Source organism: Escherichia sp. E1V33 (assembly GCF_004211955.1).
In the GTDB taxonomy this organism is placed as follows: Bacteria; Pseudomonadota; Gammaproteobacteria; order Enterobacterales; family Enterobacteriaceae; genus Escherichia.
Window position 1 is genome coordinate 57,672 of record NZ_RHJI01000012.1, and the last position, 57,671, is coordinate 115,342.

At 50.8% G+C, this 57,671-nt stretch carries 54 protein-coding genes and 2 tRNA genes (2 of these 56 cut by a window edge); 22 read left to right on the forward strand and 34 right to left on the reverse strand.

What is annotated here, in order from left to right; all coding sequences use genetic code 11:
* Together D9742_RS12760 and D9742_RS12765 are read right to left on the reverse strand one after the other, a co-directional pair.
* Window positions 1–27 (reverse strand) — tRNA-Val (locus tag D9742_RS12760) (it extends 50 nt beyond the left edge of the window).
* A gap of 4 nt (window positions 28–31) precedes the next feature.
* A tRNA-Val gene (locus tag D9742_RS12765) sits at window positions 32–108 on the reverse strand.
* A gap of 308 nt (window positions 109–416) precedes the next feature.
* Here D9742_RS12765 and D9742_RS12770 point away from each other — a divergent pair.
* Window positions 417–1,673 (forward strand): AIDA repeat-containing protein, encoded by a 1,257-nt coding sequence (locus D9742_RS12770; protein ID WP_130237133.1) that lies wholly within the window; start codon window positions 417–419, stop codon window positions 1,671–1,673.
* A 37-nt stretch (window positions 1,674–1,710) separates the two neighbouring features.
* On the opposite strand, the gene mdtK is transcribed toward D9742_RS12770, so the two are convergent.
* Window positions 1,711–3,084 (reverse strand): multidrug efflux MATE transporter MdtK, encoded by a 1,374-nt coding sequence (gene mdtK / locus D9742_RS12775; protein ID WP_130237134.1) that lies wholly within the window; start codon window positions 3,082–3,084, stop codon window positions 1,711–1,713.
* Between the two features lie 215 nt (window positions 3,085–3,299).
* Between mdtK and D9742_RS12780 the strand changes: the two genes are divergently transcribed.
* The gene (locus D9742_RS12780) at window positions 3,300–3,917 is read left to right on the forward strand and encodes a riboflavin synthase subunit alpha (RefSeq protein ID WP_130237135.1); all 618 of its coding nucleotides are present in this window, start codon (window positions 3,300–3,302) and stop codon (window positions 3,915–3,917) included.
* A 51-nt stretch (window positions 3,918–3,968) separates the two neighbouring features.
* Here D9742_RS12780 and cfa read toward each other — a convergent pair whose 3' ends face one another.
* The gene (gene cfa / locus D9742_RS12785) at window positions 3,969–5,117 is read right to left on the reverse strand and encodes a cyclopropane fatty acyl phospholipid synthase (RefSeq protein ID WP_130208204.1); all 1,149 of its coding nucleotides are present in this window, start codon (window positions 5,115–5,117) and stop codon (window positions 3,969–3,971) included.
* Window positions 5,118–5,405: 288 nt separating this feature from the next.
* Window positions 5,406–6,617, reverse strand: coding sequence for a purine nucleoside transporter PunC (gene punC / locus D9742_RS12790; protein WP_130237136.1), 1,212 nt, complete (start codon window positions 6,615–6,617; stop codon window positions 5,406–5,408).
* A gap of 112 nt (window positions 6,618–6,729) precedes the next feature.
* Here punC and punR point away from each other — a divergent pair, with 112 nt between their 5' ends.
* On the forward strand, window positions 6,730–7,662 hold the full coding sequence (gene punR, locus D9742_RS12795) for a DNA-binding transcriptional activator PunR (protein WP_130237137.1): 933 nt from the start codon (window positions 6,730–6,732) through the stop codon (window positions 7,660–7,662).
* On the opposite strand, the gene purR is transcribed toward punR, so the two are convergent.
* Entirely contained in the window at window positions 7,659–8,684 is a 1,026-nt protein-coding gene (purR, locus tag D9742_RS12800) for an HTH-type transcriptional repressor PurR (RefSeq protein ID WP_000190978.1), read from the reverse strand. The genes punR and purR overlap by 4 nt on opposite strands.
* 298 nt (window positions 8,685–8,982) lie before the next feature.
* On the opposite strand from purR, the gene D9742_RS12805 reads away from it, so the two are divergent.
* Window positions 8,983–9,072: a YnhF family membrane protein gene (locus tag D9742_RS12805; RefSeq protein WP_130237138.1), complete on the forward strand. Its 90-nt coding sequence runs from the start codon at window positions 8,983–8,985 to the stop codon at window positions 9,070–9,072.
* 165 nt (window positions 9,073–9,237) lie between these two features.
* The gene (locus D9742_RS12810; protein ID WP_130237139.1) at window positions 9,238–10,407 is read left to right on the forward strand and encodes an MFS transporter; all 1,170 of its coding nucleotides are present in this window, start codon (window positions 9,238–9,240) and stop codon (window positions 10,405–10,407) included.
* A gap of 146 nt (window positions 10,408–10,553) precedes the next feature.
* Here the strand turns inward: D9742_RS12810 and sodB are convergent, their stop codons facing one another.
* Entirely contained in the window at window positions 10,554–11,135 is a 582-nt protein-coding gene (gene sodB / locus D9742_RS12815) for a superoxide dismutase [Fe] (protein WP_130237140.1), read from the reverse strand.
* Between the two features lie 127 nt (window positions 11,136–11,262).
* Window positions 11,263–12,090, reverse strand: a complete 828-nt coding sequence (gene mepH, locus D9742_RS12820; RefSeq protein ID WP_130237141.1) for a peptidoglycan DD-endopeptidase MepH — start codon at window positions 12,088–12,090, stop codon at window positions 11,263–11,265.
* 334 nt (window positions 12,091–12,424) lie between these two features.
* Here mepH and grxD point away from each other — a divergent pair, with 334 nt between their 5' ends.
* Complete coding sequence (gene grxD, locus D9742_RS12825) at window positions 12,425–12,772, forward strand: monothiol glutaredoxin 4 (protein WP_000108172.1); 348 nt, start codon at window positions 12,425–12,427, stop codon at window positions 12,770–12,772.
* Window positions 12,773–12,822: 50 nt separating this feature from the next.
* On the opposite strand, the gene D9742_RS12830 is transcribed toward grxD, so the two are convergent.
* The 5 genes from D9742_RS12830 to nemR form a co-directional block, all read right to left on the reverse strand.
* Window positions 12,823–17,439, reverse strand: a complete 4,617-nt coding sequence (locus D9742_RS12830; protein WP_130237142.1) for an ATP-dependent helicase — start codon at window positions 17,437–17,439, stop codon at window positions 12,823–12,825.
* A 92-nt stretch (window positions 17,440–17,531) separates the two neighbouring features.
* Window positions 17,532–18,179, reverse strand: coding sequence for a ribonuclease T (rnt, locus tag D9742_RS12835; protein WP_001282281.1), 648 nt, complete (start codon window positions 18,177–18,179; stop codon window positions 17,532–17,534).
* A gap of 101 nt (window positions 18,180–18,280) precedes the next feature.
* A complete protein-coding gene (gloA, locus tag D9742_RS12840; protein ID WP_130237143.1) occupies window positions 18,281–18,688 on the reverse strand; it encodes a lactoylglutathione lyase in 408 nt (135 codons plus the stop codon).
* Window positions 18,689–18,768: 80 nt separating this feature from the next.
* Window positions 18,769–19,866 carry an N-ethylmaleimide reductase gene (nemA, locus tag D9742_RS12845; protein WP_130237144.1) on the reverse strand — a complete coding sequence of 366 codons (1,098 nt, stop codon included), beginning with the start codon at window positions 19,864–19,866 and terminating at the stop codon, window positions 18,769–18,771.
* Window positions 19,867–19,903: 37 nt separating this feature from the next.
* On the reverse strand, window positions 19,904–20,503 hold the full coding sequence (nemR, locus tag D9742_RS12850; RefSeq protein WP_001536940.1) for a DNA-binding transcriptional regulator NemR: 600 nt from the start codon (window positions 20,501–20,503) through the stop codon (window positions 19,904–19,906).
* A 102-nt stretch (window positions 20,504–20,605) separates the two neighbouring features.
* Between nemR and D9742_RS12855 the strand changes: the two genes are divergently transcribed.
* The 3 genes from D9742_RS12855 to sodC all read left to right on the forward strand — a co-directional run bounded on the left by D9742_RS12855 (window position 20,606) and on the right by sodC (window position 22,391).
* On the forward strand, window positions 20,606–20,845 hold the full coding sequence (locus D9742_RS12855) for a DUF1289 domain-containing protein (protein WP_000840482.1): 240 nt from the start codon (window positions 20,606–20,608) through the stop codon (window positions 20,843–20,845).
* Window positions 20,846–20,893: 48 nt separating this feature from the next.
* Complete coding sequence (locus tag D9742_RS12860; RefSeq protein WP_130237145.1) at window positions 20,894–21,790, forward strand: aldo/keto reductase family oxidoreductase; 897 nt, start codon at window positions 20,894–20,896, stop codon at window positions 21,788–21,790.
* 79 nt (window positions 21,791–21,869) lie between these two features.
* Window positions 21,870–22,391, forward strand: a complete 522-nt coding sequence (gene sodC / locus D9742_RS12865) for a superoxide dismutase [Cu-Zn] SodC (RefSeq protein WP_001296937.1) — start codon at window positions 21,870–21,872, stop codon at window positions 22,389–22,391.
* Here the strand turns inward: sodC and D9742_RS12870 are convergent, their stop codons facing one another.
* Genes D9742_RS12870 through D9742_RS12880 form a run of 3 tightly spaced genes read right to left on the reverse strand, consistent with a single transcriptional unit; the run spans window position 22,392 to window position 25,500 of the window.
* Entirely contained in the window at window positions 22,392–24,404 is a 2,013-nt protein-coding gene (locus D9742_RS12870) for an FUSC family protein (protein ID WP_130237146.1), read from the reverse strand.
* Window positions 24,404–25,261 (reverse strand): HlyD family secretion protein, encoded by an 858-nt coding sequence (locus D9742_RS12875; RefSeq protein WP_130237147.1) that lies wholly within the window; start codon window positions 25,259–25,261, stop codon window positions 24,404–24,406. The genes D9742_RS12870 and D9742_RS12875 overlap by 1 nt, the downstream gene beginning before the upstream one ends.
* 2 nt (window positions 25,262–25,263) lie before the next feature.
* Entirely contained in the window at window positions 25,264–25,500 is a 237-nt protein-coding gene (locus D9742_RS12880) for a DUF1656 domain-containing protein (RefSeq protein ID WP_130237148.1), read from the reverse strand.
* Window positions 25,501–25,700: 200 nt separating this feature from the next.
* On the opposite strand from D9742_RS12880, the gene slyA reads away from it, so the two are divergent.
* The gene (gene slyA, locus D9742_RS12885) at window positions 25,701–26,135 is read left to right on the forward strand and encodes a transcriptional regulator SlyA (protein WP_064530079.1); all 435 of its coding nucleotides are present in this window, start codon (window positions 25,701–25,703) and stop codon (window positions 26,133–26,135) included.
* A 46-nt stretch (window positions 26,136–26,181) separates the two neighbouring features.
* On the opposite strand, the gene slyB is transcribed toward slyA, so the two are convergent.
* A complete protein-coding gene (slyB, locus tag D9742_RS12890) occupies window positions 26,182–26,649 on the reverse strand; it encodes an outer membrane lipoprotein SlyB (protein WP_064530029.1) in 468 nt (155 codons plus the stop codon).
* A gap of 274 nt (window positions 26,650–26,923) precedes the next feature.
* On the opposite strand from slyB, the gene anmK reads away from it, so the two are divergent.
* The 5 genes from anmK (at window position 26,924) to pdxY (ending at window position 31,500) form a co-directional block, all read left to right on the forward strand.
* Complete coding sequence (gene anmK, locus D9742_RS12895; protein ID WP_130237149.1) at window positions 26,924–28,045, forward strand: anhydro-N-acetylmuramic acid kinase; 1,122 nt, start codon at window positions 26,924–26,926, stop codon at window positions 28,043–28,045.
* 85 nt (window positions 28,046–28,130) lie between these two features.
* On the forward strand, window positions 28,131–28,460 hold the full coding sequence (mliC, locus tag D9742_RS12900) for a C-type lysozyme inhibitor (protein ID WP_130237150.1): 330 nt from the start codon (window positions 28,131–28,133) through the stop codon (window positions 28,458–28,460).
* A gap of 58 nt (window positions 28,461–28,518) precedes the next feature.
* Window positions 28,519–29,175, forward strand: coding sequence for a pyridoxamine 5'-phosphate oxidase (pdxH, locus tag D9742_RS12905; protein ID WP_130237151.1), 657 nt, complete (start codon window positions 28,519–28,521; stop codon window positions 29,173–29,175).
* 128 nt (window positions 29,176–29,303) lie between these two features.
* Window positions 29,304–30,578 carry a tyrosine--tRNA ligase gene (gene tyrS, locus D9742_RS12910; protein WP_130237152.1) on the forward strand — a complete coding sequence of 425 codons (1,275 nt, stop codon included), beginning with the start codon at window positions 29,304–29,306 and terminating at the stop codon, window positions 30,576–30,578.
* A gap of 61 nt (window positions 30,579–30,639) precedes the next feature.
* Window positions 30,640–31,500, forward strand: coding sequence for a pyridoxal kinase PdxY (gene pdxY, locus D9742_RS12915; RefSeq protein WP_130237153.1), 861 nt, complete (start codon window positions 30,640–30,642; stop codon window positions 31,498–31,500).
* Between the two features lie 43 nt (window positions 31,501–31,543).
* On the opposite strand, the gene gstA is transcribed toward pdxY, so the two are convergent.
* The 12 genes from gstA to blr all read right to left on the reverse strand — a co-directional run bounded on the left by gstA (window position 31,544) and on the right by blr (window position 41,879).
* The gene (gene gstA, locus D9742_RS12920; RefSeq protein ID WP_130237154.1) at window positions 31,544–32,149 is read right to left on the reverse strand and encodes a glutathione transferase GstA; all 606 of its coding nucleotides are present in this window, start codon (window positions 32,147–32,149) and stop codon (window positions 31,544–31,546) included.
* Window positions 32,150–32,254: 105 nt separating this feature from the next.
* On the reverse strand, window positions 32,255–33,757 hold the full coding sequence (dtpA, locus tag D9742_RS12925; protein ID WP_130237155.1) for a dipeptide/tripeptide permease DtpA: 1,503 nt from the start codon (window positions 33,755–33,757) through the stop codon (window positions 32,255–32,257).
* A 609-nt stretch (window positions 33,758–34,366) separates the two neighbouring features.
* Window positions 34,367–35,002 carry an endonuclease III gene (gene nth, locus D9742_RS12930; protein WP_001030332.1) on the reverse strand — a complete coding sequence of 212 codons (636 nt, stop codon included), beginning with the start codon at window positions 35,000–35,002 and terminating at the stop codon, window positions 34,367–34,369.
* Complete coding sequence (rsxE, locus tag D9742_RS12935; RefSeq protein WP_064530022.1) at window positions 35,002–35,697, reverse strand: electron transport complex subunit RsxE; 696 nt, start codon at window positions 35,695–35,697, stop codon at window positions 35,002–35,004. Before rsxE ends, nth begins: the two co-directional genes overlap by 1 nt.
* Window positions 35,698–35,700: 3 nt before the next feature.
* On the reverse strand, window positions 35,701–36,321 hold the full coding sequence (gene rsxG / locus D9742_RS12940; RefSeq protein WP_130237156.1) for an electron transport complex subunit RsxG: 621 nt from the start codon (window positions 36,319–36,321) through the stop codon (window positions 35,701–35,703).
* A 3-nt stretch (window positions 36,322–36,324) separates the two neighbouring features.
* Window positions 36,325–37,383, reverse strand: coding sequence for an electron transport complex subunit RsxD (gene rsxD / locus D9742_RS12945; protein ID WP_130237157.1), 1,059 nt, complete (start codon window positions 37,381–37,383; stop codon window positions 36,325–36,327).
* Window positions 37,384–39,510: an electron transport complex subunit RsxC gene (rsxC, locus tag D9742_RS12950; RefSeq protein ID WP_130237158.1), complete on the reverse strand. Its 2,127-nt coding sequence runs from the start codon at window positions 39,508–39,510 to the stop codon at window positions 37,384–37,386.
* A complete protein-coding gene (gene rsxB / locus D9742_RS12955) occupies window positions 39,503–40,081 on the reverse strand; it encodes an electron transport complex subunit RsxB (protein WP_130237159.1) in 579 nt (192 codons plus the stop codon). The genes rsxC and rsxB overlap by 8 nt, the downstream gene beginning before the upstream one ends.
* Entirely contained in the window at window positions 40,081–40,662 is a 582-nt protein-coding gene (gene rsxA / locus D9742_RS12960; protein ID WP_000133193.1) for an electron transport complex subunit RsxA, read from the reverse strand. The genes rsxB and rsxA overlap by 1 nt, the downstream gene beginning before the upstream one ends.
* Window positions 40,663–40,738: 76 nt before the next feature.
* Window positions 40,739–41,179: a DUF2569 domain-containing protein gene (locus D9742_RS12965; protein ID WP_130237160.1), complete on the reverse strand. Its 441-nt coding sequence runs from the start codon at window positions 41,177–41,179 to the stop codon at window positions 40,739–40,741.
* A gap of 86 nt (window positions 41,180–41,265) precedes the next feature.
* Window positions 41,266–41,481: a transcription modulator YdgT gene (gene ydgT, locus D9742_RS12970; protein ID WP_064530017.1), complete on the reverse strand. Its 216-nt coding sequence runs from the start codon at window positions 41,479–41,481 to the stop codon at window positions 41,266–41,268.
* Between the two features lie 272 nt (window positions 41,482–41,753).
* A complete protein-coding gene (gene blr / locus D9742_RS12975) occupies window positions 41,754–41,879 on the reverse strand; it encodes a division septum protein Blr (protein ID WP_096853007.1) in 126 nt (41 codons plus the stop codon).
* 242 nt (window positions 41,880–42,121) lie between these two features.
* On the opposite strand from blr, the gene D9742_RS12980 reads away from it, so the two are divergent.
* On the forward strand, window positions 42,122–43,162 hold the full coding sequence (locus D9742_RS12980) for an oxidoreductase (protein ID WP_130237161.1): 1,041 nt from the start codon (window positions 42,122–42,124) through the stop codon (window positions 43,160–43,162).
* A gap of 35 nt (window positions 43,163–43,197) precedes the next feature.
* Here the strand turns inward: D9742_RS12980 and add are convergent, their stop codons facing one another.
* The 3 genes from add to malX all read right to left on the reverse strand — a co-directional run bounded on the left by add (window position 43,198) and on the right by malX (window position 47,077).
* Window positions 43,198–44,199, reverse strand: a complete 1,002-nt coding sequence (gene add / locus D9742_RS12985) for an adenosine deaminase (protein ID WP_000567513.1) — start codon at window positions 44,197–44,199, stop codon at window positions 43,198–43,200.
* Window positions 44,200–44,302: 103 nt separating this feature from the next.
* Window positions 44,303–45,475 (reverse strand): bifunctional maltose regulon transcriptional repressor/cystathionine beta-lyase MalY, encoded by a 1,173-nt coding sequence (gene malY / locus D9742_RS12990; RefSeq protein ID WP_130237162.1) that lies wholly within the window; start codon window positions 45,473–45,475, stop codon window positions 44,303–44,305.
* Window positions 45,476–45,484: 9 nt separating this feature from the next.
* Window positions 45,485–47,077, reverse strand: a complete 1,593-nt coding sequence (gene malX, locus D9742_RS12995) for a PTS maltose transporter subunit IICB (RefSeq protein WP_130237163.1) — start codon at window positions 47,075–47,077, stop codon at window positions 45,485–45,487.
* Window positions 47,078–47,251: 174 nt separating this feature from the next.
* On the opposite strand from malX, the gene malI reads away from it, so the two are divergent.
* The 6 genes from malI (at window position 47,252) to uidC (ending at window position 54,854) form a co-directional block, all read left to right on the forward strand.
* A complete protein-coding gene (malI, locus tag D9742_RS13000) occupies window positions 47,252–48,280 on the forward strand; it encodes a mal regulon transcriptional regulator MalI (protein WP_000179510.1) in 1,029 nt (342 codons plus the stop codon).
* A 111-nt stretch (window positions 48,281–48,391) separates the two neighbouring features.
* Window positions 48,392–49,159 carry a 7-alpha-hydroxysteroid dehydrogenase gene (gene hdhA / locus D9742_RS13005; protein WP_000483371.1) on the forward strand — a complete coding sequence of 256 codons (768 nt, stop codon included), beginning with the start codon at window positions 48,392–48,394 and terminating at the stop codon, window positions 49,157–49,159.
* A 228-nt stretch (window positions 49,160–49,387) separates the two neighbouring features.
* The gene (gene uidR / locus D9742_RS13010; protein ID WP_000969092.1) at window positions 49,388–49,978 is read left to right on the forward strand and encodes a DNA-binding transcriptional regulator UidR; all 591 of its coding nucleotides are present in this window, start codon (window positions 49,388–49,390) and stop codon (window positions 49,976–49,978) included.
* Window positions 49,979–50,368: 390 nt separating this feature from the next.
* Complete coding sequence (gene uidA / locus D9742_RS13015) at window positions 50,369–52,180, forward strand: beta-glucuronidase (protein WP_047668943.1); 1,812 nt, start codon at window positions 50,369–50,371, stop codon at window positions 52,178–52,180.
* The gene (gene uidB, locus D9742_RS13020; protein WP_001075893.1) at window positions 52,177–53,550 is read left to right on the forward strand and encodes a glucuronide transporter; all 1,374 of its coding nucleotides are present in this window, start codon (window positions 52,177–52,179) and stop codon (window positions 53,548–53,550) included. Before uidA ends, uidB begins: the two co-directional genes overlap by 4 nt.
* 38 nt (window positions 53,551–53,588) lie before the next feature.
* On the forward strand, window positions 53,589–54,854 hold the full coding sequence (gene uidC / locus D9742_RS13025; protein WP_130237164.1) for a glucuronide uptake porin UidC: 1,266 nt from the start codon (window positions 53,589–53,591) through the stop codon (window positions 54,852–54,854).
* Between the two features lie 44 nt (window positions 54,855–54,898).
* Here uidC and D9742_RS13030 read toward each other — a convergent pair whose 3' ends face one another.
* Window positions 54,899–56,407 (reverse strand): YdgA family protein, encoded by a 1,509-nt coding sequence (locus D9742_RS13030; protein ID WP_021556838.1) that lies wholly within the window; start codon window positions 56,405–56,407, stop codon window positions 54,899–54,901.
* A 99-nt stretch (window positions 56,408–56,506) separates the two neighbouring features.
* Window positions 56,507–57,671, reverse strand: the 3' portion of a protein-coding gene (manA, locus tag D9742_RS13035; RefSeq protein ID WP_130237165.1) for a mannose-6-phosphate isomerase. 11 nt of this gene lie beyond the right edge of the window; the window shows 1,165 of its 1,176 coding nt (coding positions 12–1,176); the start codon falls outside the window, past its right edge — the gene reads right to left on this strand; it ends in the stop codon at window positions 56,507–56,509.

The window sequence follows — 57,671 nt, forward strand, 5'->3', positions numbered from 1 at the left end:
TGCTCTAACCAACTGAGCTACGGACGCAGGATGGTGCGTTCAATTGGACTCGAACCAACGACCCCCACCATGTCAAGGTGGTGCTCTAACCAACTGAGCTATGAACGCAACGTTGTAGGTGACAACGGGGACGAATATTAGCGGCAGAGCGTGAAGGTGGCAAGAGGCAAATCGTAATTTTCTGCGGTATTTCTATCGTTTGCAGAGCTTTTAAACAAATTGGCGATATTTTGTTGATTTGCAAGGGCGATTTTTGGCCAGAGACCATATTTAGATCTGATACAGCCGGTTATCCCTCGACTCACAATGTAAAACAGAGACTTTGCCACCATATCAATTCTATCGTGGATAAATCCTTCGTAGCCTTTACACTTAGGTAGCGATAAAGGCACACAGATGCAGCAAAGGAATAAGTCATGGGATCTGATGCAAAAAACTTGATTAGCGACGGGAAAGTGCAAATTGTTCATGCTGGAGACGTTATCGGCGCGACTCAACTTACTGATGGCGAGTTGATTGTTGAGGCGGGCGGAAGAGCAGAAAATACCGTGGTCACAGGTGCTGGCTGGCTGAAAGTTGAAACTGGTGGGATCGCCAAATGTACACAGTACAGCAACAATGGCACGTTATCAGTCGGTGATGGCGCAATAGCCACTGACATTGTTCAGTCAGACGGTGGCGCGCTTAGCCTCTCAACGCTCGCTACTGTTAATGGCCGCCATCCCGAAGGTGAATTTAGCGTTGATCAGGGCTATGCCTGCGGTTTATTGCTGGAGAATGGCGGTAATCTGCGAGTACTGGAGGGCCATCGTGCGGAAAAAATCATTCTGGATCAGGATGGTGGTTTGTTGGTCAACGGAACAGTATCAGCAGTTGTTGTAGATGAAGGTGGTGAACTGTTGGTTTACCCAGGTGGAGAAGCCATCAATGGTGAGATAAACCACGGCGGCGTTTTTATGCTGGCAGGTAAGGCCAGTGATACGCTGCTTGCGGGTGGCACCATGAATAACCTCGGCGGTGAAGATATTCATACCATCGTTGAGAATGGCGCCGTTTATCGCCTGGGGACAGACGGTCTGCAGCTCTACAGTTCTGGTAAGACTAAAAATCTGGCAGTTAAAACCGGTGGTCGGGCTGAAGTGCATGCTGGTACGCTGGAAAACGCAGTGGTACAAAGTGGGACAGTGATTGTGATGTCACCCACCAGTGCGGACGAAAAATTTGTCGTAGAAGAAGACTGTGCTCCGGTTGAACTTACGGGGAGCGTTGCATTACAGGACGGCGCTTCTATGATTGTTGGCTATGGCGCTGATCTGAAACAATCAACGATAACGGTCCAGCAGGAATGTGTGCTGATCCTCGATGGCAGCACGGTTAAAGGTGACAATGTCACTTTCTGTGTTGGCAACCTGAATCTTGATGATGGAAAAGTGTGGCTCATAACGTCAACCGCAACGCATGTGCAGTTGAAGGTGAAACGTCTGCGAGGAGAAGGAACGATTTGCCTGCAAACCGGTGCGAAAGAAATTTCCCCGGAATTCATCAGTGTGAAAGGGGAAGTTAGCGGTGATATTCACGTTGAGATAACGGATGCCAGTCGGCAGCCTATATGCAGCGCGCTTAAATTACAGCCTGACGAAGACGGCATCGGCGCAACGCTCCAGTCAGCTTAAAATTAAGGCGCAATCTTTGCGGATTGCGCCTCATTTTTTATCGAGATGCGCGTTGCAAAATGATAGCTGATGGCAGACGTTGCAAGAAACGCATACGTAGCATCATCATAATGGCAGCAGAAGTCAGACCGATAATAAAGCCTATCCAGAAACCTGCAGGCCCCATTGGCTCAACCACCAGATTGGTCAATGCCAGAATATATCCACTTGGTAAGCCCAACACCCAATACGCGATAAAGGTAATGTAAAAAATAGAGCGCGTATCTTTATAGCCACGCAAAATCCCGCTACCTATTACCTGTATCGAGTCAGAAATCTGATACACCGCCGCCAGCAACATCAAGTGGGCAGCCAGTATCACAACTTCTGGATTATCGTTATACAGAAGAGCGATCTGCTCCCGCAGCGAGATTGTAAAAATTGCTGTCAGCGTTGCCATACAGACACCAACCATAAGCCCGGTTCGTGCGGCAGTTTGCGCATCCAGCGTGGAACCCTGACCCAGACGATAACCCACACGGATAGTCACAGCCGCAGCCAGTGACATCGGAAGAACGAACATCAGCGAACTAAAGTTCAGTGCAATCTGGTGGCCTGCCACATCGACAATACCAAGCGGAGATACCAACAGCGCAACCACCGCAAACAGTGTTACTTCAAAGAACAGTGCCAGCGCGATAGGTAAACCCAGTTGCACAAGTCTTTTCATTACTGCCGGGTCTGGTTTAGCGGTGCCTTTTTCGTTGCGGATATCGCGCATAGAACGGGCATGCTTAATATAGGAAACCATAGCAAGGAACATTACCCAGTACACCGCCGCAGTCGCCACACCACAGCCGACGCCGCCGAGTTCAGGCATACCGAAGTGACCATAAATAAAGATATAGTTAACCGGAATGTTGACCAGCAGGCCAATAAAGCCCATTACCATGCCCGGTTTGGTTTTTGCCAAACCTTCACACTGGTTACGAGCGACCTGGAAGAACAGATAGCCCGGAGCCCCCCACAGCAGTGCACGCAGGTAACCCACTGCTTTATCGGCGAGGGCCGGATCGATATTTTGCATGGAGCGGATGATATAACCCGCATTCCACAGCACCAGCATAATAAGCACGGAGACGAAACCGGCCAGCCAGAAACCTTGTCGCACCTGATGCGCAATGCGCTCACGGCGACCGGAACCATTCAATTGCGCGATGACTGGCGTCAATGCCAGCAACAGTCCGTGACCGAAAAGAATCGCCGGGAGCCAGATAGAAGTACCAATGGCGACTGCCGCCATGTCGGTGGCACTATAGCCGCCCGCCATGACGGTATCGACAAAACCCATCGCTGTTTGGGCGATTTGCGCGAGAATCACCGGGATTGCTAATGCTAATAACAGACGCACTTCACTGATGTATTTCTGCACGTGAACACCTTTTATATTGTTGTTATATGAGAGACTAAAAAACCGCCTGAATGGGCAGCAAAAAGAAGAAGCAGGGGAAATTCAGTCTATTGTAGCGAGGATTTATTAATTCTCCAGTGAAAAAATAACCACTCAGCCCCCTTTACTGGTAAGGACGTTTCCCACCTGCTATTGTGCTGAACAGAATGTCCTAACTGATTTCAGGAGTTGTAAGTATGTTTACGGGGATAGTGCAGGGCACCGCGAAGTTGGTGTCGATTGACGAGAAAGCAAATTTTCGAACCCATGTAGTGGAATTACCTGATTACATGTTGGATGGTCTGGAGACAGGTGCTTCAGTTGCGCATAATGGTTGCTGCCTGACCGTAACGGAAATTAACGGCAACCGTATCAGTTTTGATCTGATGAAAGAAACGTTACGAATAACAAACCTTGGCGATTTAAACGTTGGGGATTGGGTAAACGTAGAACGCGCAGCTAAATTCAGCGATGAAATCGGCGGACATTTAATGTCAGGTCATATTATGACCACCGCAGAAGTATCTAAAATAATAACATCAGAAAATAACCACCAGATCTGGTTCAAAGTACAGGATGAGCATTTAATGAAATATATCCTGTATAAAGGGTTTATTGGTATTGATGGCATCAGCCTGACGGTTGGTGAAGTGACAGCGACTCGCTTTTGTGTGCATTTAATTCCGGAAACGCTCGAACGTACTACTCTCGGTAAGAAAAAACTCGGCGCACGCGTCAATATCGAAATCGATCCGCAAACTCAGGCAGTGGTAGATACTGTAGAACGTGTGTTGGCGGCACGGGAAAAGAAATAAATCAGTATTTGAAATGACATCGCCCCCAAAATGGGGGCGATGAAATAACACTTAACGAGCCACGCGAAGGCCGCTTTCGACTCCACGAGAGAACACCACCTGCCAGAGCTGGATATCACGGGCGCGGAAGGCGCCAGCGCAAGCATTCAGATAATACGTAAACATCCGTTTAAAGCGTTCACTGTAGTTATCGGCAATTTCCGGCCAGGCGGCGAGGAATCGCTCATACCAGGCCATCAACGTAGTGTCATAGTCAGCACCAAAGTTATGCCAGTCTTCCATCACAAAGTGTGGTTCGCTGGATTGCGCAATCTGCCGTACAGAAGGCAGGCAACCATTCGGGAAAATATATTTGTTAATCCACGGGTCAACATTCAGATCGGTTTTTTTCGAGCCGATTGTATGTAGCAGGAAAATCCCTTCTGGCTTCAGATTACGATCCACCACCTCAAAATAGGTATCGTAATTTTTCGGCCCGACGTGCTCGAACATACCAACCGAAACAATACGGTCAAACTGGTCGTTCAGGTCACGGTAATCCTGTAGCAAAATGGTGACATCCAGACCTGCGCAGCGTTCCTGAGCCATTTTCTGTTGTTCGGCAGAAATCGTGACACCAACCACACTTACGTCATAATTGGATGCCATGTAATGCGCTAGTCCGCCCCAACCGCAGCCGATATCCAGAACCCGCATGCCTGGTTTTAACTGCAATTTTTCACAAATCATTTTGAGCTTCGCTTGTTGGGCAGATTCCAGATTATAGGCATCTTTCCAGTAAGCGCAGGAATACTGCATGAAGGGATCGAGCATGCGGCTGAACAGGTCATTACCGAGGTCGTAATGCTCTTTGCCTACTATCCAGGCACGCTTTTTACTTTGCAGATTGAAGAGCCGTGCGCCAGCAATGCGCAGTGTGTCTTTGAAATGATGGGGGAGTTGGTTTTCAAGCCCAGCGCGTAAGACTTTGCTAAAAAACATATCCAGTCGGTCACATTCCCACCAGCCATCCATATAACTTTCGCCTAACCCCAACGATCCTTCCTGTAGAACGCGTTTAAAAAAATCGGGGTTTTTGACTCGAATATCTGCCGGGGCAGAGCCATTAATGGCGATGCCTGCACGGCTAAGTAATTCGTTGGCGATACGGTACCAGTTGTCATCCGGTACGCTGACTTCTTCTATACACGATGAACTCATAGTTTCTCCATCACTGGTCGGTGATCAGAACCTTAAAACAGCGTAGACGCTTTTTGGGCTTTGTGAGAAATCTCGCAGGAAAACCGCGAGTCTATAATCCGACGTAGAACAGAGGAAAGGAGGAACCCTTGCCGAAATGACCATCCATAGTGATTCGGGAACGCTCCTGTCCCCGTAAAAACATAATATTTATCGTAATATTAACAACTGGAATTCAGTATAGGCTGCTAATCTCAATCATACAACAAAATTTTGTTAGCAGCCTAAGTATGACGATATCGCTATAGATCAATGTGATTCGCTATGCGCGACTTCCGTCTTGCCATGATTCTGGCAGTGGGATTCAGGTTGATGTTGCATCTTATAGCCGATAGCAACCAGCACCACGGTCGATAACATCACGCTGGTAGTGGTGAACAGCGGCGTGCTGACGCTAATGAGCCAGGAAACCCCCAGGCTTGCGAGGAAGCACAGACCCAATTGCAGGGTATTCTGCAATGCAGCCGCGCGGCCAGTCGCATGCGGGAAGGGGCGTAGCGCCTGGGCGACCACAATCGGGTAGATTGCGCCGTTGGCAATGGCCATCACACAGAATGGGATCAGAATTTCAGCCAGCGACACATGGCTAATGAAGCCCGCAGCCCAGGTTGCTACCACGCTGACAGCAAACAGCACCAGCAACCACGGTAACAACTGCTTTCCCTGCCATTTTTGCAATGCGGCGCGACAGCCGTAACCACCAATAAGAAACGCGATGGTTTGCGGAACATAACTTAATCCGATGACTGCGGGACTGTAGCCCATTTCGCTGAGGATAAACGGTGAACCGGTTAGCCAGGCAAAGAAACTGGCTGAACAAGCCGCATAAATCAGCACGTTTCCACGATAGATTTTAGAACGCAGCAGGTCGGCAAAGGTCAGTGCATCCTGGCTATCATTGCGTGCTTTCGTGGTGGGCTTAAGCCAGAAAATAGGCAGAATCAATATCACGGTGATGGCAAACAGGGTGGCGAAAATCGCCTGCCAGGAAAAATGCACCAGCAGCCAGCTACCTAACAGCGGAGCAAGCGCCGGAGAAAGCCCCACTAAAGGCATAATGGTCGCGAAAATACGGTTAACTTTTTGTGAAGGATAGTAATCCGTCACCAATGCCTGCCAGATAACGGCCGCAGCACAGACACCAACAGCTTGCACAAAACGCAATACCAGCAGAGTAGCCGCGTTTTCTACCCACAGCATTCCCAGACTACCAAGAGCGAAAATCGTCAGGCCGAGTAAAAGAACGGGTTTACGGCCATAGCGATCGGAGAGTGGACCCCACAGAAGTTGTGCAGCGGCGAAACCGGCAAGGAACAGACTAAGGCTGGCACTGACGGCAGACGCAGGCGTTTGCAGGTCGGCCTGTATGGCGGCGAAAGCGGGCAGATACATATCGGTTGCCAGAAAACCGAGTACGCTCAAACCCGCCAGCCAGACTAAAAATCTTTTCCCAGGTTGCATGTATATTCTCTAAATCTATCAATTAAACACCGCCGCAAAGTGTAGGGAGTGAAATTCGTGTTGTGAAACGGTAATATTTGATGACTGATTTCAAAAATTTTGCAGGCAAACTATGTGGTCCGAGTATTCTCTGGAAGTCATTGATGCGGTGGCGCGAAATGGCAGCTTCAGCGCTGCGGCCCAGGAGTTGCATCGTGTTCCTTCTGCGGTCAGCTATACCGTGCGTCAACTGGAAGAGTGGCTGGCCGTGCCGCTTTTTGAACGGCGGCATCGTGATGTGGAACTGACCGCTGCCGGGGTGTGGTTTCTCAAAGAAGGACGGTCTGTTGTCAAAAAAATGCAGATCACTCGCCAGCAATGCCAGCAGATAGCGAACGGCTGGCGCGGTCAGTTAGCCATCGCGGTAGATAATATTGTCAGGCCAGAACGCACACGGCAGATGATCGTTGATTTCTATCGTCATTTTGATGATGTGGAACTTCTGGTATTTCAGGAAGTGTTCAACGGCGTCTGGGATGCGCTTTCCGATGGGCGCGTGGAACTGGCGATTGGCGCGACACGAGCGATTCCGGTCGGAGGCCGTTATGCCTTCCGGGATATGGGAATGTTAAGCTGGAGTTGTGTTGTTGCCAGCCATCATCCGCTTGCGTCGATGAATGGGCCGTTTAGCGACGACACGTTGCGCAATTGGCCATCGCTGGTGCGCGAAGACACCTCACGTACGCTGCCCAAACGTATTACCTGGCTGCTCGATAACCAAAAAAGGTTGGTAGTGCCTGACTGGGAATCATCGGCAACCTGTATCTCGGCTGGATTATGCATTGGCATGGTGCCGACGCATTTCGCTAAACCCTGGCTCAATGAAGGGAAGTGGGTGGCATTAGAACTGGAAAATCCATTCCCTGACTCAGCATGTTGTCTGACATGGCAGCAAAATGACATGTCACCAGCGTTAACCTGGTTGCTGGAGTATCTCGGCGATAGTGAGACGCTAAATAAGGAGTGGTTGCGGGAGCCTGGAGAGACCCCCGCAACGGATGATTAACGACGATAGTCGCGGAACGGACCGTCAGCCACGGAACGGCGTTCAATAAGCCGCGGATGAACTTCGATAGACTGCGGTTCTTCGCGTTTGTTGACGATACGGTCTAACAGCATGTTGAACGCCGTTTCGCCAAGCGAATCTTTTGGCTGATGGATAGTGGTCAACGCCGGGGTAAAATAGCGGGCGTTGCGCACGTTATCATAACCAATCAGCGAAACATCCTGCGGTACGCGCAGACCCATTTCATCAGCCGCGCAAAGTGCGCCCATTGCCATGATATCGCCGCCACAGAAGACAGCAGTAGGGCGATGCGGTTGCGACAGGATTTGCTGCATAGCGCGATAACCGGATTCAGGTTCAAAGTCACCTTGCACAATCCAGTTTTCCGGCACCTTGATCATCGCTTCTTCCATCGCCTTCATAAACCCTGCCAGACGACCCGCACCGGTATTACGTTCAAGAGGACCGGGGATGACACCAATTTCGCGATGACCGCGTTCAATCAGATAGCGTCCGGCCATGTAGCCGCCTTCAAAAGCGTTATCGATGACCGCATCGGTAAAGTCTGCTTTTGCTTCGCCCCAGTCCATTACCACCATCGGGATATGGCGATACTCTTCCAGCATCGCCAGCAACGGTTCCGGATACTCAGAACACATGACCAGCAGGCCATCGACGCGCTTTTGCGCCATCATCGACAGATAGGCCCGCTGTTTCTCCAGGTTGTTCCATGCGTTACCGAGGATCAGCGTGTAACCTTTCTGGAAGCAATTTTTTTCAACCGCTTCGATGATCTCCGCAAAATAGGCCGCTTCGCTGCTGGTCGCCAGCAAGCCGATAGACTTGGTATGGTTAACCTTCAGGCTACGCGCTACCGCGCTAGGGGAGTAGTGTAATTCTTTAATCGCTGCCCACACGGCGTTGCGCGTTTCTTCAGCGACGAAACGAGTTTTGTTTATAACGTGTGACACAGTTGTAGTGGAAACGTTTGCTCGCTTCGCTACATCTTTTATTGTTGCCATTCCATTTCACTCCAGACCCTAACTTCAGCTCCTGCAAAATCGCAAGGTAAACGTTTGCCTTTACACACCTTACGCGCAACAAAAGTGTTGCGGTACGCCGGAAAAACGACACAGAGCGTCAGGAAGGGGTCAATGGCCAGTACGCAAATAGTGTAAGCGTGGAATTTTGGCCGATCTTGATGAAAAGGGGAAGTGGTAAAAACACTTATCATTATAAATGACGGGAGATTTTTTCTTCACAGTGTGTAAAAATGCGTAATATCACTTTTTGTAGGGTAATAGAAAAGGAGAAAACTTGATGAGTACCGACCTTAAATCTTCACTGATAACAACCATTATTGTCCTCGGTTTGATCGTGGCCGTAGGTTTGACTGCCGCGCTGCACTGATTTCCCTTCGAGGGAGCGCATCCTCCCTCGCACTCTCTTCCCTTTTGTTAGCAAAATGACAAAAGTGTTTTCTCTTTTTGTTATTTTCAATTTTTTGTGATTGCTGTCATGCTTTCGCCACTTTGATGAATATCGCGTAATGACGCGAAGAGGTGGAGATTAGGCATGAAAATTAACTATCCGTTGTTGGCGCTGGCAGTTGGCGCGTTTGGTATCGGGACAACGGAGTTCTCGCCAATGGGCCTGTTACCCGTCATTGCGCGCGGTGTGGATGTCTCGATTCCTGCTGCGGGCATGCTAATCAGCGCCTATGCGGTTGGCGTGATGGTTGGCGCGCCGCTGATGACATTACTGCTGTCACATCGCGCCCGGCGCAGTGCGCTTATTTTCCTGATGGCCATTTTCACTCTTGGCAACGTACTTTCTGCTATCGCGCCGGATTATACGACGCTGATGCTTTCACGCATTTTGACCAGTCTGAATCACGGGGCGTTCTTTGGTTTGGGGTCAGTCGTGGCTGCGAGCGTTGTACCTAAACACAAACAGGCCAGCGCCGTCGCCACTATGTTTATGGGCTTAACTCTGGCAAATATCGGTGGCGTGCCGGCGGCAACCTGGTTGGGTGAAACCATCGGCTGGCGGATGTCATTTCTGGCAACGGCGGGGCTGGGCGTAATTTCAATGGTTAGCCTGTTCTTCTCTTTACCGAAAGGCGGCGCAGGAGCGCGACCGGATGTGAAAAAAGAGCTGGCGGTATTGCTGCGTCCGCAGGTGCTTTCCGCATTGCTGACGACGGTGCTGGGAGCTGGCGCAATGTTTACGCTCTATACCTATATTTCTCCGGTACTGCAAAGTATCACCCACGCGACACCGGTATTCGTAACGGCAATGCTGGTACTGATTGGTGTCGGATTCTCTATCGGTAACTATCTCGGCGGCAAACTTGCAGATCGTTCAGTCAACGGCACGTTGAAAGGCTTCTTGTTGCTGCTGATGGTGATTATGCTGGCAATCCCGTTCCTGGCCCGCAATGAGTTCGGTGCAGCTATCAGCATGGTGGTGTGGGGGGCTGCAACCTTTGCGGTTGTACCGCCATTACAGATGCGCGTGATGCGAGTTGCCAGCGAAGCGCCAGGTCTGTCTTCATCGGTGAATATTGGTGCCTTTAATCTTGGAAATGCACTGGGTGCAGCTGCTGGTGGTGCGGTAATTTCCGGTGGGCTGGGATACAGTTTTGTACCGGTGATGGGGGCGATTGTTGCGGGACTGGCATTATTGCTGGTGTTTATGTCAGCCCGAAAACAACCGGAAGCAGTTTGCGTTGCCAACAGCTAATAAAACAAAAACGCAGAAGGGATACCTTCTGCGTTACAGTTTGCAGGCAAATTGCGTTTTATCTTGCCGGATGCGATGTTAACGCCTCATCCGCGGAGGCCTGACAAGCGTAGAGCATCAGGCAATGTTGCATTTGCCATCAGTTATTATGCAGCGAGATTTTTCGCTACGAATTCCCAGTTCACCAGCGCCCAGAAGTGTTCCAGGTAACCAGGACGCGCATTGCGATAGTCGATGTAGTAAGCATGTTCCCAGACATCAACGGTCAGCAGCGGGGTCGCATCGGTGGTCAGCGGAGTACCAGCATTAGAGGTAGAAACGATAGCCAGTTTGCCATCGCTGTTTTTCACCAGCCAGGTCCAGCCAGAACCAAAGTTTTTGATCGCAGCGTCAGTAAACTGTGCTTTGAAATCGGCAAAGCTACCGAAAGATGCGGCGATAGCTTCAGCGACTTCGCCAGTCGGTTCGCCACCGGCGTTCGGTGCCAGGCAGTTCCAGTAGAAAGTGTGGTTCCAGACCTGAGCTGCGTTGTTGAATACGCCACCTTCAGAGCTGCGAATAATCTCTTCCAGTGATTTACCTTCAAACTCGGTGCCTTTAATCAGGTTGTTCAGGTTAGTGACATAAGTCTGATGATGTTTGCCGTAGTGATACTCGATGGTTTCCGCAGAAATATGCGGAACCAGAGCGTCTTTAGCATATGGTAGTGCAGGTAATTCGAATGACATTGCTACTCTCCTTTATTATTCATTGGTATACACACAATAGCCTTATTGTGAGTGCGGATAGGGTAGCAAATTAAAAGGTGATACAAAAGATGAACTTACCCTGTTGCCGTAACAACAGGGTAAACTTTTAGCGAAGTGTTTTTGGGGTCATTACCCGACGAGCGCCAACATAGTGGCGTTGCCAGTAATCTTCACTTAACGACGTGATTTGTATTTCCTGGCCACTGCGTGGTGACTGAATAAATTTACCATTGCCAACATACACGCCTACGTGATCGGCCGTCCCACGCCCTTGCGTGCGGAAGAAGACCAGGTCACCATTTTTCAGTTCGCTGCGATCGATAGGCGCCGCATCGCGCAGGTGATACATTTCATTCGCAGTGCGCGGAATACGAATTTTCACCAAATCTTTATAAGCGTAATAAACCAGGCCGCTGCAATCAAAACCGGTACGCGGTGAGCTGCCGCCCCAACGATATGGCTTACCAATTTGCTGCATCAATTTATTCATTGCCACTGTAGTGGCTTTTTGCACCTTCGCTTTGTGCGCGTCGGCAATAGTTCCTGACGCAGCATTTTTGACTTTCACACAATGCGATTTATAGCCCTTACGTTTGGTACACTTTTCTGTAAAGCTGGCTGAGGCCGTTTTATTGACGGCTTGTTTGCTGCGAATTTTGGCGTTTTTAGAAGCGGTAATAGAAGATTTTTTAACGGAAGAAGCGGTTTTGCTTTTGGTCGTACTTTTACTGGTGGCTTTTTTCGCTGTTTTCTGGCTGGCTTTCTGGGTCTTTTTGGTGGTTGCCGTGCTTTTCTTTTTATCTGCTTTTTTGGTGATATGAGTGGTAGCAGAACTCTCCCTGGCTTGCTTTGAAGCATGGGCCATAGGCGTTAAAGGCAGGGTGGTAAAAAGTAAAGCACAGAGCGTGATCGAAATACGGTTTATCCGCGCCACTGAGCGTCCCTCTGTTAAGGCAGGTCTATCATGCCTGCGTCTGATTTACAAAACTTGATGATTCTAATGCATAGAAGATGAGAAAGTTAATAGCTTTTATTGTTAAAAAATACGTTTCGTCGGTGAGCGCAAAAAAAAGCAGCAGTGAAAGCTAAAAATGGTCACAAATACACCAGCTTGCAGCGCAGCAGAGAAGAAATGAATATTTGAAATGCAACAAATAGTGCAAAGGGATAAAATAGCAAAAGCGTGATGAAAATGTTATTTTCCGATGCCGCACTGACCCGCTACAATGTCAGATTACTGCCGTAAAGAAGTTTGAGGAAGCAAGACAATGAGCACCACTATCGAAAAAATCCAACGCCAGATTGCTGAAAACCCGATCCTGCTGTACATGAAAGGTTCACCAAAACTGCCAAGCTGCGGTTTTTCTGCTCAGGCAGTCCAGGCGCTTGCCGCTTGTGGCGAACGTTTTGCCTACGTTGATATCCTGCAGAATCCGGACATTCGTGCGGAACTGCCAAAATACGCTAACTGGCCGACTTTCCCACAGCTGTGGGTTGACGGCGAGCTGGTAGGTGGTTGTGATATCGTGATTGAAATGTATCAGCGTGGCGAATTGCAGCAACTGATCAAAGAAACTGCTGCTAAATACAAGTCTGAAGAGCCGGATGCAGAATAATCCGTCCCGCAATGCTGACGGATGCTAACAGGCATCCGTCAGTTCTTTATCTATCCCCAATCCAGCCCTTGTGGCGAACTTGAAAATCCCGCCTCACGTAGTAGCGTAAACATCGGCGTTTGCCGGACCGGTAGATCATTCACTTCTGTTAGCGTAAAGCGCAGCCGTGGTTCGCGACGCAGTGCGGTAGTCAGCGCGTGGAAAACCTCTGGGGCGAGTAATTCCTCTTTTTCCTGCCAGACCAGCATTTTTTTGCCACCTTGCGCCAGATAGAGTAACAATTTTCCGCCAGAAACGACCACCAGCGCACCCGCCCGACGCGTTGGAACCAGCGTTGCCGGATGTGCAGGCCAGGGCAGAAGATTTCCCCACGCATTAGCCGGATCGTTGGCAGAGAGCGCCACTGGTGTATAGTGGCGCGTTTGCTTGGCTTGTGTCGCCAGATCGCGCAATCGGTCAATAGTCAGACGTTCAGCGAATTGCGCGCCACCCAGACCTTCTACAAAACGACCTCGCATAATTCGCCCGGAGTCTTCCATACTTCGACAAAGCGTTTGCATCGATGGAAATCCGCCAGGGATATTTTCGGCTATCACCGCCTGACGACTGATGATGCCGTAGCGGTCGAGCATATTTTCCGCCAGCGTCAGCATCCTTTCGGTATCGTTTAGTGGCTCCACCTGCAATAACGACCAGCGTCCAGCCAGCTTTGGTGTGTTGTAAGATACCAGCGGCGAGACGGGTTGTGCATAGACAGGACGTCCATGACGAGCCCGGTGACTACGGCGAGTTGAGGTGCCTGCGTTGGAACTGCTGCGGGTGAGGGCGCGTAACGGTGCCCAAATATCGCTGGTGATGACGCCTTGCCAGACCAGCGCCCATAACGCCTCTTGCAGGGCCGAGGGATCAACCGATTCGCCGATTTTATCGCGTATCCGTTGGCTGATTTGTTGGGCAAACCAGGCTCCTCCGTCAGCCAGAACAGCGACTATCGCTTGCTGCAGCGCCGAACGATTCGCCTGATCCGCTTCGGCGGGAGTGAACGATTCTGCGGCATATTCCTGTAGATGCAGTGCCACCAGGCCGTCATCTTCACCCAGCTTTTTTTGCCCCGACCAGATAACCGCACCGGTTGCCAGTAATTCATCGAGCATTTCTGGCGAATAGTCGCGTACGCGGGCAGGCAGGATCTGGCTTTCCCAGAGTGAGGCGGGTAAACCGACTCCGGCAAGCTGTTCGATCACCCGCATCACGCCATCCACACCCTCATAAACGCCTGGCGATGTTGAGGCAAAGAGCGCCGGGCTACCATCGGTGGCGGGTAATACGCCCTGACGTTCCAGCAGCAATCGCGCATAGGTCGTGGCTGCAACGGGACGCGTCGCTTCTCTGGCGGCTTGCAGCGAGCGCAAACGCAGACGACGAAATACTTCATCGCTCACCCAGATGTCTTGTTGCAGATTCATCACCAGACCCTGTTCGCGCAGTTGCTGAAGCTGCTCTTCGACAATGGCAATACCGAGACTAAACTCATGAGCCAGTTGTTCAGCCGTGACCAGAGCATGAGCCCGGAGATAGCGCAGAAAGAGGTCGCGAAGCGGGTAACTGACTCTATGCAAATAAATCTCTGGCAGAGACTCTGGTAGTTGTACGCCGAGGGCATCGCGCAGCCTGGCGGCATCATCCATACAGGCAAGACGCTCCTGTCCGCTAATCATCGCCGGGAAGATTCGTTTTACTGCAAGAAGATTTTCCAGATACGACGCAATCTCTTCACTGCTGCCTGTATGCCGTTGTGCCAGGTCTTCAACGGTCATTGGCCCCAGTTCGCGCAGCAGGTCGAACAATCCTTCTTCACCTTTCGCTCTTCTGCCAGGAGCCAGTCGTTGCAACTCTTCTTCCACCTGGCGAATGACCTGCGGGTCGAGTAATTCACCCGGATCGACCTGTCCGAGTAGATTGCGCAGTAACTCGCTGTCCAGCGACAGTACGGATGCCCTGCGTTCTGCCAGCGGGGCGTCGCTCTGGTACATAAATTCCGCGACATAGCCGAACAATAAACTGGTTGCGAAAGGCGAGGGAGTAGTGGTCGTTACATCGGATATTTGAATTTCGCCACCGTTGAGGCGATGCATCAAACGTTCCAGTGCAGGAAGATCATAAACATCTTGCAGACATTCGCGTAGGGTTTCGAGAATGACCGGAAAATCCGGATATCCCTGAGCGATTTCCAGCAACTGACTGGCACGCAGCCGTTGTTGCCAGAGCGGGGTGCGATGGCCCGGAGTGCGGCCCGGCATTAATAATGCCCGCGCAGCGCATTCGCGAAAACGGGCGGCGAAAAGTGCCGAACTGCCTACCGCCTCGCGGACAATTTGCAGCAACTTTTCTGGTTCAAACAAAAAAATCGCGGCATCGGGCAATTTACCATCGGTGTCAGGAATGCGCGCAACAATGCCGTCATCACTGGCGACCACTGACGCGTCAGCGCCCCATAGCGCATGTATTCGCCCGGCAATCGCCAGCGCCCAGGGTTCATGCACCCGTCTTCCATAGGGAGAGTGCAAAATAATACGCCAGTCGCCAATTTCATCACGGCATCGTTCGAGGACCAGATGACGACTCCCCGGAACAATACCCGTCGCGTTGCGCTGCTCGTCAATCAACCCCTGAATATTGGCGATCGTATTTTCTTCTGCCAGCCACGGGGGAATAGTCCCGGAAAAGAACGCTCCATCCGCCAGCAAATGGAGAAAATCGCCGATCATCTCGCCTAATTCAGCCGGACGTCCGTTACCTTCACCACGCCAGAAGGGGAGCCGGGCAGAACGACCCGGAGCAGGAGTCACAATCACCTGATCGCGGGTGATTTGCTGGATCCGCCATGAGGTTGCGCCGAGAGTGATAATATCGTTCACCCGCGACTCATATACCATCTCCTCATCCAGTTCACCCACCCGCCGCGAACCAGCCTGTTCTTCACCTTCGGGTAATAACACGCTATACATGCCACGATCCGGAATGGTGCCACCGCTGGTAACCGCCAACAGCTGAGCGCCAGGTCGGGCGGTCAATATCCCGGTCTCCCTGTTCCAGACCAGTTTTGGTCGAAAAGCAGAAAAATCGCCAGAGGGATAGCGCCCGGAAAGCATATCCAGCGTGGCGTCAAAAACACGTCTTGGCAGATCTTTCCACGGTGCGGCACGGCGTACGCGGGAGTACCATTCGTCTACTTGTAATGCATCCATCGCCGCGGCGGCAACGGTTTGCTGCGCAAGGACGTCAAGTGGATTATGCGGTGGTGTCAGGTTTTCCAGCCTGCCTGCGAACATACACTCTACAATGACTGCGGAATCGACTAAGTCACGTCGGGTACGGGGGAAAAACAGCCCTTTGGAGATACCTCCTACCTGGTGTCCGGCACGTCCAATGCGTTGTAACCCACTGGCAACAGAAAGCGGCGTTGCCACCTGAATCACCAGATCCACAGCGCCCATATCAATCCCCAGTTCGAGACTGGAGGTTGCGACCACGCAGCGTAATTCACTCGATTTCAGCGCCTGTTCGGTGATTGCTCGTTGTTCTTTAGAGACGGAGCCGTGGTGTGAGCGGGCAATAAAAACGTCGCTACTTTGTACACGGTTAGAGGTTGCGCCAGAGGTCGACTCGAAATGGGCCGCATCAACGGCGATAGACGGGGAACGCTGTAAGCGTGCGGCGTAAAGCTCATTTAATCGTGCCGTCAGTTTTTCCGCCAGCCCCCGCGAATTAGTAAAGACAATGGTCGAGCGATGGCGCAACACTTCATCAAGGATACCCGTTTCAATATACGGCCAGATGGAGCCTTCTCGGCCGGCATGGCTGTCTTCGCCGGTGCCGCTGGCGACCGATGAGACATCATCCATATTGGCGACCGGTACGACAATCCGTATCTGCGGATGGCGCATTGCGGGCGGGTTGACTACTGTAACCGGGCGATCGCCACCAAGAAATGCTGCCACATCGCTGGCGGAGCGCACAGTGGCAGAAAGGCCAATTCGCTGTGCTGAGGTGTGGAGCAGCGCATCGAGCCGCTCCAGACTTAACGCCAGATGCGCGCCACGTTTACTGCCCGCTACCGCGTGGACTTCATCAATAATTACCGTTTCGACGCCGCGTAGCGTTTCGCGCGCGCGGGAGGTCAGCATCAGATAGAGTGATTCGGGTGTGGTGATCAGAATATCCGGCGGATTACGGGTGAGTTTGCTGCGTTCCTGTGCAGGCGTATCGCCAGTACGGATCCCCACGCGAAGATTGACTTCCGTTTCGCCGCGCCGCCGCCGTTCATCGGCAATACCCTGTAACGGGATCTGCAAGTTGCGCTGAACGTCGGTGCCCAGGGCTTTTATCGGTGAAATATAGAGGATGCGTGAGGTTTTACGTTTATGCGCCTCGCGGGTATCTTCGCCGCCTTCGCGGAAGAGCTGATCGAGGGCGTAGAGAAATGCTGCCAGCGTTTTCCCGGAGCCAGTCGGCGCAATCACCAGCGCATGTTCGCCTTGCGCCGCCACATGCCAGGTTTGCGACTGGACAGCGGTCGGCTGTTTAAAGGCGCGAAGAAACCAGTCGCGGGTCGCCGGTGAAAACACGTCCGGCAGGGGCGATGAAGGGTTTGGATTATCTGCCATTAACGCTATTCCCCGTGAATATCATGCTTGATGCGTGGAATAGCCTCACTATAGATGCCTGAATCATAGCATGTCATCAGGCATCGACTCGATTACACCTCTTCGGCGGCAGGCAACGGCCAGCCTCCCAGACGTTTCCAGCGGTTGACGATTTCACAAAACAGCACGGCAGTGCGTTCGGTGTCATACAGTGCGGAGTGTGCCTGGGTGCTATCAAAGTCCATGCCAGCGGTCTGACAGGCTTTTGATAATACGGTTTGTCCAAGCGCCAGCCCGGCCAACGCCGCGGTGTCGAAAGTGGCGAAAGGGTGGAACGGGTTACGTTTCAGTGAGGCGCGTTCTGCGGCGGCCATCATAAAGCTGTGATCGAAATTGGCGTTGTGCGCCACCATAATGGCGCGGTTACAGCCGCTCGCTTTAATGCCTTTACGTACAACTTTAAAAATTTCATGCAGCGCCTCGTATTCGCTGACCGCGCCGCGATCGGGATCGTTTGGGTCAATGCCGTTGAAGGCGAGGGCTTCTGGTTGCAAATTCGCACCGACAAACGGTTCGACGTGGAAATGTAATGTGGTGTCCGGCATCAGCCAGCCTTGTTCATCCATTTTCAGGGTGATGGCAGCAATCTCAAGTAGCGCATCGGTTTTGGCGTTAAATCCGGCGGTTTCTACATCGATTACAACGGGATAAAAACCACGAAAACGGTCGCACAGACCGGTAAGTTGAGCGTTATCGGACATCTGATTCTCTTAATACGGATAAATTGCAGCGCGCATTATGACAAATATTACCCGCTGATGCAGTAAAGATGCGGGCGCGATGAATTCACGCCCGGCGGAGATTAATTGCCCAGACCGCGACCAGCGTCTTTCTCTTCAATCAATTCTATTTTGTAACCGTCAGGATCTTCCACAAAAGCGATAACCGTAGTACCGCCTTTTACCGGACCCGCTTCACGGGTAACGTTACCGCCGTTTTGACGGATTTTTTCGCATGCTTCGGCGGCGTTCTCGACGCTAAGCGCGATATGGCCATAAGCGGTGCCGAGTTCGTATTTATCCACGCCCCAGTTGTAGGTCAGTTCAATCACCGCTTCTTCGGTTTCCGGGCCGTAGCCAACAAACGCCAGTGAGTATTTGTATTCCGGGTTTTCGCTGGTGCGCAGCAGTTTCATACCCAGCACTTTGGTATAAAAATCGATAGAACGTTGTAGATCGCCAACGCGTAGCATGGTGTGAAGAAGACGCATCTTTATATCCTCAAAATGGCTAACAGATTCAAAATGTTGTTTTAGTATAGCGGCGGCTTTGCGCCGCTCGCAATGTTGGATTACAGCGTCGGATAGTCAGTATAGCCTTCCGCACCACCGCCATAGAAGCTTTCAGCACGCTGTGGGTTAAGCTCAGCTTTGCGCTGCAAGCGGGCGACCAGATCCGGGTTCGCAATCCAGTCACGGCCAAACGCCACAGCATCAATTAATCCTTTGCCGATCAGCGTTTCGGCTTTTTCTACCGTGTATGCACCCGCGCCGATAATCGGACCGTGGAAACGGGCGCGTACTTTTTCGCGGAACGCATCAGTATAAGGTTCACCTCCCGCCCAATCTGGTTCTGACATATGCAGATAAGCAATGCCGCGTTTACCCAGTTGTTCAATCAGGTACAGTGCATCGGCTTCTTCATTCGGGCCGTTATCCGTGTTCTGGAAAGTACCGATTGGCGAAACGCGAATGCCAATGCGATCGGCACCCCATTCTTCAATCCCGGCATCGACCACTTCCAGTACCAGACGTGCGCGATTTTCCACGCTGCCGCCGTACTGATCGGTACGATGGTTTGAAGAAGGGGAAAGGAACTGATGCAGCAAATAACCGTGAGCAGAGTGGAGCTCCACCAGATCAAAACCGGCTTCACGCGCGTTAGCAATGGCCTGACGGAAATCATTGACGATACCCGGAATCTCTTCCAGTTCAAGCGCACGCGGCATGGAGGTTTCAACGCGGATCGCCTGACCATTTTCGTCACGTAGTGATGTACGAGTCCCCGCACTCAGCGCAGAAGGTGCTACCGGGGCCTGACCGCCTGGTTGTAGGCTGGCGTGAGAAATGCGCCCGGTGTGCCACAGTTGCACGGCTATATGACCGTTTTCAGCATGAACACCAGCGGTGATCTTTTTCCATGCAGCAATTTGCTCCGGGCTATGGATGCCAGGCGCGCCTGCATACCCTTTTGCCTGGGCAGAAATTTGCGTGGCCTCGCTAATGATCAAACCAGCACTGGCGCGTTGGCGATAGTATTCCGCCATCAACGGGGTTGGGATGTCACCCGGCTCAATACTGCGCAGACGCGTCAGCGGTGCCATAAAAATACGGTTTGCCGCCGTGATCGCGCCCACTTGCAGTGGGGAATACAGTTTTTCAGATGACATAAAGGCTCCCGGTCGTCTGGTGATAAAAAAATGCCTGCTAAACGGCAGACGTCGCAATAATGGTTTTTACATGTGCCAGCGCGTTTTCAAGTGGCTCGAAACTGCGCGAAATTTTGGCCTGCAGATTTGCGCCGAGCCACAGCGCGTAAAGCACTTGCGCCTGTTGTAGCGGTTCGCCGCAAAAGGTTAAACAATGGCTATTACGACCATTTTCCAGCGCCTGAGAGAGCAGGGCGATCACGCCGCGAGCACCTTTATCCATTGCGCTGCGCATATCTTCTGACAGATCGCACACTTCGGCAGAGAGTTTTACTGTCAGGCAACCACTGATGGTTCCATGTTGGCAAAACTGGTTAAGTGTCTGCTGGTAATAAGCCAGTATGCGGTCGCGGTAGTTACCTTCTCCGGATTGCAGCAACTCCGTCAGTCGCTGGTGATATGCGGCGTAATGGCGCTCAAGCATGGCAACGCCAAACGCTTCTTTAGAGCGAAAGTAGTGATAGAAGGACCCTTTCGGCACTTCAGCGGTTTTTAGTAATTCGCTTAGCCCCATCCCGGTGAATCCACGTTGCAGGCAAAGTTGCTCGCCCGTCGCCAGGAGATGTTCACGAGTATCATGTTCGGTGTGTTTGTTCATGTGTTGGAGTGTAGTAGACCAGTCGGTCTAGCGCAAGCAAAGTTGCTACTTTGGACATTAACAGCTTCAATAATGGTAATAATCTTATCTGAGGAGGGCGAAGTGGCGGAGCAATTAGAGTTCTTTCCCGTCCAGAGCCCGTGCCGGGGAATTTGCCAGTCTGACGAACGCGGGTTTTGTCGCGGCTGTTTTCGAAGCCGGGATGAGCGTTTTAACTGGAATAAAATGAGCGATGGCGAAAAACAAGAGGTGCTGCGCCTTTGTCGGCAGCGATTAATGCGCAAATTACGTGCAAATAAGCCCACGTCATCAGACGAACCGGAGCAACCATCACTCTTTTGAGCCTAATCTTGCGTATACTCCTCTCATATCTGATAAGAGGAAGCGAATATGGTTCAGCGTATTACTATTGCGCCGCAAGGCCCGGAGTTTTCCCGTTTTGTGATGGGCTACTGGCGATTGATGGACTGGAATATGTCCGCCCGCCAGCTGGTCAGTTTTATTGAAGAGCATCTGGATCTCGGCGTGACCACCGTGGACCATGCTGATATTTATGGTGGCTATCAGTGCGAAGCGGCGTTTGGCGAGGCACTGAAACTGGCACCTCACCTGCGTGAACGGATGGAAATAGTCAGTAAATGCGGTATCGCGACGACCGCGCGTGAAGAAAACGTCATTGGTCATTACATCACTGACCGCGATCACATCATTAAGAGCGCCGAACAGTCGCTGATTAATCTCGCGACCGACCATCTGGATCTGCTGTTAATCCACCGTCCCGACCCGTTAATGGATGCCGATGAAGTGGCGGATGCATTTAAGCATCTGCATCAGAGCGGCAAAGTGCGCCATTTTGGCGTATCCAACTTCACGCCTGCACAATTTGCCCTGTTGCAATCGCGCCTGCCGTTTACCCTTGCGACCAATCAGGTGGAAATTTCTCCGGTACATCAGCCGTTGCTGCTGGATGGTACGCTTGATCAGCTACAACAACTGCGTATTCGTCCAATGGCGTGGTCGTGCCTTGGTGGTGGACGTCTGTTCAATGATGATTTTTTCCAGCCGCTGCGGGATGAACTCACTGTGATAGCCCAGGAATTAAACGCGGCCACGATTGAGCAGGTTGTTTATGCCTGGATATTACGTCTGCCGTCGCAACCGCTGCCGATAATTGGCTCCGGTAAAATTGAGCGCGTACGGGCTGCAGTAGAGGCAGAAGCCCTGAAAATGACGCGTCAGCAGTGGTTCCGTATCCGTAAAGCTGCATTAGGTTACGACGTACCGTAAGCGCTTTTAGGAATACCCACCGTTCAAATATGTGTCACTGGTTTACACTTAACGGGTATGCACAATGAACGGAGGTCCTATGAAGCGTTTTAGTCTGGCTATCCTGGCGCTGGTTGTTGCGACCGGCGCACAAGCCGCCAGTGAAAAAGTCGAGATGAACCTCGTGACGTCGCAAGGGGTTGGGCAGTCAATTGGTAGCGTCACCATTACTGAAACCGATAAAGGTCTGGAGTTTTCACCTGATCTGAAAGCATTACCCCCCGGTGAACATGGCTTCCATATTCATGCCAAAGGAAGCTGCCAGCCAGCCACCAAAGATGGCAAAGCCAGCGCCGCGGAATCCGCAGGCGGGCATCTTGATCCACAAAATACCGGTAAACATGAAGGGCCAGAAGGTGCCGGGCATTTAGGCGATCTGCCTGCACTGGTAGTCAATAATGACGGCAAAGCTACCGATGCCGTCATCGCGCCTCGTCTGAAATCACTGGATGAAATCAAAGACAAAGCGCTGATGGTCCACGTTGGCGGCGATAATATGTCCGATCAACCTAAACCGCTGGGCGGTGGCGGTGAACGCTATGCCTGTGGTGTAATTAAGTAATTAAGAGGCCAGCGTACCTTGCGGTGGTGCTTGCTCAAGTTGCGAAAGCGAGCAGTACAGCCGCCAGACAATTGCCGCCAGCTCACGGGCGGCAGGTTGATGATGACGGGCAAGGCTGTCGCAAATCCGCTGTAATTCTTCAAGTGTGGCCGCCAGTGATTTTTGCTGAACGCCACGCTCACTCATCACTCCCCTCAACAGTGAAATACAGTTATCCCGTACTCGCGATAACGGATCGGAACGCGATTCCCAGTCGCGCAATTGCCAGACAACATGAGAACAGTTCAGCAGCACTACACCCCAGCGTAATAACCAACGGCGAGCCAGCGCATCCTGGCTGTTACTCAACTGACTGACGTGATGATAAGTGAGCGATTCAAATTCGCTTTCACTCAGTGTTGGATGGCGGCTTAGTTGATCGACAAAATCCCGGCGCAGCGCGCGAATATGGCGGCGGCTTTTACGAGCATCCGATCCTGGACGCAGAATGGCGAACGCTAACCACGCCAACGCGACGCCAACGATTTTTGCCAGATTATCATTGAGAAAATCGGCAAAATCATACACCGGCGGGTTGGTAACGGCGATAAACGAGCCCATAAAAACAATCAATTGCCCCCATAATGCGGCTTGTTTTGGTATTTGTATCTTGAGTAGCTGCATCGTTGCCAGCAGGGGGAAAAGAAACAGCAAAAATTGCCACAGCTCGCTAATTTGGACCATCAGACCAAATTTAACCACAAAGCTAAAGAACGAAAGCAATACCAGCGTGCGCATCAGCAGCGTCAATGACTTAAACGGCGCTGCGACGGCGGAATAAAGGACGCAGCTAATCGCAGCCAGGGTTAATGCATTGGCTCCGGCATCCCATTGCGAGGCAATACTCCACCCACCAATCAACATCAACGTACAAAATGTCCGCAGCCCGCTCCACATGGCTTCCGCATTATCGGTATGACGTGCCAGCCCGGACGCGCGAGGGAGTCTGGTTTGATCAACTGCGCCGCTTTCCAGGCGATGTAATTCATGACTACTTTGCAGATAAAGACGGCAAAAATAACGTAGTCGATGCCAGAAGGCGACATGCCGATAGTCGGCAGAGTTCATCGGGCGTAGCGGGGCAATAATGCGCGCGACGGTGTAAAAATCCGTTTGCCCGTTGGCGAGGGCCGTTAGCAACTGTTCAAGAATTTCCCGTATCGCACCAGGCGGTGATGGCCAGTTGAGCAACATACGCCGCAAGCTCGAAATGACACTGGTCATGCGTAATTGCTGGTGGAGTAACGCGTTGAGGCGTGCGTTTTGCTGGCGGAAGCGATAGTGGCTCCAGAATGCCTGAATTCGCAGTAAATTCATGGTCAGTATTTGCCCAATCACCCCTTCATGCGCGGTACGAATGGCATCGGTTGTTTCAGGTTGCCAGAGCAAACTGGCATGTTCCAGTAAACGGGCGTGCATGTTTTTCAATGCGGTTAAAAGGGCAGTGGCATCGGAAGTGCTCGGCAGGATCATCATCATCATCCCACCGCAGAGAATACCGACGATCACTTCGCAAACGCGCGCCTGGGCAATGTCCCACAACTGGCTTGCTTCAGTGATATTGACCATCGGAAAGGCGATAATCGCCGCTGTGTAACCCGCCAGTTGAAACGCATAGGCCACGTTGTTCGTGAAATGCGCGCAGGCCCAGGTGCAAAAACCAAGCCATGCCGACATGCTTAACAGGAAGAACCACGGTTCGTTAAGAGTATGCCCGGCAAGGATCAGCGCAGCGATAGCCCCCAGCAAACTACCAGCGATGCGCCCCAGGCTTTTGCTGATGACACCGCCAACCGTCGGGAAGCTCACTACCGCGGCTGACGTCATCGCCCAATAGGGCTCGTCCAGGTTTAAATAATAAGCAACAGACAGCGCCAGACACATGGCAAGGGTATTGCGCAACGCATAGCGCCATTGTGCCAGCGTGGCCTTAAACCAGGGCAGGTTGCGCAGGGACCATGACCAGGCGTTCATTATTGACCTACTGCGATACTACAGGTCGTGCCGGATACCAGCGTGACATCGCTGGGAACATTATCAAGGGCAAAGCGAACCGGGACGCGCTGGGCGAGGCGAACCCAGGGAACGTTAGGTTTAACGTCTGGAATCAGGCTGGAATCGTTTTCCACGCTCTGATCATAAATTGCCCGACCGATACTGGATACGTGACCCTGTAACGTTTTGTTATCGCTATAGAGCGTAATGTGTGCTGGCGCATCGTCGCGGATGTGCCGCAATTTGGTTTCTTCAAAATAACCAATAACGTAGAACGAGTGACTGTCCACGAGGGCAAACAGCGGTTTTCCTGTGTCGGCGTAGTCGCCGATGCGGGTTGTAAGGTTGGTGACCCATCCACTCACCGGGGCGCGAATTTCCGTTTGCGCCAGTTGCCATTGTGCCTGTTTCAGCGTCGCCTGTGCGGCATCAACGCTGGCCTGCATCGCTTTAACATTGAGGTTAGCGGTATCCAGTTCTTCGGCAGAGATAAAATTTTGCGAGAGATGACGGCGGCGGTTGGCCTCATTATTGGCTCTGGCAAGATCAGATTGCGCTTTCGCCAGTTGGGCCTGGGCATTCAGTTCGGCAATCTGGAAGGGCGTTTTATCGATAGTGAACAGAATATCGCCAGCGTTAACCAACTGGTTGTCTTTTATATTCATCTCAACAATACGTCCGGACACTTGTGGGGTGATAGCGACCTGTTCTGCGCGTATTTTGCCATCCCGCGTCCACGGTGACTGCATGTAATAGTTCCAGAGCCACCAGCCGGCGAGAACAGCAACTACTGCTACAATTATTGTTGAGAAATACTTAATGGTTTTAATTGACATAGTTACCACGCAATCAATATTGCCAGGGCGAAGCATACGCAGATCGCAAATAGCGACAAATCCATTAACAAGGGATGCCAGATGTCGCCCGCGTAGATCCAGTCACGAAGCAGGCGGTGTACGACAAGCCAGACGACGAATCCAAGCGCGAAGGCTTTGAAAAACGGAGGAAAGTAGATGGATGCACCGAACACCAGATCTTGTAGGGGCAATCCTGTTGCACTATGCATAAACTTCACAAAATAGATTCCTTTGAGGCTGAGTTTATTGCTTTAGATTAATAAATATTGTTTATGTGAGAGAAAATTACTCGCTATTTCTGAAAAGCATGTCTGACGGTAAGCAAATGCAGCAATCCATTTGTTTTAGCAATACAATTGCTGCACACTATTCTAAAAGCCGTATAATATCTTAGCAAGCTAATTATAAGGAGATGAAATTGGAATCGCCACTAGGTTCTGATCTGGCACGGTTGGTGCGCATATGGCGTGCTCTGATAGACCATCGCCTGAAACCCCTGGAGTTAACGCAAACCCATTGGGTGACGTTGCACAATATACATCAGTTACCTCCAGACCAGTCGCAAATTCAACTGGCAAAAGCGATCGGCATTGAGCAGCCATCACTGGTTCGTACGTTGGACCAACTGGAAGAAAAAGGGTTAATTTCGCGTCAAACTTGTCCCAGCGATCGGCGGGCCAAACGTATTAAACTGACGGAAAAGGCAGAGCCGCTGATTAGCGAAATGGAAGCAGTTATTAACAAGACCCGGGCGGAAATTTTGGATGGAATTTCAGCAGAGGAACTGGAACAACTGATTAGGCTCATTGCAAAACTTGAGCATAATATTACTGAGTTACAGGCAAAAGGATGAAATAAAGGGGGCGTGTGGCCAGTTAGCTGACCACACGTCAACTTGTTTAGCGCGGGGAAACCGTCACCTGGCTGCCGTTGCTGGCCAGAACCACACGTTGTCCCGGAGAGAAATGGGTATTGCCCTGTTTCTGTACCACCATGATGGTGTTGCCATCATCTTTACGAATTTCCAGCTCCACACCCTGTGTTTTGTTCATTGCGCTCTGTACGCCCTGACCGGCTACGCCACCCGCGACGGCACCTGCTGCGGTAGCCAAAGAGCGTCCAGTACCGCCACCAACGGTATTACCAAGGAAACCACCGAGAACCGCACCGCCAATTGCGCCGATAACGTTGGAATCATCACCGCCCTGAATCTGTACCTGCCGTACGTTCACGATTGTGCCATAGCTGACATTCTGCACTTGCTTCGCTTCAGAGGCAGTATAAACATCGCCAGATAGGGTATCGTTGTTAACACAACCAACAAGAGAAAGACCTACCATTGATACAACCAGTACGCGTTTAATCATTGAAAAATCTCCTGATTACCATGAAACGCCTCACAAGCATCCCTAATGGTCAAAGTAAACCGCATTAGTATAACCATGATTACATGTTCCACTAAAACATGATTAAATCATAATTAGAGTAGGGTTAACCAAGTATAAACAAAACATTCATATTAGTTATTGATGTGAATATAATCTTTTACTAGCAACGATAAAAATCGGCTCTTATGCATGGAATTCGCGAAAGGTTTGTGTTTGAGTGGAACGCAAACATCAGTTTGAAAAAGGATGAACTATGAAATCAGGCCGCTTTATTGGTGTTATGTCAGGTACTAGCCTGGATGGTGTCGATGTTGTATTGGCGACGATCGATGAACACCGAGTGGCGCAGCTGGCTAGTTTGAACTGGCCGATTCCCCCATCACTTAAACAGGCTGTGCTGGATATTTGCCAGGGGCAACAGCTTACGCTCTCTCAGTTTGGTCAACTGGATACCCGACTTGGCTGCTTGTTTGCGGATGCCGTTAACGCGCTATTAAAAGCAGAAAATTTACAGCCGAAAGATATTGTGGCTATCGGTTGTCATGGCCAGACCGTCTGGCACGAACCCACGGGTGTCGCGCCACATACACTACAGATTGGTGATAACAATCAAATTGTTGCGCGGACTGGAATTACTGTCGTCGGGGATTTTCGCCGTCGTGATATCGCCTTAGGTGGCCAGGGAGCACCGCTGGTACCTGCTTTTCATCACGCATTGCTAGCCCATCCAACTGAGCGGCGAATGGTGCTTAATATTGGTGGTATTGCCAATCTGTCACTACTCATTCCAGGGATGCCGGTAGGTGGCTACGATACCGGACCGGGCAACATGCTAATGGACGCATGGATCTGGCGTCAGGTCGGTAAACCTTACGATAAAGACGCTGAGTGGGCGCGGGCGGGTAAGGTTATTCTGCCGCTGCTGCAAAAAATGCTTAGCGATCCGTATTTTTCCCAGCCAGCCCCCAAAAGCACCGGGCGTGAATACTTTAACTATGCCTGGCTGGAGCGCCATCTACGGGATTTCCCTGACCTGGATGCGCAAGATGTCCAGGCAACGCTGGCGGAACTCACCGCCGTGACCATTTCTGAACAAGTCTTGTTGAGCGGTGGCTGCGATCGGTTAATGGTATGCGGTGGCGGAAGTCGCAATCCGCTGCTTATGGCGCGGCTGGCTGCATTACTGCCCGGTACAGAAGTGACCACCACCGATGCCGTTGGCATTAGCGGCGATGACATGGAAGCATTAGCCTTCGCATGGCTTGCCTGGCGAACGCTGGCTGGGCTGCCCGGCAATCTACCTTCCGTTACCGGCGCAAGCGAGGAGACAGTGTTGGGCGCTATTTTCCCTGCAAACCCGCGATATCAGAGTTAACTGAATTTTTCTTACTGCGTCTGCCGTTACACTTGGAAGTTGAGGAGGGCGTTTTTGCCCTCCGGACCAGGAAAGTCTTCGGGATATGTTTATGAAAAAACTGTTACTACTTTGTCTGCCGGTATTTCTTACTGGCTGTAGCGCGTTTAATCAACTGGTTGAGCGAATGCAAACTGATACGCTGGAATACCAGTGTGATGAAAAACCGTTGACGGTCAAACTGAATAATCCGCGCCAGGAGGTCAGTTTTGTTTACGATAATCAGCTGCAGCACCTTAAACAGGGGATTTCAGCGTCTGGCGCACGTTATACCGACGGTATCTACGTTTTCTGGTCAAAAGGTGATGAGGCGACGGTCTATAAACGTGACCGCATCGTCTTGAATAACTGTCAGTTACAAAATCCACAGCGTTGAGATTTTTCCAGGGGCGGCGCACAATAGCGTCACCCACTGACAATCCGTAAAGAAAACCATGGCTGATAACGACGAATTGCAGCAAATCGCGCATTTGCGCCGCGAATACACAAAAGGCGGTTTACGCCGCCGCGATCTTCCCGCTGCTCCTTTAACTCTTTTTGAACGCTGGCTTTCTCAGGCCTGTGAAGCCAAACTGGCCGACCCTACTGCGATGGTCGTTGCTACCGTTGATGAACATGGCCAACCGTATCAGCGCATTGTTTTACTAAAACATTACGATGAAAAAGGCATGGTGTTTTATACCAACCTTGGCAGCCGTAAAGCACACCAAATCGAAAATAATCCGCGCGTTAGCCTGCTTTTCCCTTGGCATACCCTTGAACGCCAGGTGATGGTGATCGGTAAAGCGGAACGTCTTTCGACTCTCGAAGTGATGAAATATTTTCATAGCCGCCCGCGAGATAGCCAGATTGGCGCGTGGGTATCGAAGCAGTCCAGCCGTATTTCTGCGCGTGGGATCCTTGAAAGCAAATTCCTGGAATTGAAGCAGAAGTTTCAGCAGGGCGAAGTGCCGTTGCCGAGTTTCTGGGGCGGTTTTCGCGTCAGCCTTGAACAGGTTGAGTTCTGGCAGGGCGGTGAGCATCGTCTGCATGACCGTTTTTTGTACCAGTGTGAAAACGAGGCGTGGAAAATCGATCGCCTCGCACCCTGAAAAGATGCAAAAATCTTGCTTTAATCGCTGGTACTCCTGATTCCGGCACTTTATTCTATGTCTCTTTCGCATCTGGCGAAAAGTCGTGTACCGGCAAAGGTGCAGTCGTTATATACATGGAGATTTTGATGGCAAGCAGTAACTTGATTAAACAATTGCAAGAGCGGGGGCTGGTGGCCCAGGTGACGGACGAAGAAGCGTTAGCAGAGCGACTGGCGCAAGGCCCGATCGCGCTCTATTGCGGCTTCGATCCTACCGCTGACAGCTTGCATTTGGGGCATCTTGTTCCATTGTTATGCCTGAAACGCTTCCAGCAGGCGGGCCACAAGCCAGTTGCGCTGGTAGGCGGCGCCACGGGTCTGATTGGCGACCCGAGCTTCAAAGCTGCCGAGCGTAAGCTGAACACTGAAGAAACTGTTCAGGAGTGGGTGGACAAAATCCGCAAGCAGGTTGCCCCGTTCCTCGATTTCGACTGCGGTGAAAACTCTGCTATCGCAGCGAACAACTATGACTGGTTCGGCAATATGAATGTGCTGACCTTCCTGCGCGATATCGGCAAACACTTCTCCGTTAACCAGATGATCAACAAAGAAGCGGTTAAGCAGCGTCTCAACCGTGAAGATCAGGGGATTTCGTTCACCGAGTTTTCCTACAATCTGTTGCAGGGCTACGACTTTGCCTGCCTGAACAAACAGTACGGTGTGGTGCTGCAAATCGGCGGTTCTGACCAGTGGGGTAACATCACCTCTGGTATCGATCTGACCCGTCGTCTGCATCAGAACCAGGTGTTTGGCCTGACCGTTCCGTTGATCACCAAAGCAGACGGCACTAAGTTCGGTAAAACTGAAGGTGGCGCAGTATGGCTGGATCCGAAGAAAACCAGTCCGTACAAGTTCTACCAGTTCTGGATCAACACTGCCGATGCTGACGTTTACCGCTTCCTGAAGTTCTTCACCTTCATGAGCATTGAAGAGATCAATGCCCTCGAAGCAGAAGATAAAAACAGCGGTAAAGCGCCACGCGCCCAGTATGTGCTGGCGGAGCAGGTGACGCGTTTGGTTCACGGTGAAGAAGGTTTGCAAGCTGCGAAACGTATTACCGAGTGCCTGTTCAGTGGTTCTTTGAGCGCGCTGAGTGAAGCAGACTTCGAACAACTGGCGCAGGACGGCGTACCGATGGTTGAGATGGAAAAAGGCGCTGACCTGATGCAGGCGTTGGTTGATTCTGAACTGCAACCTTCCCGTGGTCAGGCGCGTAAAACTATCGCCTCTAATGCCATCACCATTAATGGTGAAAAACAGTCCGATCCAGAATACTTCTTTAAAGAAGAAGATCGTCTGTTTGGTCGTTATACCTTACTTCGTCGCGGCAAAAAGAATTACTGTCTGATTTGCTGGAAATAATGCACTAAGTGGAAAGGGGGAGTGAGAAATCGCTCCCCCTGATTTTTATACAGGGAGCACGATGAAAAATATTCTCGCTATCCAGTCTCACGTTGTTTATGGTCATGCGGGTAACAGCGCGGCAGAGTTTCCAATGCGCCGCCTGGGCGCGAATGTCTGGCCGCTCAACACCGTTCAATTTTCTAATCACACCCAATACGGCAAATGGACCGGCTGTGTTATGCCGCCCAGCCATTTAACCGAAATTGTGCAAGGCATTGCTGCCATCGATAAATTGCACACTTGCGATGCCGTTTTAAGCGGCTATCTGGGGTCGGCGGAGCAGGGCGAGCATATCCTCGGTATTGTCCGTCAGGTGAAAGCAGCGAACCCGCAGGCGAAATATTTTTGCGATCCGGTAATGGGGCACCCCGAAAAAGGCTGTATCGTTGCGCCAGGTGTGGCGGAGTTCCACGTGCGTCACGGTCTTCCTGCCAGCGATATCATCGCGCCAAATCTGGTTGAGCTGGAAATCCTTTGCGAGCATCCGGTACATAACGTCGACGATGCGGTTAAAGCTGCGCGCGAACTTATTGCTCAGGGGCCTGAAATTGTATTGGTGAAACATCTGGCGCGCGCCGGTTACAGCACAGATCGTTTTGAAATGCTGCTGGTCACTGCCGATGAAGCCTGGCATATCAACCGTCCTCTGGTAGATTTTGGCATGCGTCAGCCAGTAGGTGTTGGTGATGTGACGAGCGGGTTACTGCTGGTGAAACTACTACAGGGCGCAACGTTGCAGCACGCGCTGGAGCATGTGACCGCTGCGGTATACGAAATTATGGTAACCACCAAAGCAATGCAGGAATATGAGTTGCAAGTTGTAGCAGCCCAGGATCGTATTGCTAAACCAGAACACTACTTCAGTGCGACGAAGCTCTGAAATATGTCTTGTCGGCCCACAGTATCCTGCGGGCCGATAACCATTACTGCAAGCCTTCCGCTGTTAGCGCGGCTTTTACCGTCGGACGTTCAGCCATACGCTGCATATAGGCGGCAATATGCTCTAAACCTTCCAGATTCAATTTCACCCCATATGCCCAGCGCAGTACAGTAAACAGATAGGCGTCAGCAATAGTAAAACGTTGCCCGCAAATCCAGTGATCATCTTTCAGCGCATCGTTCACGTACTGCAGTTTTTTCTCCAGCTGTGCGCGCGCAGTCGGTTTGAACTCTTCCGGTGTGGCCGGGTGAAACAGCGGAGTAAAGCCTTTATGCAACTCAGTGGCGATATAGTTCAGCCATTCGATGGTCTTATAGCGAGAAATACTGTTTACCGGAGCCAATAACTGGCGGTCGGGGACGCTGTCGGCAAGATACTGCATAATGGCCACGCCTTCCGTCAGCAGAGTGCCATCGTCCAGCAGCAGTGCAGGAACCTGCCCTTTAGGATTAATCGCAAAGTAATCATCACCGTTTTCCAGTCGTTTTTTCATTAAATCCACACTGGCGAGCGTAAAGTCCTTTCCGCTCTCACGCAGGATGATATGGGAGGCAAGAGAGCAGGCGCCCGGTTTGTAGAACAGTTTCATCGGTCACTCCTTTTGGCTGTGGTTTAAAGTATGGTAGTGCCTTGCTGAACAAAAAAAAAGCCGCTAACGAAAAGTTAGCGGCTTGTAAAAGAGTTTCCCTGAAATTTACGCTACGGCAGCTTTCGCCGCTTTATCAGCTGCATCGTCCTGAGTCATACGATGCAGTTTCGGCGCGGTCAGCAGCATCAGCACTGCAATAACAGCAGTAGCGACACCAATCTGTAAGAATACGCGGCCATAGACTTCCAGCGACATCAGCGGATCGGTTACGTTATCCGGTACAGCCATCATACCCGCAACATAACCACCAATCAGGTTTGCACCGGCAGTGGTCAGGAACCAGCTACCCATAATAAAGCCCATCAGACGCTGTGGAACGAGCTGCGCAACCATTGCCAGACCCAGACCGGAGATCATCAGTTCACCGATACTCTGCAGGCCATAGCTTGCTACCAGCCAGCTCACAGACACGATACCAGCGTCAGACGCGAATTTCGCACCGAGCGGCAGAATCAGGAACGCACCAGAGCACATCACCATACCGATTGCAAACTTGGTTGGCATCGGCAGGGTATCGCCCATCTTGTTATAGATAGCGGCCAGAATCGGGCTACCGATGATGATCCAGAACGGGTTCAGTGCCTGATATTGTTCAGGTTCTACGGCCAGGCCCAGAATGGAGTGCTCAACGTTACGGATTGCAAAGAAGTTCAGTGACGTTGGCATCTGGCTGTACAGCACGAAGAAGATGATTGCTTCGAGCATCAGGATGAAGGCAACGATCATTTTACGACGCGCAGCACCTTTCATTGCAAAGGCTTCTTTACCGAAGATAATCACGATACCGAAGGCAACAACGCCCAGCGCCATACGCGCAACGTCCTGGTTGTGCAGCAGCCAGGTGGCAATCGCAATCAGCGCGACAACACCAATAATGGTTAACAGCAGATTGCGGTAGTTGATCGGCTCAAAGTCAGGTTTTGAACCGTACTGCTTAACCCAGCGTTGGCAGAAGGCGAAGTTAACGATGGTGATCAACAGACCAACTACGCTAAGGGCGAATGCGACGCTCCAGCCATACTTAGCGGCTAACCACGGTGTTGCAATCATAGAGAAGAACGAACCGATGTTGACGGACATATAGTACATGGTAAATGCACCGTCCAGACGTGGATCGTTTTTCTCGTAGCAAGTTGACAGCAGTGAAGACGGGTTGGCTTTAAACAGGCCGTTACCGACCGCAATCGCCGCCATACCCATATAGACGATACCGGCATCGTGACCAGACCAGGCAACCAGCGCATAACCAATAGCCAGCACAATAGCACCAAGCATAATGACGCGTTTTGTACCCAGTACTTTATCGCCTAACCAACCACCAATAGCGACAAGACCATAAACCAGGGCGCTAAAGGAAGAGAAAAGTGTGATTGAATCCGCTTCAGACATACCCAGTTGTTTAACCAGGTAGACAGCCATAATTCCTTGTAGGCCGTAATAACCAAAACGTTCCCATAACTCGATCGAGAAGATGAGATAGAACGCCTTCGGTTGTTTGAAAGCGTTCAAACTAACGCTTTCTGTTGGTTTTTGGTTTGCAGTGGACACTTTTACCTCTTTTTTTACATCCCATATTAACGGGGGTGCTTTCTCGCGTGATGTCTAATAAACATACGCGCAATTGTTATAGTGGGAGGGGAAACGGCAGGTAATGTTCACTATCTTGCACTTTCAGACAAGTCCTTTGTAATAATCTGTTACATATAACTGGCATGGAGAAATCATCGGCCCATTGAAATGTTATCCAGCGTTAAATTTTTCAAAAAACGTAACGGCAGATTTTTTCACTACCAGAAGAGGGGGGATACTGATATTTGGCGATATGTTCTACTGTAAGGTGTTTTATGTAGTGAGATAGTCCATTATCTGAAAAATAGACAGTGTAATGTTTTGTAGGTTTCTGTCCTGGTTGAATCAATACCTTGTCAAATTTAACTTAAACAGAGCAATATTTTTACATGTTGACATCAAGGTGATCTTGATCACGAATAGATAGAAAATTTCGCTATTAAAAAAACAATTAACCTGCATTTTTGGTTATTCACAAACGGATTGCCTGACAATGATGCCGCGAGGCGGCATCATTGACGTTAACAAGATGTTTTATAAGAGGATGAAGAATGGTTATGAATGGGATAACGATGTTACCCCTTTTCGTCAGATGTCAACTTTCTCTTTGTATTCACAAAGATCTTCAATAATGCAGGAACCACAGCGGGGCTTGCGGGCAATACAGGTGTAACGCCCGTGGAGGATTAACCAGTGGTGGCAATCAACTTTGAATTCTGCCGGAACCACTTTGAGCAATTTTTCTTCAACCTGTTCGACGTTTTTCCCCGGTGCAAATTGGGTGCGGTTGCAGACGCGGAAAATGTGTGTATCTACAGCAATGGTCGGCCAACCGAAAGCGGTATTTAATACCACGTTTGCTGTTTTACGTCCTACACCGGGCAGGGCTTCCAGCGCAGCGCGATCTTCCGGAACTTCGCCGTTATGTTGTTCGAGTAAAATACGGCAGGTTTTGATGATATTTTCTGCTTTGCTGTTATATAGCCCAATGGTTTTGATATACGTTTTAACCCCATCGACGCCCAGTTCGAGCATTGCGGCAGGTGTATTCGCCACCGGGTAAAGCTTTGCCGTCGCCTTATTGACGCTGACATCGGTCGCCTGAGCGGAAAGCAGTACAGCAATCAGCAATTCAAAAGGTGAACTAAAATTAAGCTCGGTTGTGGGATGAGGGTTGTTCTCACGCAGGCGAGTGAGGATCTCCAGTCGTTTTGCTTTGTTCATCAGACATTCCCTGTTTCACCGTTTGGCAACTCGCGCGTGGCGGCTGCTTCAGCACGGCGCTTTTTCATTCTTTCATCAATCAGGTATTTTCCCGCCAGCATCAAACCCAGACCAATGAATGCGCCTGGCGGTAACATTGCTAACAGGAAGGGAGAATCGGTGTGGAAGATCTCTACCCGCAATACTTTTGCCCAGCTACCTAACAACGCATCGGCACCGTCAAACAATGTTCCGTTGCCGATGATTTCGCGTAGTGAACCCAGAACGAACATGGCGCAGGTTGCGCCCATGCCTATCGAAAAACCATCAAGTGCGGAGAGCGCCGGACCTTTTTTGGCGGCGAAGGCTTCCGCACGGCCAACAACGATACAGTTAGTGACAATCAGTGGAATAAAAATCCCTAACGATTGATACAGGCCAAAGGCGTATGCGTTAATCAGCATTTGTACGGCGCTGACCACCGAGGCGATGATCATCACGTAAATCGGGATTCGGATTTCGGCTGGCGTCCAGTGACGCAGCGTCGAGATAGTCAGGTTGGTGAGAGTCAACACCAGCGTCGTTGCAAGTCCTAACCCTAGTGCGTTGGTGGCAGTGGAAGTGACCGCCAGCAACGGACAGAGGCCGAGCAACTGGACCAGCGCGGAGTTGTTCTTCCATAACCCCTGAACAATAACGTCTTTAATTTCGCTCACGGTTTATTCTCCACAGGCAGGAAGTTGAGAAAGTTGTGCTGGCAACGTTTGGGCATACAATCCGGCGCGTTTTACCGCGTTCACCACCGCGCGAGGCGTAATGGTCGCCCCGGTGAACTGGTCGAAATCACCACCATCTTTCTTCACCGCCCAGTGAGCGTCATCCGCGCCGCTGATATTTTTACCCGCAAAATGGGTGATCCAGTCAGAAAGGCGCAGTTCGATTTTATCGCCAAGTCCCGGCGTTTCGTGATGCTCTGTCACGCGGGTGCCAAGTACCGTGCCGTTAAAATCGGCCCCAACCAACAGCTGAATCGCACCGGAATAACCATCCGGCGCGGTTGCCTCCAGAACGGCAGCTACCGGTTTATCATCCTGTTTCGCGATGTAAATCCGATGCTCACCTTTTCCTAACTCAGGCGCAGTTACTATATAGCAACTTTGGGCCAGTGCGTTGTTATAGCGCTCGGCTGGTAACACCTGATCAAATAACGCTTTTTGTTGCAGGCTCGCCTGTTCAGCAATCGTGGTTTTGGTCATCTGGTTGATGGCAGCCGTTAAACCTGTTGAACCTGCGGCGAACAGCGCCAGCGTAATACCGTGTTTTCGGATAGTCTTCAGCATGGTTTATCCTTTGCGATGGCCGTAAACGCGCGGACGCGTGTAGTAATCGATCAGAGGAACCGTGATGTTAGCCAGCAGGACAGCAAAGGCCACGCCGTCAGGATAACCGCCGAAACTGCGGATCAGCCAGACTAATAAGCCCGCCAGCGCACCGAAAATCAGACGACCACGATTGGTGGTAGACGCGGTGACTGGATCGGTCAGAATAAAAAATGCGCCGAGCATGGTCGCGCCAGACAGCAGATGAATCTGCGGTGAAGCTAGTGTTTCTGGGGAAAACAACCAACCCAGCGTTGCGCACAGGGCCAGTGTCACTAAGAAACTGACGGGAATATGCCAACGAATCGCTTTCTGCCATAGCAGCCACACGCCACCAACCAGCCAGGCGAGGTTTACCCATTGCCAGCCAGCGCCCGCGAGAACACCACTGTAGATTGGATACTGCATAATCTGCTCAACCGAATGGCCAGCGCGTACAGATGTTTTGAACGTATCCAGCGGTGTCGCCTGGCTAATGCCATCGATACCTAAGCGAAGTGTGTTCATATCACCACCATTGGCGGTATGACCGCTGAAGATAACCTGTACAGCGTCAATGAATCCAGGAATGTTGACTGCAATTTCATGCGGCGGCAACCAGCTGGTCATCTGCACCGGGAAGGAGATCAGTAAGACCACATAACCAATCATTGCCGGGTTAAACGGATTTTGCCCCAGACCGCCATACAGCTGTTTAGCGATGATTACGGCAAACACAGTGCCGAGTACCACCATCCACCAAGGTGCGAGAGGCGGAATACTTACCGCCAGTAATAAGCCCGTTAGCAATGCTGAGTTATCTTTTAAGGTTGCAGCTACAGATTGCTTGCGCAGTTTGAGTACGAGGGCTTCGGCTAAGAGTGCACTGACCGAGGCCAACAGAATTTGAACAAGAGTACCCCAGCCAAAAAACCACAGTTGCGCAGCGATACCTGGGACGGTTGCAACCAGCACCAGCAGCATTATGCGCGATGTCTGGCGCTGGTTATGGGTATAAGGGGAGCTAGCTATTCTGAATACCATTTAGTCCTCGTTTACAACCTTTTGCGAAGCAGCTTTTTTTGCCTGAACCCGGGCGATAGCCGCGGCAACGGCAGCTTTGCGCGGGTCAACCTGTTCTTCTGGCTCTACGTTTGCCTGCTGCTGTTCCAGCTTGCGCGCTTTGGCACGGGCGATAGCCGCTTCGACGGCAGCTTTGCGCGGGTCGACCTGTTCTTCTGGTTCTGCGTTAGCCTGTTGCTGCTCCAGCTTGCGTGCTTTGGCACGGGCGATAGCCGCTTCGACGGCAGCTTTGCGCGGGTCGACCTGTTCTTCTGGTTCTACGTTTGCCTGCTGTTGTTCCAGCTTGCGCGCTTTGGCGCGGGCAATAGCGGCTTCGACGGCAGCCTTGCGCGGGTCGACCTGTTCTTTTGTTTCTGCGTTAGCAGGCTGCTGTTCCAACTTACGTGCTTTGGCACGGGCAATAGCGGCTTCAACGGCCGCTTTACGTGGATCGGCAACGGTTGCGGATTCGTTAGTCTTTTGCAATTCAGCCTGTTTCGCTCTGGCTTGCGCTTTACGCGCTTCCCGTGCCGCAATAATCGCACTGTTATCCGGGCGTTCGCCCGCTTTAATCACAATAGGTTGTGTAGCCTGGGTCTGTTTCTCTTTCACCCGCGCCAGAGCGGCAGCAATCGCATCTTTATCTTTGGCTGCAGGTTGGACGGCTGCGCTCTTATGTCGTTCAAGGCGAGCCGCTTTTTCGCGCTCCAGACGAGCCTGACGGGCTTCGAAACGCGCTTTAGCTTCCGCGGCGCGTTTCTCTTCCTGACGAATGGCGGCAATCTCAGCTTTTTCCTGACGGAAATATTGCACAAGAGGGATATTGCTTGGGCAAACCCACGCGCAGGCCCCGCATTCAATACAATCGGCAATGTTATGTGTGGTGGCTTTATCGTGCTGCTGGCCTTTGCTAAACCAGTACAATTGTTGCGGAAGAAGGTCTGCAGGGCAGGCATCAGCACAGGCGCTACAACGGATGCAGCTTTGTTCTTCCTGTGGTTCGCCAAGCTCATTGGCAGACGGTGCCAGTAAACAGTTGGTTATTTTGACGACCGGAACATCCAGCCACGGCAAGGTAAAGCCCATTAGTGGGCCGCCCATAATCACCATTTGATCGGCAGAAGGGCAGAATCCGGCATCGGCCAATAAATGACGGACCGGTGTACCCAGTCGTGCCCAGACGTTGCCTGGGCGTGCAATTGCTTCGCCAGTCAGCGTCACGACACGCTCAGTAATCGGCTCGCCATCAATAACGGCACGTTTCACGGCGTAAGCCGTGCCGACGTTTTGCATTAACACGCCGATATCTGATGAACGACCGCCGTGTGGAACCTGCTTTCCAGTCAGAATGTAGGTTAACTGTTTGGCGCCGCCAGAGGGATATTTGGTCGGAATAACTCGCAAAGAAATATCGTGGGAATCCGCCAACACCGCACGCAGCATGGAAATTGCCTGCGGCTTGTTATCTTCAATTCCGATCAGAATTTCGCGCGGCTGTAGAATATGCCCAAGAATGCGAATACCTTCCACGACCTGGGCGGCGCAATCCTGCATCAGGCGGTCATCGGCAGTAATATACGGCTCGCACTCTGCGGCATTGATGATCAACGTTTCGATTTTATCGCCGCCGCCCTGCAATTTAACGCCAGTAGGGAAGCCAGCCCCCCCCAGCCCGGCTACGCCAAACTGATGAATACGTTCAATTAACTCTTCCCGTGTGCGTGAGCGGTAATCGGACCAACCGTCACGCGGGATCCAGCAATCTTCGCCATCGGCATCAATAATTACGCTTAATTCAGCCAATGCCGATGGATGGGCAGTAGAGTGGGGCGCAATAGCCGTAACGGTACCAGACGTTGGTGCGTGAACTGGTAGCATTTTGCCGCGTCCACGGGTGAGCGGCTGCCCGCGTAGTACCTTATCACCAACGTTAACGCACAGCTCGCCTTCAGCGCCAATATGCTGTTTCAGCGGAATAACAAATCGCTGCGCCAGCGGAACCTGGCGCAGGGGAGTACCGTTGGACTGAGTTTTCATCTCCGGTGGATGAATGCCGCCATTGAAGTCCCAGATTTTATTTTTTTTGAAAACAGAGAATAACTTAAGCATGGTGTTCCACGGGAATGATGCGCACGGGAATGGTGTTCAGATCCCATTTCCAGCTGTCTGGCGTTTCTGCGACCGGTTGTAAGGAGATGCAATGCGTTGGGCATGGGTCTACACACAGATTACAACCTGTGCACAGATCGCTCATGACGGTATGCATTGCACGGGTAGCGCCGATGATGGCGTCAACCGGACACGCCTGAATACATTTAGTGCAGCCAATACAGTTATTTTCATCGATAACCGCTACCATACGCGCAGGCGTCAACTCTTGCGCTTCGCCATCCAGCGGCTGTGGCTCGACGTTGAGCAACTCGGCAATTTTCAGCATTACAGCTTCGCCACCAGGGGCGCAGCGGTTGATTTTTTCACCGTTGCAACTGATAGCCTCCGCATACGGGCGACAGCCAGGATAACCACACTGACCACACTGGCTCTGCGGTAAAATTTCGTCAATTTTCTCAACGACCGGATCGTCTTCCACCGCAAAACGGCGGGAGGCATAACCCAGAATGGCGCCAAACGCCAGGCCCAGCAGGCTTACGGCGGCAACGGCAATCCAGATAGCATTCATTACAACTTCACCAAACCACTAAAGCCCATAAAGGCCAGAGACATAAGACCTGCGGTAATCAGCGCAATGGCATTACCACGAAAAGGTGCCGGGACATCAGCCACAGCAAGGCGCTCGCGGATGGCTGCGAAAAGCACCATCACCAACGAGAAGCCGACAGCTGCGGAAAAACCGTACAGCGCCGACTGCAAGAAATTATGCCCGAGATTAATATTCAGCAACGCGACGCCAAGCACCGCACAGTTGGTGGTAATAAGCGGCAGAAAAATCCCCAGCAGACGATAAAGCACCGGGCTGGTTTTACGCACCACCATCTCGGTGAACTGCACCACTACAGCGATCACTAAAATAAACGCTAACGTGCGCAGGTAAATCAGATTGAGTGGAATCAAGATCCACGTGTCGATAAGCCAGGCGCAGATTGACGCCAGCGTCATCACAAATGTTGTTGCCAGCCCCATCCCCATTGCAGTTTCCAGCTTTTTGGAAACACCCATAAACGGACAGAGGCCCAGAAACTTAACCAGTACAAAGTTATTGACCAGTACAGTTCCGACAAACAGTAACAGGTAGTCAGTCATTTTTCGGCCTGAAATAAAAAAGCCGCCTATTATCCGTTAATCCAGAGCAGGCGACAACAGGTTAACTGTAAGGTTATTACGGATTCACAAACGTCGCTTTGACCCGCGACGAGCGTTTGAAATAGGGGACTATCAATGCGGTTGCCAGCAAAGTAAACAACAACTGGCGCACGGCTACGCCATCTTCAACGGGCGAAAAAGCGAAGGCTTTAACCGCCAGTAATACGGAGATCAGTAGCCAGATAATATAGTGTTTCGGAACACAACGCCGACGTTTAAAGAAAGCGATGGTCAACCACAAAGTGTAATACCACATGGCGATGGCGGTAATAAAAGAAACGCCCCATAAGATTTGCGTTGTAAGCGCTTTTTCGCCGAGCGTTTTAAATGTTTGAGGAGAAGATAACGCTGCGGTATACAGTAACAGCGCCAGCGTCGTACTCAATAGAGCGACTAACAGCCAGGCCAAAGGGCCAAGCAACCAGCCTCCAATACGTTGTGGCGTTGTGGTGGTCATAGGTTCTCCAGAATAGCGACAGCAAACAGGCAAATCTAATTTTAGGGGCGTTATTATAAGGCTTTTATAATCGATCGCTACTTTCTTTATTGAACATAGTGCCAGACGGACTTCGGTACCTGACCCAGGTCAAACAAACGCCCGCCAGACACCAGCTCTGCGCGACGGTGATCGGCGGCGCGATACATGTTGATAAGGTCCTGATCGTCCGTCAGTGTGTAATTAAGATGATCGTAGAGTTTTTCCAGGCTTTCGAGTGAACTGATTTTGCGAAATTTTAATAAGTAGTCCTGAACAGTCATAAAAGGCCCATAAAATAATTAATACCAAAGTGGTAGGTATTATATGTAATGATAAAACTTCACCAAAAGTGAACGCTTATGTAATAACAATAATAAGAATGCGCTGATGGTAAATATTCAGGGATGAAATACTGTCATGAAAAGAGTAACGCGCTTTACTATCCCAGCCAATCGCCAACAACACACTACAAGATAATAAATTCCTGGTTTAATACCCGACAAGTTAAAACATGCATCCGGACGGGCTGCATGTTGGTCTGCAAGTGCAGGTATTACTTATGTTGTACCGGTGCACTCTGTTCTGGCGGCTGGTAGTTGTCAATGTGACTCGCCACGCCAAGAAGAATGACTGAAACGACAAGAACGATCCAACCTGTTAATTCAATAAGACGATTCATTACTGCCCACATCTATGTTGAGTGATCCATTAACTTCAGGGGGTAAATGTTACTTAGCAATAATTGCTCCAGCAAGATTTTTGCTGAGCTTTTTGCGATGTTTATCTTTTGTCATTAGAAAATTCGCCATTTTTTTGACTTAAGTTAAATAACATCCCTTATTGCGGGCAGGTTATTAAACTGTTGAGAGAGGGTAAAGGATAGTGTCAAATAGCGATCGTACTTCTCTGAGAGGCAATGACATGAGCGACAACATCCGTGTTGGGTTGATTGGGTATGGTTATGCGAGCAAAACCTTCCATGCGCCCCTGATTGCGGGCACGCCCGGACTAGAACTGGCAGTAATTTCCAGCAGTGACGAAACAAAAGTCAAGGCCGACTGGCCAACAGTGACGGTTGTCTCTGAACCAAAGCATCTTTTTAATGATCCCAACATAGACTTGATTGTCATTCCCACACCAAACGATACCCATTTCCCGTTGGCCAGGGCGGCGCTTGAAGCAGGTAAACATGTGGTTGTCGACAAGCCTTTTACCGTGACACTGTCACAAGCTCGAGAACTGGATGCGTTGGCAAAAAGTCTGGGGCGCGTATTGTCAGTGTTTCATAATCGTCGCTGGGATAGCGATTTTCTGACACTAAAAGGTTTACTCGCGGAAGGCTCGCTGGGTGAAGTTGCGTACTTTGAGTCTCATTTCGACCGCTTCCGACTGCAGGTGCGCGATCGCTGGCGTGAACAGGGCGGCCCTGGCAGCGGTATCTGGTACGATTTGGCACCGCATCTGCTCGATCAAGCTATTACGCTTTTTGGCTTACCCGTCAGTATGACGGTGGATTTAGCACAGTTGCGCCCGGGTGCGCAGTCAACTGATTATTTCCACGCCATTTTGTCCTACCCACAGCGGCGGGTTATTTTACACGGCACCATGCTGGCGGCAGCTGAGTCAGCACGTTATATCGTGCATGGCTCCCGTGGCAGCTATGTTAAATATGGCCTCGATCCACAGGAAGAGCGGTTGAAAAATGGTGAGCGTCTGCCGCAGGAAGACTGGGGCTACGATATGCGTGACGGTGTTCTGACCCGCGTTGAAGGCGAGGAACGTGTTGAAGAAACGCTGTTGACCGTGCCGGGGAATTATCCGGCGTACTACGCGGCCATTCGCGATGCGTTGAATGGCGACGGTGAAAACCCGGTGCCAGCAAGTCAGGCCATTCAGGTGATGGAACTGATTGAGCTTGGCATCGAATCCGCCAAACATCGCTCGACTTTGTGCCTTGCGTGAAAAGGGGATGGTGCAATTAGCACCATCCATTTCTGTTACTTCGCGGCGACTTTTTCTCGCAGTGCGCGTTTTTCCTCTGCACTGAGGAAAGCCATTTCCAGACCATTAATCTGCGCCTGGCGGATTTGCTCGCGGGATAACCCAGCAGCCGGCGCGGCAACGGTATATTCGTGAATGATATCCACTCCCTGTACGCCGGGATCGTCAGTGTTAATGCTGGCGCGAATGCCATGCTCAAGGAACGTTTTCAGCGGATGTGCAGCCAGCTCTGCCACGGTGCTGGTCTGAATATTGGAGGTCAGACAGGATTCTATGCCAATTTGTTGCTCGGCGAGGAAATCCATCAGCGCCCGATCTTCAATGGCTTTTACGCCATGCCCAATGCGTTCAGCTCCCAGTTCACGAATGGCTTGCCAGATACTTTCTGGCCCGGCAGCTTCGCCTGCATGGACGGTAATATGCCAGCCCGCATCACGCGCGCGGTTGAAGTGAGAAAGGAACAGACTTCCTGGGAAACCAAGTTCATCACCGGCTAAATCAAGTGCGGTAATCTGGTCACGGTGGGCTAAAAAGGCCTCCAGCTCTTGCTGACAGGCGGCTTCGCCAAAGGTCCGGCTCATAATGCCGATAAGCTTCGCCTGCACACCAAAGGTGCGGCAACCTTCACGGACGCCATCAATAACGGCTTCGACAACACCCGCCACAGGCAGCTGATGTGCCATTGCCATGTAGCCTGGTGAAAAACGCAGCTCGACATAGTGCAGGCCGTTACGGGCAGCATCTTCAATGTTTTCAAATGCCACACGGCGGCAGGCATCAAGAGAGGCGAGAACTTTAACGCCCCAGTCAAGTTTAGTCAGAAAACTCACCAGATCGGGTTCATTGGCAATGACCTGAACGTGGGGGATTAGCGTTTCCAGGGATTGCGCAGGAAGCGAGATATTATACTGGCGGCCAAGTTCAAGGATGGTTTGGGGACGAATGTTGCCATCAAGGTGGCGATGGATATCAGTTAATGGCAGGGTGGTATCAATCATGGTCGCACTCTTTTTCTGGATATAAAAGTGCGCACCATTATAAAAACAAAGCAGGGTAAAAATCTACGATTGCGCAACGATTATTTACGTTGCGCAATCGCAATTAGCGTACAGCCCGGATGGCGTTAATTAATCCAGCGACACCTTTTTCTAGTTTCGAACGAGGGCATCCGGCATTGAGTCGAACAAAGCCACGGCCTTCTTCACCGTAGGTATATCCCGGCATGATTGCCACTTTTTCTTGTTCAATCAGGACTTTTTGCAACGCGTTGTCATCAATGTTCAACGGACGTAAATCGAGCCATGCGAGATAAGTGGATTGGGGGATTTGCCAGTTGAGTTCCGGGAACGCGGCGTTCATCGTATCTGCGATATACGTCAGGTTAGCCTTCAGATAGTCGCGTAAGGCATCAAGCCACGGTGCGCCTTGCTGATAGGCGGCGATATGAGCGGTTAACGCCAGTACCGAAGGGGAGGAAAGCCCATCACGGCCTTTCAGGGCCGATAAATACGCTTCCCGGCTGTCGTTATTTTCAATAATCCCGTAAGCCCCGGTCAGGGCCGGAATATTGAAACTTTTCGAACCAGAAGTCAGTAGCGCCCAGTCGCCGCGAGCTACATTGCTCCAGGGGATATGCGGTTGCTCACCCCATACCATATCCATATGGATTTCATCGGAGATAACGCGCACACCATAGCGTTCGCACAGGTCAGCCATTGTCTCCAGTTCATCGCAAGTCCAGACTTTACCGGTAGGATTTTGAGGGCTACACAGGAGCATAATTTTACACTCCGGTTTCGCCAACACGGCTTCCAGCTTGCCCATATCGCAAAACCAGCCGTCAGCCTGCTTCTCTAAAGCAACGGGCATTACTGTGCGCTGGTTACCTTCAATGGCTTTGTAAAATGCGTCGTAGGCCGGGGTGTGGATCACCACACCTTCACCGACAGCGGACCACTGACGAATCAGTTCCGAGACCATATAGATAACGGAAGGGCCATACACCACCGACTGCGTATCAATGGCGGTGTAATGCTGGGTAGAAAACCAGTGGGCAATAGCCGCAAGAAATTCATCGTTTTTCCAGCGGCTGTAGCCAAACACGCCGTGCATCAGACGCTGATTCAGCGCCTCGATAATGCAGGGGGCAGTGGCAAAATCCATGTCTGAAATCGTGAACGGTAACAGGTCAGCAGTGCCGAAACGGTCAGCGACATAATCCCACTGCGTACACCATGTGCCATGACGATCCACGACCTTCGAAAAATCGAACATATCTTATCCTTATGCCTGAACAGTACGCATCAGACCGTCCATTTCATCTTTTACTGACTGAACTTGCGGCCCGATAACAACCTGCAGGTTATGTTGATTAAGTTGTACTACGCCAATTGCCCGATTGTCCTTCAGTGCCTGCACATTAACAAGCGACATATCTTTCACAGACAAACGCAGACGGGTAATGCAGTTATCGAGGCTGACAATATTGTCGGCACCGCCTAAAGCTTCAAGGATTGCCGGAACGTTGTAACCTGATTTCCCCGGCGCACCGGCAACGGCTTTTTCGATTGAGCTGGCAATTTCGCTGTCGCGGCCCGGGGTTTTCAGATTGAAGCGGGTAATAGCGAAACGGAAGATGACGTAGTAAACAACAAACCAGATCGCCGCAACTACCGGCACCATGTACCACTTGGTTGACAGGCCATGCAGAATACCAAACACCACAAAGTCGATGATATTACCGTCAGTATTGCCAATAGTGACGCCAAGAACGGACATAACGGTGAAACCGAGGCCGGTTAACAGCGCGTGGATCACATACAGGACCGGCGCAACAAACAGGAACAGGAACTCCAGCGGTTCGGTCGTGCCGCCAACGACACAGGCGATCAGGCCAGAAATCAGCAGTCCCTTAATTTTATGGCGATTTTCCGGGCGAGCACAGTGATACATGGCTAACGCGGCACCTGGCAGACCTCCGAGGAATGCAGGCATTTTGCCCTGCGAGAGGAAACGTGTAGCGCTTTCAGAGAAACCGTGAGTGGTCGGGCAGCTTAACTGCGCCTGGAAGATAGTGAGTGCGCCGCTTACGGTTTGACCGCAGACTTCCTGCGTGCCGCCCGCGTCGGTAAAGCGAATTAACGCCACCAGAATGTGATGCAGACCAAACGGCAACAGCAGACGTTCACCAGTACCAAACAGCATCGGTCCGAAATCGCCCGCACTGTTGATCATATGGCCTAATCCACTAATACCCATGGCGAAAATCGGCCAGACTAATGGAATCACCAGACCGACAAGACCCATCACCAGCGAGGAGATGATTGGTACGAAGCGCGTACCACCGAAAAACGCCAGCGCATCCGGCAGGCGGATATTATGGAAACGCTCATGCAGCATCCAGACGATAATACCGGCGATCACCGCACCGAGGATCCCGGTGTCGATCGACTGGATCCCAAGAATGCTCTGGATGTTATTCGCTTTCAGCACGGCGGCATCGGTGGTTGGCAGAATCCCTTTATTGGTCAACCAAAAATTCACCGCCAGGTTCATCACTGCGTAACCGACGAAGCCAGCGAATGCCGCTACGCCTTTGTTTTCTCGTGCCAGACCCAGCGGGATGGCGATACAGAACATGACTGGCAGGAAACTAAAAGCAAACGAGCCAATCTTACTCATCCAGATAAAGATAGCCTGCAACACGGGGTTGCCCAGGACCGGGATTAGGGTGATGACATCGTGGCTACTAAGGGAACTACCAATGCCGAGCATAATGCCGCAGAACGACAATAATGCCACGGGTAACATGAAGGTTTTGCCTAACTGCTGGAAGAACTCCCACAGCGTGACTTTCGGTGCTGTTTTCGCCGTCATAAAACGACTCCTCGTAGAGAACAATCTGGATTCAGTAAATTGCGCGAGAAGATAAAACGTTTTATCAAATTTTAGTGAGGCATAAATCACATTACGCAACGATAATAGCGGGTATAAGATAAATAAAAGGTAAAACGTTTTATCTGTCACATAATCAGGGAGTAGGTCATCTGCATGGCTACCGCCAAAAAAATAACCATTCATGATGTTGCGCTGGCTGCGGGCGTGTCGGTAAGTACCGTTTCGCTGGTGCTTAGTGGCAAAGGGCGAATCTCTACCGCCACAGGAGAACGCGTTAACGCCGCCATTGAAGAGCTGGGATTTGTGCGCAATCGCCAGGCGTCGGCGCTGCGCGGCGGGCAAAGCGGCGTCATTGGTTTGATCGTCCGTGATTTATCTGCGCCGTTTTACGCCGAATTGACGGCCGGATTGACGGAAGCTCTGGAAGCGCAGGGACGGATGGTTTTTTTGCTTCACGGCGGTAAAGACGGCGAGCAGCTGGCACAGCGGTTTTCACTGTTACTGAATCAGGGTGTCGATGGTGTGGTAATTGCCGGGGCTGCAGGAAGCAGCGATGACCTGCGACGAATGGCAGAAGAAAAAGCTATCCCGGTGATTTTCGCTTCCCGTGCCAGTTATCTTGATGATGTTGATACGGTTCGCCCGGACAACATGCAGGCTGCACAGTTGTTGACGGAGCATCTCATTCGCAATGGGCATCAGCGGATCGCCTGGCTGGGAGGGCAAAGTTCCTCATTAACCCGTGCAGAACGGGTGGGGGGCTATTGTGCAACTCTACTAAAATTTGGCCTGCCGTTTCACAGCGATTGGGTGTTGGAGTGCACTTCCAGCCAGAAGCAAGCCGCGGAAGCTATCACGGCGCTTTTACGTCATAACCCGACCATCAGTGCCGTGGTTTGCTATAACGAAACTATTGCGATGGGGGCATGGTTTGGTTTGCTGAAAGCAGGGCGGCAAAGCGGGGAAAGCGGAGTCGATCGTTACTTTGAGCAACAGGTTTCGCTGGCGGCATTTACCGATGCGACACCAACCACACTTGATGATATACCCGTTACCTGGGCCAGCACGCCAGCGCGGGAACTTGGTATCACACTTGCGGATCGCATGATGCAAAAAATCACCCATGAAGAGACGCATTCACGCAATCTTATTATTCCCGCCCGGCTCATTGCGGCGAAATAATCCTCTCTTTATCTGCTATACCTGGTAGTGTCCTTTCCTCAAGGTTAATGATAAAAAATGTGGCACACAGGCGGTGCCTTTTATTTTTACTGAAGTTCACAGGAGGTTTATGTGTTTAATTCTGACAACCTGAGACTCGACGGAAAATGCGCCATCATCACAGGTGCGGGTGCAGGTATTGGTAAAGAAATCGCCATTACATTCGCGACAGCTGGCGCATCTGTGGTGGTCAGTGATATTAACGCCGACGCAGCTAACCATGTTGTAGATGAAATTCAACAACTGGGTGGTCAGGCATTTGCCTGGCGTTGTGATATTACTTCCGAACAGGAACTCTCTGCACTGGCAGACTTTGCCGTCAGTAAGCTGGGTAAAGTTGATATCCTGGTTAACAACGCCGGTGGCGGTGGACCTAAACCGTTTGATATGCCAATGGCGGATTTTCGCCGTGCTTATGAACTGAATGTGTTTTCTTTTTTCCATCTGTCACAACTTGTTGCGCCAGAAATGGAAAAAAATGGCGGTGGCGTTATTCTGACCATCACTTCTATGGCGGCAGAAAATAAAAATATAAACATGACTTCCTATGCATCATCTAAAGCTGCGGCCAGTCATCTGGTCAGAAATATGGCGTTTGACCTGGGTGAAAAAAATATTCGGGTAAATGGCATTGCGCCGGGGGCAATATTAACCGATGCCCTGAAATCCGTTATTACACCAGAAATTGAACAAAAAATGTTACAGCACACGCCGATCAGACGTCTGGGCCAACCGCAAGATATTGCTAACGCAGCTCTGTTCCTTTGCTCGCCTGCAGCCAGCTGGGTAAGCGGACAAATTCTCACCGTCTCCGGTGGTGGGGTACAGGAGCTCAATTAATACACTAACGAACCGGTAAACAGCCGTATGTGTTGTTTACCGGGATAGCGTGTGCAATTCATCAACGTCTCTGCTAAACAACTGGCAGCCAAATCACGGCTATTGGTTAACCAATAGCTGGATGAAAAGCATACGAATAGAGTGTGCCTTCGCACTATTCAACAGCAATGATAGGCGCTCACCTGACAACGCGGTAAACTAGTTATTCACGCTAACTATAATGGTTTAATGATGGATAACATGCAGACTGAAGCACAACCGACACGGACCCGGATCCTCAATGCTGCCAGAGAGATTTTTTCAGAAAATGGATTTCACAGTGCCTCGATGAAAGCCATCTGTAAATCCTGCGCCATTAGTCCCGGGACGCTCTATCACCATTTCATCTCCAAAGAAGCCTTGATTCAGGCGATTATCTTACAGGACCAGGAGAGGGCGCTGGCTCGTTTCCGGGAACCGATTGAAGGGATTCATTTTGTTGACTATATGGTCGAGTCTATTGTCTCTCTCACCCATGAAGCCTTTGGGCAACGGGCGCTGGTGGTCGAAATTATGGCGGAAGGGATGCGTAACCCACAGGTCGCCGCCATGCTTAAAAATAAGCATATGACGATCACTGAATTTGTTGCTCAGCGGATGCGTGATGCCCAGCAAAAAGGCGAGATAAGCCCAGACATCAACACGGCAATGACTTCACGTTTACTGCTGGATCTGACCTACGGTGTACTGGCCGATATCGAAGCGGAAGACCTGGCGCGTGAAGCGTCGTTTGCTCAGGGATTACGCGCGATGATTGGCGGTATCTTAACCGCATCCTGATTCTCTCTCTCTTTCCGCGGGCTGGTGACAACTGAACCCGCGTTTCATACTTTAATTTCCCTGTACAAAATACAATCTCGCCGGAGCGGGGAATTCCTCCCTAAAATATTCACCGTAGCCATATGTCATGAGAGTTTATCGTTCCCAATATGCTCGAACGAACGTTCGGTTGCTTATTTTATGGCTTCTGTCAACGCCGTTTTAAAGATTAATGCGATCTATATCACGCTGTGGGTATTGCAGTTTTTGGTTTTTTGATCGCGGTGTCAGTTCTTTTTATTTCCATTTCTCTTCCATGGGTTTCTCACAGATAACTGTGTGCAACACAGAATTGGTTAACTAATCAGATTAAAGGTTGACCAGTATTTTTATCTTAATGAGGAGTCCCTTATGTTACGTCCTGTAGAAACCCCAACCCGTGAAATCAAAAAACTCGACGGCCTGTGGGCATTCAGTCTGGATCGCGAAAACTGTGGAATTGATCAGCGTTGGTGGGAAAGCGCGTTACAAGAAAGCCGGGCAATTGCTGTGCCAGGCAGTTTTAACGATCAGTTCGCCGATGCAGATATTCGTAATTATGTGGGCAACGTCTGGTATCAGCGCGAAGTCTTTATACCGAAAGGTTGGGCAGGCCAGCGTATCGTGCTGCGTTTCGATGCGGTCACTCATTACGGCAAAGTGTGGGTAAATAATCAGGAGGTGATGGAGCATCAGGGCGGCTATACGCCATTTGAAGCTGATGTCACGCCGTATGTTATTGCCGGGAAAAGTGTACGTATCACCGTTTGTGTGAACAACGAACTGAACTGGCAGACTATCCCGCCGGGAATGGTGATTACCGACGAAAACGGCAAGAAAAAGCAGTCTTACTTCCATGATTTCTTTAACTATGCCGGGATACATCGCAGCGTAATGCTCTACACCACGCCGAACACCTGGGTGGACGATATCACCGTGGTGACGCATGTTGCGCAAGACTGTAACCACGCGTCTGTTGACTGGCAGGTGGTGGCAAATGGTGATGTCAGTGTTGAACTGCGTGATGCGGATCAACAGGTGGTTGCAACTGGACAAGGCTCCAGCGGGACTTTGCAAGTGGTGAATCCGCATCTCTGGCAACCGGGTGAAGGTTATCTCTATGAACTGTGCGTCACAGCCAAAAGCCAGACAGAGTGTGATATCTACCCGCTGCGCGTCGGCATCCGGTCAGTGGCAGTGAAGGGCGAACAGTTCCTGATCAACCACAAACCGTTCTACTTTACTGGCTTTGGCCGTCATGAAGATGCGGATTTACGCGGCAAAGGATTCGATAACGTGCTGATGGTGCACGATCACGCATTAATGGACTGGATTGGGGCCAACTCCTACCGTACCTCGCATTACCCTTATGCCGAAGAGATGCTCGACTGGGCAGATGAACATGGCATCGTGGTGATTGATGAAACTGCTGCTGTCGGCTTTAACCTCTCTTTAGGTATTGGTTTCGAAGCGGGCAACAAGCCGAAAGAACTGTACAGCGAAGAGGCAGTCAACGGGGAAACTCAGCAGGCGCACTTACAGGCGATTAAAGAGCTGATAGCGCGTGACAAAAACCACCCAAGCGTGGTGATGTGGAGTATTGCCAACGAACCGGATACCCGTCCGCAAGGTGCACGGGAATATTTCGCGCCACTGGCGGAAGCAACGCGTAAACTCGATCCGACGCGTCCGATCACCTGCGTCAATGTAATGTTCTGCGACGCTCACACCGATACCATCAGCGATCTCTTTGATGTGCTGTGCCTGAACCGTTATTACGGTTGGTATGTCCAAAGCGGCGATTTGGAAACGGCAGAGAAGGTACTGGAAAAAGAACTTCTGGCCTGGCAGGAGAAACTGCATCAGCCGATTATCATCACCGAATACGGCGTGGATACGTTAGCCGGGCTGCACTCAATGTACACCGACATGTGGAGTGAAGAGTATCAGTGTGCATGGCTGGATATGTATCACCGCGTCTTTGATCGCGTCAGCGCCGTCGTCGGTGAACAGGTATGGAATTTCGCCGATTTTGCGACCTCGCAAGGCATATTGCGCGTTGGCGGTAACAAGAAAGGGATCTTCACCCGCGACCGCAAACCGAAGTCGGCGGCTTTTCTGCTGCAAAAACGCTGGACCGGGATGAACTTCGGTGAAAAACCGCAGCAGGGAGGCAAACAATGAATCAACAACTCTCCTGGCGCACCATCGTCGGCTACAGCCTCGGTGACGTCGCCAATAACTTCGCCTTCGCAATGGGGGCGCTCTTCCTGTTGAGTTACTACACCGACGTCGCTGGCGTCGGTGCCGCTGCGGCAGGCACCATGCTGTTACTGGTGCGGGTATTCGATGCCTTCGCCGACGTCTTTGCCGGACGAGTGGTGGACAGTGTGAATACCCGCTGGGGAAAATTCCGCCCGTTTTTACTCTTCGGTACTGCGCCGTTAATGATCTTCAGCGTGCTGGTATTCTGGGTACCGACCGACTGGAGCCATAGCAGCAAAGTAGTGTATGCATATTTGACCTACATGGGCCTCGGGCTTTGCTACAGCCTGGTGAATATTCCTTATGGTTCACTTGCTACCGCGATGACCCAACAACCACAATCCCGCGCCCGTCTGGGCGCGGCTCGCGGGATTGCCGCTTCATTAACCTTTGTCTGCCTGGCATTTCTGATAGGACCGAGCATTAAGAACTCCAGCCCGGAAGAGATGGTGTCGGTATACCATTTCTGGACGATTGTGCTGGCGATTGCCGGAATGGTGCTTTACTTCATCTGCTTCAAATCGACGCGTGAGAATGTGGTACGTATCGTTGCGCAGCCGTCATTGAAGATCAGTCTGCAAACCCTGAAACGGAATCGCCCGCTGTTTATGTTGTGCATCGGTGCGCTGTGTGTGCTGATTTCGACCTTCGCGGTCAGCGCCTCGTCGCTGTTCTACGTGCGCTATGTATTAAATGATACCGGGCTGTTCACTGTGCTGGTACTGGTGCAAAACCTGGTTGGTACTGTGGCATCGGCACCGCTGGTGCCGGGGATGGTCGCGAGGATCGGTAAAAAGAATACCTTCCTGATTGGCGCTTTGCTGGGAACCTGCGGTTATCTGCTTTTCTTCTGGGTTTCCGTCTGGTCACTGCCGGTGGCGTTGGTTGCGTTGGCCATCGCTTCAATTGGTCAGGGCGTTACTATGACTGTGATGTGGGCACTGGAAGCTGATACCGTAGAATACGGTGAATACCTGACCGGCGTGCGAATTGAAGGGCTCACCTATTCACTATTCTCATTTACCCGTAAATGCGGTCAGGCAATCGGAGGTTCAATTCCTGCCTTTATTTTGGGGTTAAGCGGATATATCGCCAATCAGGTGCAAACGCCGGAAGTTATTATGGGCATCCGCACATCAATTGCCTTAGTACCTTGCGGATTTATGCTACTGGCATTCGTTATTATCTGGTTTTATCCGCTCACGGATAAAAAATTCAAAGAAATCGTGGTTGAAATTGATAATCGTAAAAAAGTGCAGCAGCAATTAATCAGCGATATCACTAATTAATATTCAATAAAAATAATCAGAACATCAAAGGTGCAACTATGAGAAAAATAGTGGCCATGGCCGTTATTTGCCTGACGGCTGCCTCTGGCCTTACCTCTGCTTACGCGGGGCAACTGGCTGACGATGAAGCGGGACTACGCATCAGACTGAAAAACGAATTGCGCAGGGCTGATAAGCCCAGTGCTGGCGCGGGAAGAGATATTTACGCATGGGTACAGGGAGGATTGCTCGATTTCAATAGTGGTTATTATTCCAATATTATTGGCGTTGAAGGCGGAGCGTATTATGTTTATAAATTAGGTGCTCGTGCTGATATGAGTACCCGGTGGTATCTTGATGGTGATAAAAGTTTTGGCTTTGCCCTGGGGGCAGTAAAAATAAAACCCAGTGAAAATAGCCTGCTTAAATTAGGTCGCTTCGGGACGGATTATAGTTATGGTAGCTTACCTTATCGTATTCCGTTAATGGCTGGCAGTTCGCAACGTACATTACCGACAGTTTCTGAAGGAGCATTAGGTTATTGGGCTTTAACGCCAAATATTGATCTGTGGGGAATGTGGCGTTCACGAGTATTTTTATGGACTGATTCAACAACCGGTATTCGTGATGAAGGGGTGTATAACAGCCAGACGGGAAAATACGATAAACATCGCGCACGTTCTTTTTTAGCCGCCAGTTGGCATGATGATACCAGTCGCTATTCTCTGGGGGCATCGGTACAGAAAGATGTTTCCAATCAGATACAAAGTATTCTCGAGAAAAGTATACCGCTCGACCCGAATTATACGTTGAAAGGGGAGTTGCTCGGCTTTTACGCGCAACTCGAAGGTTTAAGTCGTAATACCAGCCAGCCCAATGAAACGGCGTTGGTTAGTGGACAATTAACCTGGAATGCGCCGTGGGGAAGCGTATTTGGCAGTGGTGGTTATTTGCGCCATGCAATGAATGGTGCCGTGGTGGATACCGACATTGGCTATCCCTTTTCATTAAGTCTTGATCGTAACCGTGAAGGAATGCAGTCCTGGCAATTGGGCGTCAACTATCGTTTAACGCCGCAATTTACACTGACATTTGCACCGATTGTGACTCGCGGCTATGAATCCAGTAAACGAGATGTGCGGATTGAAGGCACGGGTATCTTAGGTGGTATGAACTATCGGGTCAGCGAAGGGCCGTTACAAGGGATGAATTTATTTCTTGCTGCCGATAAAGGGCGGGAAAAGCGCGATGGCAGTGCGCTGGGCGATCGCCTGAATTACTGGGATGTGAAAATGAGTATTCAGTATGACTTTATGCTGAAGTAAGAAATAACGCCGGAGAGAAAAACCTCCGGCGTTTTGGCTGTGAATTACTGCTGCGGAATAGCGGGTACGACCGGAACGTTTAATGCCGGCATTGCAAACATACCAACGAAATCTTCCAGTGGCATTTTCTGCCCATTTAACGTTATCTGACCGTTAGCATATTGCAGGCTGGTGGTGATGGTATTGTCCTGCAAGGTGGTCAGACGGAACATCTGCCCCATTGCTGATGCACCTTCAACTTGCTGTTTCGCCAGTTTTTTCGCTTGATCTTCCTGATAACCTTCCAGCTTCGCTACCTGAGTCATCAACTCAGTTGCCATATCCACCGGAATGGTCAGTTTCGCATCCAGAGATTTAACCGAACGATCTACTTCCTGCGCCAGCGTTTGCGGCGCTTCTTTAGTCGTTGCCGGGTCTTTCAGGAACAGCGACAGATTCAGCGCACTTTCACCCTGACTGTTTTTCCAGCTTAGCGGCGCGATAGTAATCACCGGATCGCCTTTCAACATCAGCGGCAGGGCGCTAAAGAAGGCTTCCGTCACTTTCTCCTGATAAAGTTCGGGATTGTTGGCAATTTCTGGCTGTGCCAGCAGCGCCTGAGTTTGCGCGTTATATTGCTGGCTAAACTGATGCCAGGCTTCACCATCAATCTGGCCGACTTTTAAAGTCAGCTTGCCGCTGCCCAGATCCTGATTCTGTACCTTCAGGCTGTTTAGCGAGTAATCCAGTTGGCTATTGATCGTTTTACCATCATTGACCAGATCCGATTTACCGCTGATCTCCATGCCTTCCAGCAGTGCCAGTTCTTTGCCTTCCACTGAAATGGTCATTTTTTCCAGTGACAGTTTTTGGTTTCCTACGCGCTCACCAAAACTTGCCAGCGTGCTGGAACCGTCGGTTTTCAGATTATTAAAGGTCAACTGCACTTTCTGGTTGTATTCGTTAACTGCGTCTATCCGACCACTTTGCGCCTCCCCGGAAAGGGAGATAGCTTTGCCGTCTCTGTCAGCATTTAACTGGAACTCGCCGCCGCTAAAGGCGACTTTTTCATCCTTTTGCTCGTAATTCAGTGGCTTGAGCGAAATATCGGAACTGGAATCACCGCTGTAACCAATGCGCGAGTTAATCTCAAAAGGCGTTTCACCTTTTGCCATATCAAACAGTGGTTTGCTTACTTCGTTATTAACCAGCGTGGTTTGAATTGATGCCATCGACGGGATCAGGTTCAGTTTTTTAAGCTGGGCAAGCGGGAAGGGACCATGATCAACCGATTCGTTGAAGATGACGCTCTGACCGCTTTTAATCCACGGATTTTCTTTCCCGGCAATGGGTTTCACCAACAGTTGCAACTGGCTGCTGAATACGCCGCGATGATAGTTTTGATAACTCACTTCCAGGTTGGATTCAGGAGCTGTCAGTTTGAGTTGTGCGTTCGCCTGCGCGACCATCTCTTCGAGATGGGTTTCAATCTTCTTGCCTGTGTACCATGCGCCGCCTGTCCAGACTACGCCTAGCGCAACAATGACGCCTACCGCTACCAGCGATTTATTCATAATGATTATCCATAAAATGAAATCAGGCGGACTGGCCGCCTGAAGTGTTATAAGCCTTTAATAAGCTTAGCAAGAGATGTTAATTATTTCAGTAAGCTCTTACAGCTTGTTGTAAACCCGTGCTAAACGTCCGTGGCCTTTTACTGTTACCGGTGACTCGTTGGCGGCGATAAACGCTGATTCACCCGGTTTAAGATGTAACTGTTGTGAACCTTTACACAGCGTCGCTTCGCCTTCAACACAGAACAAAATGGCGGCACTTTGCTGGCTGATGGTGGTTTCTTCTTCGCTAAGGTCATGCAGCGAGAAGGCAAAATCATCAACCGGAATCGGGAAGTCCAGCTCTGCACCTTGTTTTACTGGCTGGGTCAGTAACTGGTTGGCCGGCTTGGCTTCAAACTTCACGTTAGCAACCAGTTCCGGAATATCAATGTATTTAGGCGTCAGACCTGCACGCAATACGTTATCAGAGTTCGCCATCACTTCCAGCGCCACGCCTTGCAGGTAAGCGTGCGGCGTTTCAGCGAACAGGAACATCGCTTCGCCAGGATTCAATTTCACCACATTCAGCAACAGCGGGGAGAACAGGCCGCTGTCATCCGGGTAAAATTCAGAAATTAAACGGATAGTTTGCCACGGTTCGCCCTGCTGGCTGTCGAGCGCCGATTTCAAAATCGCCAGCGCGCGGGATTTCTCTTCACCCTGCATATTTAACAGGCTGGCAAACAGTTCGCTTAAACGTTCGGCATCAGGCTGCTGCAAAAAGTGGGCAATGGCCGGATGTGCGCCTGCGACTGGCTGAAGCAGGGAGACAATCTCGGAAAACTCACGAAATGCGTTCATCGCGAGGAAAGGGGTCAGGGCAAAAACCAGCTCAGGTTTGTGATTAGGATCTTTATAGTTACGCTCGGCGGCATCCATCGGAATACCTGCGGCATTTTCTTTGGCAAAACCGATTTCAGAATTGCGTTTGTTCGGATGCACCTGAATGGAGAGCGGCTGTGCTGCGCATAATACTTTGAACAGGAAAGGCAACTCGCCAAAGCGTTTGGCAACGGCATCTCCCAGCAGAGTCTCTTTATCACTCTCAATCACATCACGCAGTGAAACGATATCTCCTGCGGCATTGTGCACACGTGAACTGCTCTTTGGATGCGCGCCCATCCACAACTCAGCCATCGGCTGGCTGGACGGATTTTCCATACCATAAAGTTCAGTCAACGCCGTTTTGCTGCCCCAGGCATAGTTTTGCACTGAGTTAATG

Coding starts and splice junctions, on each gene's coding strand:
- D9742_RS12770 (WP_130237133.1), top strand. CDS start 417: ATGGGATCTGATGCAAAAAACTTGATTAGCGACGGGAAAGTGCAAATT.
- D9742_RS12780 (WP_130237135.1), top strand. CDS start 3,300: ATGTTTACGGGGATAGTGCAGGGCACCGCGAAGTTGGTGTCGATTGAC.
- cfa (WP_130208204.1), bottom strand. CDS start 5,117: ATGAGTTCATCGTGTATAGAAGAAGTCAGCGTACCGGATGACAACTGG.
- punC (WP_130237136.1), bottom strand. CDS start 6,617: ATGCAACCTGGGAAAAGATTTTTAGTCTGGCTGGCGGGTTTGAGCGTA.
- punR (WP_130237137.1), top strand. CDS start 6,730: ATGTGGTCCGAGTATTCTCTGGAAGTCATTGATGCGGTGGCGCGAAAT.
- purR (WP_000190978.1), bottom strand. CDS start 8,684: ATGGCAACAATAAAAGATGTAGCGAAGCGAGCAAACGTTTCCACTACA.
- D9742_RS12805 (WP_130237138.1), top strand. CDS start 8,983: ATGAGTACCGACCTTAAATCTTCACTGATAACAACCATTATTGTCCTC.
- D9742_RS12810 (WP_130237139.1), top strand. CDS start 9,238: ATGAAAATTAACTATCCGTTGTTGGCGCTGGCAGTTGGCGCGTTTGGT.
- sodB (WP_130237140.1), bottom strand. CDS start 11,135: ATGTCATTCGAATTACCTGCACTACCATATGCTAAAGACGCTCTGGTT.
- grxD (WP_000108172.1), top strand. CDS start 12,425: ATGAGCACCACTATCGAAAAAATCCAACGCCAGATTGCTGAAAACCCG.
- D9742_RS12830 (WP_130237142.1), bottom strand. CDS start 17,439: ATGGCAGATAATCCAAACCCTTCATCGCCCCTGCCGGACGTGTTTTCA.
- rnt (WP_001282281.1), bottom strand. CDS start 18,179: ATGTCCGATAACGCTCAACTTACCGGTCTGTGCGACCGTTTTCGTGGT.
- gloA (WP_130237143.1), bottom strand. CDS start 18,688: ATGCGTCTTCTTCACACCATGCTACGCGTTGGCGATCTACAACGTTCT.
- nemA (WP_130237144.1), bottom strand. CDS start 19,866: ATGTCATCTGAAAAACTGTATTCCCCACTGCAAGTGGGCGCGATCACG.
- nemR (WP_001536940.1), bottom strand. CDS start 20,503: ATGAACAAACACACCGAACATGATACTCGTGAACATCTCCTGGCGACG.
- D9742_RS12860 (WP_130237145.1), top strand. CDS start 20,894: ATGGTTCAGCGTATTACTATTGCGCCGCAAGGCCCGGAGTTTTCCCGT.
- sodC (WP_001296937.1), top strand. CDS start 21,870: ATGAAGCGTTTTAGTCTGGCTATCCTGGCGCTGGTTGTTGCGACCGGC.
- D9742_RS12870 (WP_130237146.1), bottom strand. CDS start 24,404: ATGAACGCCTGGTCATGGTCCCTGCGCAACCTGCCCTGGTTTAAGGCC.
- D9742_RS12875 (WP_130237147.1), bottom strand. CDS start 25,261: ATGTCAATTAAAACCATTAAGTATTTCTCAACAATAATTGTAGCAGTA.
- slyB (WP_064530029.1), bottom strand. CDS start 26,649: ATGATTAAACGCGTACTGGTTGTATCAATGGTAGGTCTTTCTCTTGTT.
- anmK (WP_130237149.1), top strand. CDS start 26,924: ATGAAATCAGGCCGCTTTATTGGTGTTATGTCAGGTACTAGCCTGGAT.
- mliC (WP_130237150.1), top strand. CDS start 28,131: ATGTTTATGAAAAAACTGTTACTACTTTGTCTGCCGGTATTTCTTACT.
- pdxH (WP_130237151.1), top strand. CDS start 28,519: ATGGCTGATAACGACGAATTGCAGCAAATCGCGCATTTGCGCCGCGAA.
- tyrS (WP_130237152.1), top strand. CDS start 29,304: ATGGCAAGCAGTAACTTGATTAAACAATTGCAAGAGCGGGGGCTGGTG.
- pdxY (WP_130237153.1), top strand. CDS start 30,640: ATGAAAAATATTCTCGCTATCCAGTCTCACGTTGTTTATGGTCATGCG.
- gstA (WP_130237154.1), bottom strand. CDS start 32,149: ATGAAACTGTTCTACAAACCGGGCGCCTGCTCTCTTGCCTCCCATATC.
- nth (WP_001030332.1), bottom strand. CDS start 35,002: ATGAACAAAGCAAAACGACTGGAGATCCTCACTCGCCTGCGTGAGAAC.
- rsxG (WP_130237156.1), bottom strand. CDS start 36,321: ATGCTGAAGACTATCCGAAAACACGGTATTACGCTGGCGCTGTTCGCC.
- rsxD (WP_130237157.1), bottom strand. CDS start 37,383: ATGGTATTCAGAATAGCTAGCTCCCCTTATACCCATAACCAGCGCCAG.
- rsxC (WP_130237158.1), bottom strand. CDS start 39,510: ATGCTTAAGTTATTCTCTGTTTTCAAAAAAAATAAAATCTGGGACTTC.
- rsxB (WP_130237159.1), bottom strand. CDS start 40,081: ATGAATGCTATCTGGATTGCCGTTGCCGCCGTAAGCCTGCTGGGCCTG.
- rsxA (WP_000133193.1), bottom strand. CDS start 40,662: ATGACTGACTACCTGTTACTGTTTGTCGGAACTGTACTGGTCAATAAC.
- D9742_RS12965 (WP_130237160.1), bottom strand. CDS start 41,179: ATGACCACCACAACGCCACAACGTATTGGAGGCTGGTTGCTTGGCCCT.
- ydgT (WP_064530017.1), bottom strand. CDS start 41,481: ATGACTGTTCAGGACTACTTATTAAAATTTCGCAAAATCAGTTCACTC.
- blr (WP_096853007.1), bottom strand. CDS start 41,879: ATGAATCGTCTTATTGAATTAACAGGTTGGATCGTTCTTGTCGTTTCA.
- D9742_RS12980 (WP_130237161.1), top strand. CDS start 42,122: ATGAGCGACAACATCCGTGTTGGGTTGATTGGGTATGGTTATGCGAGC.
- add (WP_000567513.1), bottom strand. CDS start 44,199: ATGATTGATACCACCCTGCCATTAACTGATATCCATCGCCACCTTGAT.
- malY (WP_130237162.1), bottom strand. CDS start 45,475: ATGTTCGATTTTTCGAAGGTCGTGGATCGTCATGGCACATGGTGTACG.
- malX (WP_130237163.1), bottom strand. CDS start 47,077: ATGACGGCGAAAACAGCACCGAAAGTCACGCTGTGGGAGTTCTTCCAG.
- malI (WP_000179510.1), top strand. CDS start 47,252: ATGGCTACCGCCAAAAAAATAACCATTCATGATGTTGCGCTGGCTGCG.
- uidR (WP_000969092.1), top strand. CDS start 49,388: ATGATGGATAACATGCAGACTGAAGCACAACCGACACGGACCCGGATC.
- uidA (WP_047668943.1), top strand. CDS start 50,369: ATGTTACGTCCTGTAGAAACCCCAACCCGTGAAATCAAAAAACTCGAC.
- uidB (WP_001075893.1), top strand. CDS start 52,177: ATGAATCAACAACTCTCCTGGCGCACCATCGTCGGCTACAGCCTCGGT.
- uidC (WP_130237164.1), top strand. CDS start 53,589: ATGAGAAAAATAGTGGCCATGGCCGTTATTTGCCTGACGGCTGCCTCT.
- D9742_RS13030 (WP_021556838.1), bottom strand. CDS start 56,407: ATGAATAAATCGCTGGTAGCGGTAGGCGTCATTGTTGCGCTAGGCGTA.